Origin of the sequence: Flectobacillus sp. BAB-3569 (assembly GCF_002270355.1) — a bacterium.
GTDB lineage: Bacteria > Bacteroidota > Bacteroidia > Cytophagales > Spirosomataceae > Flectobacillus > Flectobacillus roseus.
Genome location: NZ_NJFZ01000024.1, coordinates 1 through 57,671 on the forward strand (window position 1 = coordinate 1; position 57,671 = coordinate 57,671).

Genomic DNA, 57,671 nt, shown 5'->3' on the forward strand with positions numbered 1-57,671 from the left:
CTCTGGTAGTCCACCAACTCATCTGACATACACTTACAGACTCACCCAAAGCTGAGAGCAACGTACTTGTCCAATGATAGCCAGGAACACAAATACGTTTATTAGGAGGAGAATAGTATCCTTTTTTTATCCGTGTTAGTCGTTTTGCCTTTGAGCTTTCTACACTACAAAGCCCTTCCAAAAACCAAGATTCAGCCTTTTCTAGCCGACTATCATCCCAAAGCATTAGCGGACGTTTTCCCTGTTTTACTAACGATTCAAGCCTTTTTCGAGTTTGACTAAAGAGAAAATTATCAATGATAGTAGATGTCCATTTTTTGGAACGTAACAGATTACTAATGCGTTTTGTCCCAGCGGGAGCATGTGAAAAACCGCAAATATAGCCACCTAACTCACTAAGCAATAAGCCCATAGAGTTGTGTCGATGCAATAAAATGGCAACTATTAAATCGTAAAAAGTACGAACTAAACGCTTATCCAGAACAGAATCTAACGATAACTGGACGTCAGCAAGATAAAGATCAAGTTTATGAAGAAGTAAATGAGAGAGTCTTGACTTACTCGATTTTATGTCATTATTTTGTAGAAATGCTTTATGCATAGAAACCTCCTGTTTGTTTGTGTTTGTCGTAATTCACAAAGTAAACAAGGAGGTTTCGTTTTTAAAAGTCTTCACGAAAAATTCGGGATGACTCATGTTTGATGAAAACTTGGAGAGTCATCCCAGTCTCATAATTCGAGGTGACGCTTGTTAAGTTTTATGACTAACACAGTGCTTAGTGTAACATGACTTTTCTCAAAAGCTGTATCGGAAGCATGCCATTATCAGTAGCTTGATCATGAAACTTACGGAGTGAAAAGTATTTTCCTTGACGTTTTTTGACATCTTCTTTCAAAGCTAACAATTGAAGTTTACCCAATGAGTAAGATAAATATCCCGGGTCAAATGTCCCACGAAGTGCTTCTTCGTAGGCTGGTTTTTCTTCATAATAGCAGTTAGCCATAAAGAATTTTGTACCTTCTTTGACAGACCAACCAGCGGTATGTTCTTTGATAGATACCACCAAACGACATAGTCTCAATAGTGATTCCGAGAGTTGTGCCATCTTATATTTCGCTATTACCTTTGGGTCGTCCGATTTTCCATATCCTTCTTCAAGCATCATTTGCTCGGTATAGTGCGCCCAGCCTTCTATAAAAGCATAGCTTCCAAACAATTTTCTTGTACGACTTACAGAGGAGGCATTTAAGTGTAAAAACTGTACATAATGCCCAGGGTATGCCTCATGAATCGAAATTACCTCGGTCGAATATTTGTTAAACAAGGTCAACCATTCTTCTTTTTGAGCCGAAGTCCATTTATCCGATGGCGGAGTTACATAGTAATAGGCTTCTGATGCTTCTGCTTTTTCGAAAGGTCCTGGTGTATCCATTGCCGCAGTTGCACCCACCATAAACGCAGGTGTTTTAACCACTTTTGCTCTTACTTCTGATGGAATAGTAATAATGCGATGATCAATCAAAAACTGTCTTATTTCCTCACATTTATTTTTTGTAAAAGACACCAAGGAATCAGCTTTGGGATGCTCTTTTTGAATCATTTTAAACACCTCTTGAGGCGTTTTGGTCGAGTCAATAACTTTGGCTGCTTCGGCAAATTCCCGTTGTTCTTCTTTCAGTTTTTTTAACCCTATTTTCAAAATTTCTTCAGGATTTGTATCCAATAATTCATTATACTGAAGCATTTTGATGTAATTTCTTCTACCGATAGCATATTTTCCATGCGCACGAGGAAGGGTATGTTTTTGCAGATAATCAGCAAAACCTCTCAATGCCCTACTGGCGATTTTGGTAGAGTAAGCCAAAGAGTCTTTTAGGTTTTTTTGATACACCTTTTCAAATGCCTTTGGAATATCTTTTTCGACATATTCTGCTGTACTTCTAAAAGCATCTATCGACAACTCAACCTCTTCTTTGTAGTTGATGGAGGTCATATTTTGTTTGGCAGTTACCAAAAAGTTTGGTAGCTGTTTTTCAAAATGAATAACCGCTTTAGCACGTTGGTCAATACTTGCATAATTTCTTTTGACATAAGGTGTTAGGTCAATAACGCCTAGGTAGGTCAATGGTCTTTCTGCAATATGAAGCACATTGTATTTATGGAGAGAGTTTTTGACTTGACTGACAAGAAGATAGTAGTCTATCAAATTATTTTGAGAAAGCTTAGTCGTGTCAAGGCTTTCGAATTTGGCTAAAAACTCATTCAAATGAGTGGCTTCCTTGTCAATTCCTTCTTTGCTAAAATCAGGCAACTTCCCATCAAATTGATGGTATCCTTGAGCGACAGCCACTGTAGGGTGCCCCATCAAGTAATTTTCTATAAATTCACTAGATACTTTTTCAAATTTTTGATCTTCTGACTCAAATAATCCGCAACTAGTAAGCAATAAAATCACAAGAGCAAGATGCGTAAGCTTGCTAAAATGCTTCATAATACCCGATGAGTTTAATGACAATTTGTGCAAAATACAGATTTTTGACGCATGATTACGAAAAAAAACGAAAATTCGTGAAAGATACCCTTTATTAGGCAATTCTAGGTTTGAAGACCCAGTAATTCTGACTAATTTTGCACTCTTTACGAAATCGTAGTAGATTACTATTCATGCAACTATTGCCCCGAAACTAATCTTGGGCAAAATTATCAATCAAGTACAATGCTATCAGAACAAGAAATCCTCCGTCGCCAGAAGCGCGAAGAGTTGATGAGATTGGGAATCGACCCATATCCTGCCGAGATGTTTGAAGTGAACGTAACGGCCGCTGATATTCACAAGAATTACGAGAATAATAAACTAGATTATAAACAGGTCTCAATCGCTGGTCGTCTGATGAGCTTTAGAATTATGGGTAGTGCCTCTTTTGCTGAATTGCAAGATAGTACTGGCCGTGTTCAGTTGTACTTTAGACGTGATGATTTGTGCCCTACCGAAGATAAAACGCTTTATAATACGGTATTTAAGAAATTATTGGATATTGGTGACATCGTAGGTGTAAATGGATATGTATTTACTACACAAACGGGTGAAATTTCTATCCATGTTACAGAGTTTAAAATCTTAAATAAATCTCTTCGTCCTCTACCAATCGTAAAACGCGATGATGATGGAAACGTTTATGATGGATTAACAGACCCTGAAATTCGTTACCGTCAGCGCTATGTCGATTTGATTGTAAATCCACATATCAAGGATATCTTCTTGAAGCGCTCTCGTATTGTAACAACCATGCGTTCGTTGTTCGATTCAAAAGGGTGGTTAGAAGTTGAAACGCCAATCTTACAACCTATTCATGGTGGAGCATCAGCACGTCCTTTCAAAACTCACCACAATACATTAGATATGCCTTTGTATATGCGTATTGCTAATGAATTGTATCTAAAACGCCTTATTGTAGGTGGTTTTGATGGAGTTTATGAGTTCGGTAAAATGTTCCGTAACGAAGGTATGGACCGTACTCACAATCCTGAGTTTACTTCTCTGGAGTTTTATGTAGCTTACAAAGATTACAACTGGATGATGAATATTACGGAGGAAATTTTCGAAAAAGTAGCCATCGCTACCAACGGAGATTCTAAAGTTCAAGTAGGAGAGAACCTTATCGAGTTTGCTGGTCCGTTCGAGCGTTTGACAATTGCGGGTGCTATTGAGAAATACACAGGTGTAAATGTGGAAGGCATGGACGAAGCTACTTTGCGTCAACACTGTCAAGAGTGGGGAATCGAAGTGGATGCAACCATGGGTACAGGTAAATTGATTGATGAAGTGTTTGGAGAAAAAGTAGAAGCTAACTTGATTCAGCCAACTTTTATCATCGACTATCCAGTAGAGATGTCTCCATTGACTAAGAAGCACCGTAGCAAGCCAGGTCTAGTAGAACGTTTTGAGTTGTTTGTAAACGGTAAAGAAGTTGCCAATGCTTATTCTGAATTAAATGATCCTATAGACCAACGAGAGCGTTTTGAAGAACAGTTGCGTTTGGCTGAGCGTGGTGACGAAGAAGCAATGGTTATGGATGAAGATTTCTTACGTTCTTTGGAATATGGTATGCCTCCAACCGCTGGTATTGGTATTGGTATCGACCGTTTGACAATGTTGATGACTAATCAAACTACCATCCAAGAAGTATTGTTCTTCCCTCAAATGCGTCCAGAGAAGAAAGCTGAAGTTTCTACAAATGAAGAATACGAAGCTATTGGTGTTCCTACGGATTGGATTCCTGTATTGCAGAAAATGGGCTTCATGACAGTCGCAGGGTTGAAAGAAGCTAACCCAAACAAAGTATTCAATGATTTGGGAGGTATGCGCAAAAAGATGAAATTGACGATTGCTATTCCAACCAAAGACGAAGTCTTGAAGTGGTTTGAGTAAATTAGCTACGCTTGACAAGGCCAAAACTTTGTCAAGCGTTATATAAGTAACAAAAAAAGCTGAATTTTGATTTGACTCAAAATTCAGCTTTTTTAATTTGTAACGATAAATGTTTAAAGATTTATCGTTACCGACAACTCAGTACTTATTATGATAATTTTCTAACATTCACCGCGTTCAATCCTTTTTTACCATCTGTAGTTTCAAAAGAAACAGAGTCGTTTTCACGAATTACTGCACCACCAAGGCCAGTTACGTGTACGAAGATTTCTTGGTTTGTTTCATCGTCTACGATAAAACCAAATCCTTTAGATTCGTTGAAAAATTTTACTTTACCAGTTTGCATAAAAAAAATAAATAAAAATATAAAAAATAAAAAAGTGCTAATGCTGACTTTTGCTTAAAACAAAGCCATCATATGAAAAATCCCAGCTAATGGAGTCTGGGATTATATAAGACCATATATAGCTTGAATGTTTATGCCTTGATTATTGCGGTTGTTTTGTCTGAAAACTAACGACAAATGACCAACGACAAGAGACGCAAACTATCTAATTTTCTTCACATTAACGGCGTTTAAGCCTTGCTTTCCTTCTATAGTCTCAAATGAAACCTTGTCATCTTGACGGATTTGTGTACCACCTAACCCAGTTACGTGAACAAAAATTTCCTGTGCAGTTTCATCATCTACGATAAAACCAAATCCTTTACTTTCGTTAAAGAATTTTACTGTACCTGTTTGCATGATTAAAAAAATAAAAATTGATAATAAAAAACTCGAGCAAGCGCTCAAAGGCTCGCACCAAATAGTTCTAAAAAAACTAACAGTAAGTTTTTAAGTTCTTGATAATCACAGAGGGACAATACTAGAAGGAATTGTAAACTCTTGAAAACTGGTAACTTTTGGACTTCGGAGATCGTATAATTAAGAACTATTATTTCTCAAATGTAGGTATAATTTTATACAATCCAACTTTTAGGATTCTTTTTTTTTGAAAATGAGTAAAAATACCTGACATTTAGATTAGAAAAGTTACATTTTCTATGGTAATGTTCAAATATTGAGCACTAAAAATAACCTTAATTTAAAGGCGATTCTCAAAGATAAAGACCATAGGGTTATCTAAGTGTCTCATTTACAAATTGTTTGTGTTTATAAGTTTTGTGCAAAAAGCATACTAAGCTTAGGAGATTTTCGTATATTTGTTTACTAATAGATTGGCAGTCTACTGTCAATAAAGCCTTTTCAAACTATTGATTAAATAATCCCTAATTTACTACCATGCTAAAATTCAAGTACTTTGTTGAACAACACGTGTTTGGCGTGTGCACACGAATGGGCGAAAAATTTGGTATTGCTACTGGGAGTATTCGCTTGTACTTTATTTATACGACTTTTCTAACAATGGGTTCGCCCATCATTATCTATTTGATATTGGCTTTTTGGATGAACATTCGTAAATACCTTCGCCAAAGAAATCACCCGACAGTTTGGGAGTTATAGTTATTTGGGTAAGTCGCTAAATTTCTTGATACCATTCAAAAAATGCGCTTTTACGATAGAGTTTGGATGAATAAACTTATATCCATTCTTTCGTATAAGTGCTTTTCTTTTTTGATGCCAACTCCCAAAATTTGCATAAAAGTTGAAATGCGCCTTGATTACAGCCAGACAGTCCTGCCAGCCTCCATCAATCAAAAATTTTGCTCCTGCAATACCGTCAAGTACCAATCGCATAAAAATGTTCAACCAAAGATGTTGAGGAGGATGGTTTTTGTAAAGGAGGGCTAAACCATTACGGAAGTTAAGATACGTTTTTCTTGGATTGGACTTATGTAATGTTCCGCCGCCTACATGATACACAGTAGACTCAGCTGAGTAATATACCTTGTAGCCTGCTAAGTGTATACGCCAACAAAGATCGATTTCTTCCATGTGGGCAAAAAAGTCACCGTCAAAGCCTCCAACTTCATGAAATGTAGCGGCACGAACAAACATACATGCACCTGTAGCCCAAAATACCTCTCGAGTATCGTTATATTGACCTTGGTCTGTTTCTAGATTATTAAAGATTCGTCCTCTGCAAAAAGGGTATCCTAAGAAATCAATGAAACCACCAGCGGCACCTGCATATTCAAAAGTATCTTTTTTGTTGAAATCTAGGAGTTTGGGTTGGCATGCAGCAATGGAATCATCCGAATCCATAAGTGTAATTATAGGCTCGATCCAGTTATCACACACTTCTACGTCTGAGTTGAGTAAGATATAATATTCGGAGTCGACTAGTGCTAGTGCCTCGTTATAACCTTGTGCATAACCATGATTTTCAGTAAGTTCGATTAATCGAACTGCGGGAAACATCGTTTTAAGAAGCGGTATAGATTGGTCTGTGGAAGCATTATCGGCAACAATAATTTCTGCTAATGGCGAATGAGAAATTACGGATGGTAGAAATTGTTTTAGAAACTTTTCTCCATTGTAATTTAAAATAACAACTGCAACTTTTTTCATTATAGTGGTGAATCAAAATTAAAACTGAACTTACCATTAGCAGTACCCATAGTACCATGCAAGAAATATTTTACAAAGTTGCAATAAGATTTTTTCTGAAACAAAAACAAATCTTTGAAAAGTCTAAATCATTTCACCAATTGATTTTTTAGTAGTGTCAGGTTTGATACATTGCCAGTCAGGGATTACCTGAAAGACGCATGAAATACGTATATTTGCAAGCTTAAAGGCGGAGTATGTGTAGCAATTTGATTGTATGAGCTAGATTTTGTTAGATTTTGTATCAATAAATCGTGTTGAATTTCCTATTTTTAGGCATACTCTAAGGCTAGCAGGCTGAGAGATTTTTCTTAAACCCTTTTCTATTTTGATTCTAGCTGTAGCTACCCAAACACTAAAACTTCAAACTAAATGTCTAAAAACACTATTTTTCGTAAAAAAAACATTCAGAGTGTACTGAGCCAAAGTGAAGACGGTCATTCGTCGGGCTTAGTAAAAGTACTTGGCGTAAGAGACTTAACATCCTTTGGTATTGCAGCGATTATTGGCGCAGGAATTTTTAGTACCATTGGTAGAGCAAGCTTTGAAGGTGGGCCAGCGGTATCGCTTCTTTTTGTTTTTGTTTCGATCGCCTGCGTATTTACAGCGCTTTGTTATGCACAATTTGCGTCTATGGTGCCAGTTTCGGGTAGCGCTTATACTTATGCTTATGTGTCTTTCGGAGAAATATTTGCTTGGATTATTGGTTGGGCTTTGATTTTGGAATATGCAGTTTCTAATATGGTGGTAGCCATATCATGGTCTGAATATTTTGTAGGAATGCTCACGGGCTTTGGTATTCATTTTCCTGATTATCTGACTATTGACTACGGAACAGCAAGCAAGGCTTTTGAGGCTATTCAACGTGGTGAGCAAGCAACAGACGTCATGAAAGTGGCAGCTGCGGCTTATGAACATGCGCCAACGATTTTTGGTAATGCAAAATTATTGATTGATTTGCCTGCAGGGGTCATTACTATTTTGGTGACAGGTTTGGTATATATTGGTATTAAAGAATCACGTACCGCAAGTAACGCTTTGGTTGTGTTGAAGCTGTTGGTGATTTTCTTGGTGATTATTATGGGTGCATTTTATGTAAAACCAGAAAACTGGTCGCCATTTGCTCCTAATGGTGTACAAGGCGTTTTGGGAGGAGTGGCTTCTGTATTTTTTGCCTTTATTGGCTTTGACTCGATTTCGACTACGGCTGAAGAATGTCGTGATCCACAAAGAGATTTGCCACGTGCGATGATTTATTGTTTGATTATTTGTACAGTGCTTTATGTTGCTATTACCTTGGTTTTGACAGGAATGGTAAATTATACAGAATTGAAAGTAGATGATCCTTTGGCGTATGTATTCCAAAAAATTGGCTTTGATTTTGTGGCAGGTGTGATTTCAGTTTCTGCTGTAGTAGCTATCACAAGTGCCTTATTGGTATATCAAATGGGACAACCACGTATCTGGATGTCGATGAGTCGTGATGGATTATTGTGGAAAAAGTTCTCAGAAATTCACCCTAAATTCAAAACTCCAGGTTTTGCGACTATTATGACAGGATTGGTAGTAGCAATTCCATCCTTGTTTATGGATATGGGCTTTTTTGTGGACTTAACAAGTGTGGGTACTTTCTTTGCTTTTATCTTGGTTTGCGGTGGTATTTTATATCTGGATTATCAAGGTTTGTCAAAAGACGCAACCTTTAAAGTCCCATATATCAATGGTAAATATATTGTTGCTACATTGTTTATTATCGGATTTGGCTATGCTATCTCGCAAGGAACTTTTGTGGAGCATTTGCAAGAAAAACCACTATTGGCTGTGTTTTGGTTAGTTTGGATAGCATTGTCAGTTATGGCTTTCAGATTTAATTTTTCATTACTTCCTGTACTTGGTATTTTAACGAACCTTTATCTGATGACCGAATTGGGGGTAACTAACTGGGCTATCTTCATTATTTGGTTGATTATTGGTCTTGTGATTTATTTTGGCTACGGCTATCGTCATAGTAAGCTTTCCAAATAAATAACAAGCTGTTAATGGTATATGAGTTATTTGTTAATAGTGTATCAGTTATTAGAATGTGCTCATAGTCAAGAGGCTATCATCAAATTGCAGCTCAGATATACTATTGATCACCCAAATATGATTTATTTCGAATGGAGTGAATATCTTTTAAATTTACTGATTAGTTATCTAACATATTAATATCAAAAAAGGCGGTCGAAAAACAATTTTCGACCGCCTTTTTTGATGAAAACTTGGAGAATTTTACTTGGCATAAGACGCAATCATTGCGTCTTATGCTAGTGAAAATGAATTTTAAATAATCACTAAATCACTCAATCAAGATTCACTAAATTTTTATCTAGTCATTACTTCTACGACCCGAAAGCATATTTAGGTAATACAATAATTGCGCTAGCATACCAATAGCTGCTACTACATAAGTCAAGGCTGCCCATTTGAGTGCGTCCTTTGCCATTTCATGTTCTCTTGGTGTTACTATATTTCTTTGCTGCATCCATTTGATGGCACGATTACTGGCGTCAAATTCTACAGGTAATGTAATGAAACTAAAGATAGTTGCTACCGCAAAAAGTGCTACACCGATGGTCAATAACAACTTACTTCCTGTGGAGTACATAATCATTACACCAATCATCAATAGCATAGGAGTGAAGTTATTCGCAATACTCAATACTGGTACCATTGAACTACGAAATTGTAGCATCGAATAGGCAGTGGCATGTTGTACCGCGTGTCCGCATTCGTGAGCCGCAACGGCTGCTGAGGCTGCGCTACGTCCATAATATACATCTGGGCTAAGATTAACGGTTTTGTCTGCTGGATTATAATGGTCCGTGAGTTGTCCTTCTACAGATAAAACTCTGACATCGTAAATGCCATTGTCTTGTAGCATTTTTTCCGCTACTTCACGTCCTGAAAGTCCATTGGCAAGACCAATTTGAGAATATTCATTGAATTTACTCTTTAGTTGCCAACTAACTAACATACCAATCCCACCAAAAATCAGGGAAATTAACCAAATTCCTGTCATAGTCTTGTTTGTTAAATGGTTTTTAAAATGGTAACATAATAGCCTTTTGGCTATCAGCTTCCAGCTTTGGGATCATCATTTTCTAAATAATATGTTATTTTAGAAGGTCGAGTCTTGTAAGTTATCATTATTAGAGACTCGATGCTGATTTAATGATTAAAGCTGTTTAATTTTCTGTATTAAGGAGGTTGTTGAATATCCTTCTACCAACGAAATGGTTTTTACCTCTCCTCCTTTAGCTAAAACAAAATCTGAGCCAACGATATTTTCAACGGTATAATCGTCTCCTTTGACCAAAATGTCAGGTTTTACCTGTTCAATAACCTGTAAAGGTGTCGGTTCATCGAACAAAATGACAGTATCTACAAATTCAAAGGCTGCCATCATTCTCGAACGAGCATATTCATTGACTACAGGGCGAGTAGGGCCTTTCAAACGATTTACTGAAGCATCGGTATTGAGGCCTAGCACCAATTTGTCGCCTAATTTTCTTGCTTTTTCCAGATAATCAATATGCCCAAGATGAACTATATCAAAGCATCCATTAGTAAAAACGATTTTTTTCCTTCAGATTGCCATTTCTCTACTTGATTGATGGCTTGTTCTAAGGTGCAAATTTTATCTTGAGTCATTAGGTTTTAATTTTTTGCCAATTTGAAAATAAGTCAATATGGTAATTCGAAGATTAACGCTCTTATTTACTTGATTTTGAGGTTAAAAATAGAGTAGTCAAAAAGCTGAGCGCTCCCAGTAATAGCAATGCAACCATTTGAGAACCATGAATGAAGGTGGCTAAAATGATACCATTTTTTTGTTCTAATCCATACAATACTAGCGCATTACCAACTAAGAAGTGATATGGCCCAATACCGCCCTGTGTAGGAGCAGCCATACCAAAAGTTCCCATGGTCAAAACAGTTAAACCAGCCAGCATACTCAAATGAGATGTTTCGGGAATCGCAAAAAACAGCACGTAAGCCGAAAAGTAATACATCACCCAAATAAGTAGTGTATAGAAAATGAAAAGCCCTGGTTTTTGCATTTTCCCAATGCTCAACAAACCGTCCAACAATCCATTAATCAATCCAACAATTTTGCCTAAAATAGGGTGTTCTGCTAATTTGGCTTGGTACTTTTTGAACAACCAAATACCTGCCACACCACCAATAGTAGCAACCACTAATAGAACTACAATAAGAGTTACTTTTGACGCAAATTGCTCCATAAAGAAATCCTTAAGTTTGGTAAATTCTAAGGCAAGGTTTAGTAAAAAAATCACGAGTAACATAACCAAGTCAAAAATACGCTCGGTTACGACGGTTCCAAAAGATTTTTCAATCGGAATATCGTCTGTTTTTTGTAAGGTTCCACAGCGAGTTACTTCTCCCATGCGTGGAATGATATAGTTGGCAAAATAACCTGTAAGTACAGCCAAGGTAGTGCGAAAAGTTGAAGGCTTATAACCCAAAGGCTCCATCAAAAGTTTCCATCTTATTGCACGAGAAATATGCGCTACGAGACCTAAAATACCAGATAATATAATCCACCAGTAGTTGGCTTTGGCAAACTGATGTAGCATATCTGTGATATTGATGTCTTTAAAAACAAACCACATCAAACATCCAGCAAGTCCTAAAGAGATAACATATTTAAGTATATTTTTCATGAAATAAATGTTGATTAGTGAAAAGATGTTATTGGTTTAAAGTCTATCTTTTTAGAAAGAAGAAGTTATCAGTTTAAAGTATATTGGTTATCAGGAAATAATTACAATAAGTGCTTGTATCCAAGGTTATAGATTTTGTAAGCGCTCAAATACAAATGGTGAACATAAGCTTATGTTCACCATTTGAAAGCCATACTAGATGACTAGTTTGTTGTTATGGTCGGGAAACACAAGTTTTGGTTTGTGCTCTTTTGCTTCATCAGGTGTCATGATCGCATAAGCAATGATGATTACGATGTCGCCAACTTGTGCTCTACGGGCAGCTGCTCCGTTGAGGCAAACCGTCCCAGAACCTCTTTCTCCTGTGATAACGTAGGTTTCAAAACGCTCACCATTGTTGTTGTTCACAATCTGAACTTTTTCATTTTCGATAAGCCCCGCAGCATCCATCAAATCTTCGTCGATTGTAACGCTACCTACATAATTTAGCTCCGCTTGCGTGATTTTAACACGGTGGAGCTTTGATTTCATGACATGAATAAACATGACTTTATTGTTAAAATTTGCAAATATTTGAGTGTGTAACAAATTACAAGCCTCAATAATTGCACAAAGATAGCTTATGTAAATAGTTATTTGGCAATTAAATAGACTAATTCTTAATAGATTGAAAGCTTAGCCTACCTCAAAAAACTAGATAATAATGTTGTCAATCAGGCGAGTTTTACCTAAAAATGCAGCAATGCATAGGGCTATTTTTCCTCCGCCCGAATTTTGAGATAAAATGCCTCGGAAGGGTTGTAGCGTATCAAAATCAGATATTTCAAAATACTCCAGCTCAATACCCTCTATATTTTTAAGAAATTCGGCAAGTTCGGTTTTTACTTCAGATACCTCTTTATCTTGTAATAAACTAGCCTTGGCATTGTTCAATGCTTGATACAAAGATGGTGCTACAGCACGCTGTTCGGGACTAAGATTTCTGTTGCGAGATGACATGGCTAAACCGTCTTCCTCTCTTTGAGTTGGGCAAATCACTAGTTCCAAATTAAAGCTTAGTTCATTGACCATGCACGAAATAACCGCGCATTGTTGTAAGTCCTTTTGACCAAAGAAAGCTTTGTTGGGTTGTACAATGTGAAATAATTTTGAAACAACAATACCAACACCATTAAAATGTCCCGGTCTGAATGCGCCTTCCATTACAGTCTCTAAAGCCCCAAAATCAAACTTCATAGTCGGCAATTTAGGGTACATTTCTTCAGCTGATGGAGCAAATAAAATATCGCATCCTGCGGCGTCCAACATTTGACTGTCGGCTTCGAGGGTACGCGGATAAACAGCCAAATCATGCGCATTGTTGAATTGCGTAGGATTCACAAAAATACTACATACTACTATATCCGACTGAGCTTTTGCTTGATTGATAAGAGAGATATGTCCTTGATGCAGAGCACCCATAGTAGGAACAAACCCCACGGTCATACCTTGATTACGAAGTTGCTTGAGATGTTGCTGTAATACTGAGATTTGATGAAATACTAACATCCTGTTTTTGTTTTAGTTAGTCTATAAAATCGAATGCCAACTATGGCAAAAGTTGGGTCGTTTGCTCGATGAAGATGGCAAAAAACGTTCAAAACTACAGGGTTCTTTTACATTCTTCGCAAAATGATTGTGGAATTTCCGTATTTTTTTTATATTTTTGCATAATTTTTTTCGAAATCTGTGCTTGTTTTTTGTTATAGTTAGTTGGTTGTAAACAAGGTTTGAGCGATTAATAGGAGATAAACCGCTCGTTGAAACGCTTGTTAAATTTTACACCAGTTAACACTTTTTAACAACTACTAAGCTCCTAACTACGACAACAATGTCTAAATTGCGTATCCTTTACGTTGCCAGCGAAGTTGACCCATTCCTTTCTACTACTCAGGTAGCTGATTTTGTAAGAAAATTGCCAGCGGCCATGCAAGAAAAGGGAATGGAGATAAGAATCTTGGTGCCAAGATTTGGGTTGATCAATGAACGTAAAAACCGTCTTCATGAGGTAGTGAGATTATCGGGCTTCACCGTTCCAGTGGGTGACGATGATAAGCCTGTAACTATAAAAGTAGCAAGTTTGCCATCGGCAAAGTTGCAGGTATATTTTATTGATAACGAAGACTACTTCCAACGTAAGACTGTTTTCACAGACAAAGAAGACAACTTTTATTCGGACAATGACGAGCGAGCAATATTCTTTTGCAAAGGCTCGTTAGAAACCGTAAAGAAATTAAGATGGGCTCCAGATATTGTGCATTGCAATGATTGGATGACGTCTCTTGTACCGTTGTATTTAAAGACAACTTACAAGAACGATCCGATGTTCAAAGATGCTAAAGTCGTATTCTCGGTATATAATAGTGCTTTCTCTCACAAATTTGAAGCTACAAGTTTGTACGAAAAAGTAAAATTGATGGACATAGAGGATACTATGCTTGACAGTCTCAAAACGGCTGACTACGCTGGCTTTATCAAAATTGGAGCAGAGTATGCAGATACTGTGATTACCTCAGAAGAAGAAGTTACGGAGAAATTTAACACAATTGTTGATGAATTACCAGACAAAAAAATCGAGTTTGTTCCTGAAGAAAATATCGAGAGCTACTACAACCTTTACACAGATTTGGCAAGTGCGTAACCTTTGGGTACTACTTGTTGGTGCGTTCTTGATGATGGCCTGTGATGATCCTGAAGAAATTGGTACAGAGCTTTTCGGTCAAGATATTGGTGTGAATTATACCGATACTTTGACAGTAGAGGCGTCAACAATTCAGTTAGATTCGATGCAGACCTCTGGTATTCCGTCTGTGTTTGTTGGAAATATGAGTCATCCTGTATTTGGCGATTACACTGCTAAAACTTTTTTTCAAGTTACTAATGCTGATACGATTATGATCGATACTTTGGGGACAAAAGCCTACAAAGAATCTTTGGTTGAATCGGTAGATTCATTAGCATTATATTTGGTGTTTCGTCGTGTAGCGGGAGATACCACAAAAGCGCAGACTTTCAAGCTTCACAGAGTTAAAAGTACAGCAACTCCAACAGTAAGTAAGGTTTATAATACAGGTGATGCTTTGCCTGAATATGATCCAACTCCTATTGCTACCGTAACAAGAAACCCATTGAAGCCAATCAGAAATGCGACTTCTGCTTCTGAAGATACTTCAAAGTATAGTTATGTAAAAGTGCCATTACCTATGTCATTGGCAAGGGAGATTTTTGCAAAACGTAATTTATCAAGTGCCAATGCAGTGGTATACGACAAGTTTAAAGATATCATCAAAGGATTTGTTTTGATAAGTGAAAGTAGTCAAAATGCAGCACTTTCGTATTTTTCTGTAGGACAGAGTATGATGGATCTTTCATACCACTATACCTATACTTACCGCAAAACAACTGGGGTAGATACTACAGTAAGTGTCAATAAAACCACTTCATTCTCTATTAGTAATGGAACTGCAGCGACTGGTGAGCAGAATGTAAGATGGACTAATGTGACAGTTAATAGAAAAGGAGCTTTGGCTAACCTGAAAAAACCTGCTGATGCACTGAAGTCATCGGATGCAGATGGTTATGTGTACATGGATAATATTTCTGGTCTAGCTGTAAAATTGAGATTTCCTACTTTGCTAAAATTGAAAGCTAATAAAAATATTGCTATTAATAAGGCAGAGTTAATCCTTGAGCCTGATCAACCAGTTTCTGGTTTCTCAAGAATCACTAATTTAGTTGCGATTCAGGAAAATGGAGCTAATCGTCCTTTACGTTTTACTTCAACTAATGGCTTTGTTTATGCAAATAGTGAGACTCAAATCGCATCGTATGCAACAAAAGCCAATAGCTATACCTTTAACGTGACATCAGCTTTACAAAATATTTTATCAGGAAAAGCAACTACGAATGGGTGGATTCTTACACCGACGTGGATTGGTTTAGCATCAAGCTCAGCTACTTCGGTGTCAGTGTTATCTAGTTCAAGAATCGTTGCAGTAGAACCAGTTCAGGCAGTTTTCAATGCCAAAAACATCAAACTGAAAGTCTACTATACACATATTTCAAAGTAATAGTTGGCAAAATTTTTGCTACTTCACTAAAGCGGAGTACTCAAGTCTTGAGTGCTCCGCTTTCTTTTTACAGTAATATATTGCCGTATTTTTTCGTCGAAATTCATGTAGGTTTGGGCAAATTGATTATTTTTACGTATCAAACACAAGAATAAAGCAACTATAATCAATCAAATTTTCAAACTATAATCATTATACTATGTGTGGAATTGTAGCCTATGTTGGGCATCGTGACGCCGCACCTTTGATTCTCAAAGGTTTAAAACGTTTGGAATACCGTGGATATGACAGTGCGGGTATCGCATTGTTGAACGGGGCATTAAATGTTTACAAGAAAAAAGGTAAGGTAAAGGATTTAGAGGAGGCTATTACTAACGAAACACTCCAAAGTACTATCGGTATCGGACACACTCGTTGGGCTACCCATGGCGAACCGAATGATAGAAATGCTCACCCGCATTATTCTGCTAGTCGAAATTTGGCAATTATTCATAATGGTATCATCGAAAACTACAGTTCTATCAAGAAAAACTTGATGAAAAAAGGACATGAGTTTCATTCTGATACCGATTCAGAAGTATTTGTTCATTTTATTGAAGATATCCAAATCAATGCAGGCTGTTCATTAGAAGAGGCTGTTCGTTTGGCTATGAAAGAGGTAGTAGGAGCGTATGCTATTGTGGTAATGGATGCTACTAATCCAACGCAATTAATTGCTGCTCGTAAGGGTTCTCCTTTGGTGATTGGGGTAGGAGAGAAGGAGTTTTTCTTTGCTTCTGATGCAACGCCTATTATTGAATATACTCATGAGATGATTTATTTGAACGACTACGAAATTGCAGTAGTTCGTGATGGTGAATTAACAGTGAAAAATATCGATAATGCTTTACAGTCTCCTTACATCCAAACGGTAGAGTTAGAACTTGAAGCTATCGAAAAAGGAGGATATGAGCATTTCATGTTAAAAGAAATTTTTGAACAACCTCGTTCTGTAGCGGATTGTCTTCGTGGTCGTGTAAATGCAGACAACGGACACCTTGTACTGGGTGGTTTGCGTGAATATACCGATAAATTGGCTAAAGCTAAACGTATTGTAATTGTAGCTTGTGGTACTTCATGGCATGCTGGTTTAGTGGCTGAATATCTTTTTGAAGAATTAGCCCGTATCAACGTGGAAGTAGAATATGCCTCAGAATTTAGATACCGTAATCCAATTATCAAAGAAGGTGATTTTGTAATTGCGATTTCTCAGTCTGGTGAAACTGCCGATACTTTAGCGGCAATTGAACTAGCCAAGTCAAAAGGTGCTACGATTATTGGTGTTTGTAATGTCGTAGGCTCATCTATTCCTCGTGCTACTCATGCGGGTGCCTATACTCATGCCGGACCTGAAATTGGTGTAGCATCAACAAAAGCTTTTACCGCACAGGTAATTGTATTGACACAAATGGCCATTGCGGTTGCTCGCAAAAAAGGAACATTGCATGAGGATACCTTTAGACGACTCTTGTTTGAATTAGAGCGCATTCCTCATAAAATTGAAACAGTTTTACAAAGTGATAGCAAAATCAAAGAGATTGCTGAGAAATTTAAAGATGCTCGCAACTTTATTTACTTGGGTCGTGGCTATAACTTCCCAGTGGCTTTGGAAGGCGCTTTAAAATTGAAAGAGATTTCTTATATCCATGCAGAGGGTTATCCTGCGGCCGAAATGAAACATGGTCCTATTGCTTTGATTGACGCCGAAATGCCAGTGGTATTTATTGCGACTAAAGATAGTTCTTACGACAAAGTAGTATCGAATATCCAAGAAGTAAAAGCTCGTAAAGGTCAGGTAATTGCCATTGTAACGGAAGGAGATAAGTTAATTCCAACGATGGCTGATTATGTGGTTGAAATTCCTGCTATGCACGAGGCCCTGATTCCGTTGGTGTCGGTAATTCCTTTGCAATTGCTTTCATATCATATAGCTGTGATGCGTGGTTGTAACGTTGACCAGCCTCGTAACCTCGCTAAGTCGGTAACGGTAGAGTAGATATTAGTGTTGAATGATGAGTTGTGAATTTTGAATAATCAATTTATTCTTAATATAGATTTTATTACTCAGCTATAATATAAGCCCTTCGTATTTTTACGAAGGGCTTTTTTTGCTTTTATCAAGTCAGGAAAGGCTACTAAGTTGCTTATTTATGGGTATGTTGTTTTGTTTTACTAAACTTTTACCAACAATATGAAAAAATATCTCTTACTACTAACCTGTAGTTTTATTTCAATCTTTGGAAGTTATTCACAATCAAAAAAAGATGTAGAGGTCTTAAAGAATACGATTTGGAAAACTGAAAATCTAGGAAATGGTCTTGTCTGGCAATATTTTCATTTTCAGCAAAAAGAATTATTTGAATCAAACCAGAGCATTCATATTTTAAGAAGCAAGCTGAAGAATAAAGCTGTAAAATTTGCCTTGGGTTCAGCAGATATTCATCATAAAGAGTCAGATACTACCAGAAAATTACTCAAAACAAGTTTGATTGCTGCTACAAGTAATGCTTTGGTGGCTGTGAATGGTGGATTTTTTAATACCAAAAAAGGTGGGGCTGTTGACTTAATCAAGATAGAAGGGAATGTGTTGGATACCGCAACATATAATCCCCGCAAAGCACTACCCGATCATAGTCGCTCGGCAATTGTGATTCATAAGAACAAGATTGCTATTGAAAAAGGAGATACTTTACCCTTTTGGGAAAGGAAACTTTCTGAAGAGAGCATCATGGTAACAGGACCATTATTGTTATTTGATGATAAAGAAGAGCCTCTCAAAAATAATGCTTTTACCAATAACCGACATCCGCGTACTTGTGCTTGTATTACCAAGACCAAAGAAATTTTACTGATAACAGTCGATGGTCGCAACACCGAAGCGCAAGGGATGAGTTTGCAGGAGTTGACTTTTTTAACCAAAAACCTTGGATGTAAAAATGCCATTAATCTCGATGGAGGAGGCTCCACAACCATGTATATCAAGGATAAACCTGATCATGGAGTCGTAAATTTTCCTTCTGACAATAAACTATTTGACCATTTCGGTGAGCGTAGTGTAAGTAATATTTTGATGATTTTACCTAAATAAAAAAGGGTGAGAAAATACATCTCACCCTTTATAGTGTACACATCTGTCTTAATTAATTAACTTTTGAGTAAGTATGTTCAATACTTGAATACTTACTGTGATAAAGAAAGCTTTTCTGGACGGATACGCCTCCACGCTCCATTCATTAAGTAACAATGCTGAGTGATGAATTGATCATTAAAAAATTACATTCACAATTCATCACTCACAATTCATCACTGAAACTTATCTATTGACCAATACACTAGCTGTAGGTGTATATTTGGTCGGATTTTTTGCATCTGTTGTTACCATTCCTCTTACATATACTGTGTAGCATTTGCCTGGCACAACCAACGTTTGGTTGACAGTGGCTGTAGTTACCAGCGCCACACCTCCCGAAACTTTTGTAATAAATGGTACAGTAATCGTACCAGATAAGAAATTGTCGATAGGAACTGTATAAAAAGTATTATCGGCATTTTTGTAAGCAATATTCGTCGCAATGGTCTGCCCATTTACCGTAAAATCAATCGTTGTAGAGTTAGACACTAAGTTCAAAACTCGTACATAGATATTTTTACCATTGGCAGCAGGGAATTTGTCTTCTAAAGCTACTGCCGAATAATTGGGTGATACCCCTGTTGCAAACACTGAATAATACTTCCCATCTTCAAGATTTACATTGGCTGTAAGTCCAACCGCATTATTCAAAGAAGGAATAACTACTCCAACTTTGGTTGCACCTGCTGGATAAGTCGCATATTCTGCCGTGAGAGGAAAGGCATTACCATAGGTAAGCAAATTTGGTGCCGCAGGAGGCGTAGTGTTCACTCCTGAAAACTTTTTATCGTTCAAATAAATATCTACCCCTGCAACATCTGGTGCCGCATGAATAAATTTGAGGCGACTACCTGTTGCTGGAAGAATATTTTGAAAAGAATCTGCTTGTTCACCACAGGCTGCCAGTCCGAAAATGCTAGTAGCGAGGGTTATTATTGATAAAAATCTTTTGTATGTCATTTTTGTAAAATTTAGGAGAAAAATACTCTCTATTTTAAAAAAATATTCAGAAATGCAAGTACGTGTTAACCATTTGTACAACAAGGAAAATGATTATTCTTTGTAATATACTATTCATTTTCCTTTCATTTCTTATTTTATTCAGGCTTTGTAAACCACTGTTCGTAAGTATGGTAATCAGGGTTATTTCCACCTAGTTTATCCAAAGAGGCACGGTTCCACACATATTCTGAGTTGTAACGAGGACGAACTCTTTGAGCTGGCTTACCGTTATTGTCGGTAGCCAATGTCCTAGGTAGTGTAAATCCAGTGTAAATATTGGCATCGTATTTATATCTACGAAGGTCTACCCAAGTTTCTATGTTTCCGTGAGCGTATAAGGCAATGAATTTTTGGCACATAATATCACTAAGTGTCAAATCAGCACCTGTTTGCTTAACCGCTTTACTTGCTAGAAAAGCAGCCTTATCAGTTGCAGATACTCCTACAAAATCCATGTGAGCAGCGATGGCATTTTTATAGGCAGCCAAAGCTGTAGCTTTATCACCTTTCTTGAATGCTGCCTCAGCTTTGATAAACTGAATTTCTGAATAAGTAATAATTGGGAATGGAGCATCGTCTTTGTAAATGTATTTTCCTTTGGTAACATCTACTGGTGATTTGCCAACCAATGCAGACGGAGGAACACCCCAAAGAATAGGCACACGCCTAGGGTTGTCGACTGGCGTAGCATTCGGGTCAACACTCCCAGGAGTTACACCTCTGAAAACACCATCTACACAAGCGGTAAACATCAAAGGCAAGCGTGGGTCTACCACACCGTTGAACACACGACCATCCAATAGACTGATACTAAAGTCAGTTTGGCGAAATGATTGCATATTGTCACGAAGTGGTCCGAAGAAATTTCCATCGGCAGTACTTGAGCCACGGTGAGGAACCATGAAGTTGTCGGCATTAGATGACATCGCTTTATCGCAATATTCGATTACCTTATCAGGATTATAAGAGCTCTTATTGCTGATATGGTTGGCATTACGAGCCAAGTTTGCATACACAAACTTCTTCCATTTGTCTACATTGCCACTATAAACTTTATCACCTCTTACCAATGAACCGACGCCATCGCCAGTTTTGTTGAGGTTGTCTAAAGCTTCTTGACTCAATCGGCGAACTTCTTCATAAATTAAATCTTGAGAATCATAGTCGAAAACATAGCGGTTAGGTTCAAAGGCTTGCTTTAACACCATTTCGCAATGCCAGTCGGTAGTACTTTGCCACGACCATGCGCGAATTGCTTTGGCAGCTCCAACGTAATCCCATTTTTGTTTGGCTACCCCGTCAGCTACAATCAAATCAATATTAGTACCTATAGACCAATAATGTGAACGCCATTTTTCGCCCCCTGCATCCGACCCAGATGCATAGCTATGTAAATCCCATGTATTGTTGGCAGCAGAGGATGACCAAACTTGTGAATACTGACCTGCATAACGTCCATCAAATTGTTCGCCACGAACCATTTGAGCCATAATAGGCGGTAGGAGTGCATAACCTTCTGCAACTTGTGGATTGCTTGGGTCTTCGTTGATATTGAGATAATCTTGACAACTACTCATCAAAAGTGCTGTAGCCGCAAGAAATATATAGGATGATACTTTTTTCATGTCTTTCTTTTGTTTTAACTGAATTTTAAATAAAAACAGATTTCAATTAGAACGTTACGTTGATACCAGTACTGAATGTGCGAGGCAATGAAACTGTACCGAAGTCGATACCAGCAGCACCAACACCCAACGATGTAGCAGTAGTACCGTTTACACTTGGGTCAGCACCCGTGTAATTGGTAATCAAGAACAACTCGGTGCCACGAACGAAAATAGAGGCATTCTTAACCCATTTTACACTACTCAAAACTTTTGATGGAAGTGAATAAGATAAGCTTACATCACGCATACGAAGCCAGTTGATATTGTGTTCAACAAAATCTGATTCAGCCAATGAACTGTAGAAACTTTGGTTGGTGCTAGTGCTTGGCGTAATTTGGACAGTGTTTGGCGTTGGATTGTCTGTATTTTCATAACCATCTCTTAATACACCTTTGTAGATAATTGGCGTATTGCGATCGAGTGTTTTGGTACTCAAACCACGCTCATATAACCACATAGCATTACCGTTGAATACATCGCCACCTTTACGAATATCCAATAAGAAAGATAGATTGATAGACTTATAAGTAAAAGAGTTTCTTAAACCAACAGAGAAATCTGGGTTACGGTCACCAATAGGTAAAAAGTTGGTGTTTTTGATGGGTAAACCCGTAGCAGGGTTAATCAAAATATCTCCTCTTTTGTTGCGCAAATAGCTATATCCACCAATCGCAGTTGCGGAGCCAGCCCATTGTTGGTAATAGCTTAAGTTGTCAAGAGTGGTAAAATATTTTGACAAATCTCCTACAAAAGCACTTGCACGAGCATTGTTGTATAACCAAGTGTCTGAGTTATAATATTCAGCTACGTCGGCAGGAAGATTTTTTACATCTGTCGTAAACTTCGAGAAGTTGACATTTACATCCCACGAGAAATTAGATGTTTTTACAGGAGAACCAGACAATTGTAGTTCAACACCTTTGTTTGAGAATGTTCCACCATTCAACAAAGCAAAGATAAAACCTGTGGCATAGCTCAAACGTTGTGTTACGATTTGGTCAGAACGTTCGTTCGAATAAAAGGCTGCATCAACATTCAAACGACCTTTGAAGAAACGTAATTCAGCACCAATTTCCATACCAACACCTCGTTCTGGTTTCAAATTTGGGTTACCCCCGTAGAATCCATAAGCAAAGCCACCGTCAGTAGTAGTTTGTGGCGTAAGGGTCGACTTGATTTTGTATGGCGTTGCAGGGTCTTTACCTGTTTGGGCATAAGACGCACGAAGTTTACCAAACGAAAGGAATCCTAAATCTTTGAAAGCTGGTAATTCTGTAAAGACAAAACTAGCACTCACCGAAGGATAGAAATAGTCGTATCGAGTAGCGCCATAAAGTGCCGATGACCAGTCATTTCTACCAGTAGCTTTCAAATATAGGATATCTTTATAGTTCAAATCTAAACTAGCAAAAACACTTTGTAAACGTTTCTGCTGAATCGTTACTTTTCCTCTTTGTGTTGTTACGTCGGTATTGTTGATACTGTTAAATTCTGGCAAATAGAGTTTTTCACCATAAGAAGCATTTACTTCAGATTTGTCATCTTGAAAAGAAGTACCCACTAAAATAGATCCGTCGATATCCCCAATTTTCTTTTTGGCAGTAGCGATAAAGTTTCCGTTAAAGATTCTACCTACGTCAATCGCATTGTCGATATATCCTTTGGCTGCAATACCATTCGCCGCCGCTCCTGCACTCGAACCACTACCAGATTCTGGGTGAATCAAAAGGTTGAGGAAAGTAGTGTAGGTATCAACACCAAAACGACCAGTTACGTTTAGCCAAGGCTTAATATCTGCCGAAAGAGAGATATTTTCAATCATACGAAGCGTTCTCTCCTTGTTTTGGTTTTTGTATAAACTAAAGTAAGGATTATCTAATTCAGAGTTGTCGGCAGAAACCAAACGACGTCTTGTTCCGTCAATATTCAGATAGTTACGCATATCGTCGTTGGCAGGCCATCCTAATGCGCTCAGATACATACCGTTTGCTCCTCTATAGGCTTTGGTAATATCTGAGTTAGTTAACGCAAATGAGTTGGTGACTGTTATGCCTCTTGCAATTTCGGCACTACCAGTCAATTTGGTTTGAAACTGTTTCATACCCGTGGTAGGTACAACACCCAACTGGTCAGTATAGGCAGCAGAGAAACGATAAGTAATTTTTTGACCACCTTCAACACTCAAATTATGACGCTGTGTTGTACCAGTTTGGAAGAAATTACCCGTGTTATCATAAAGCTGTGTATTACTACCCTCTGCATATTTTGGCCCACGATACGCAGTAGCAGTTGGGTCAATTACACCATACGAGCCTCTACCATATACTTTTTGGGTTTCTACAAAACGATATATATTCGAAAAGTCAAAAGAGTTGCTGTAATTTACTCTTGTTGCTCCTTTTGAACCTTTTTTAGTCGTAATCATGATTACCCCAGATGAACCTTCAGAACCATAAAGCGCTGCCGCTTCAAGACCTTTCAATACTGTAATGCTCTCAATATCATTGGGGTTAATATCAGCAATACGGTTCATATAGTCGTTGGCACGGTTTGGACCGTCGGATACCAAACCGCCTTGCGAGAAGGTATTGTTACTTACTGGCAGACCATCAATTACATACAACGGGGAGTTGCTACCACCAATAGACGTAGCACCACGAAGCTGTACTTGTGCCGATGCGCCAGGCAAACCTGTTGTGGGTGTCATCGTAAGTCCTGCCACACGACCTTGCATGGCCATCAAAAAGTTACTGCGTCCTGTGTTCGAAATTTCATCCCCTTTTACATCTTGTACAGAGTAACCTAAGGCTCTTTTTTCTTGCTTAATACCTAAAGCTGTTACCACTACTTCGTCGAGTGCGGAGGTCATGGATTTTAAGGATACATCGATTTTGGATTGTTTTCCTACCTTAACTTCCTGTTTTTCAAAACCCAAAAAACTAAAAACTAAAATGGTGTTGTCTGTCACAGAAATCTTGAAGGATCCATCTTCACCTGTAGTTGCACCTTTGGAAGTGCCTTTGATACTAATGCTTACACCTGCCAAACCTGCATTGTCCTCGGCATTAGTAACCTTTCCTGTTACCTGTCTGTCTTGGCCATAACTCAATTGCACTGTTCCTAATACAATGCACATGAGAAGCCATGTGAGTTTGTTGAGTAGTATTTGTTTCATAAATAAAATTGGTTGTTGTTGATTTGAAAAGACATTGTGTATGATTTATATGAAATGAACGAAATGATAATACATGGCTGACAAACCGAGATAATGACTAAATACAGAAATGAAGCGAGGAGAAAAACATACTCCAAATGGTGTATAATCAGTAAATAGAGGTAATTAGGTGGGCAAAATATACTTAATTTTACCACCCTAGGCTACGTATTTAGTAATACAATCTTGTTTTGCATTACTACCTAAGTAAAAAATAAAACACTTGTCGAGAAGCGATTAAGATCAATTATGAGTACAAAAATTGAATCAATATTTTTTACTTAAAAATGAATACATCTATAGGTTTGAGTACACAAAATGTTGGAATTAATAGAGTTTAGAATGATTTGTATGTTAAGAAAATACAAATTATGATTTTCACTCGAACTGATATTTTTCATTCAAAACATAGAAAAGGGCAAGCGGAGGCTTACCCCTTTCTGTTTTGTTATTTAGTTATGTTGATTAAAGGTAAAATAAGTTAATTATCAGGATTACTAGGAGTTGAAGGGTTATTCAAACGCTCCGTATTGGGATATGGATAATAGTTACGAGAGCGCTCTGCACTGGTACCTTTGTCAAATCCTGGACGAGCAAATCTTCTTGAATCCTCCAAATCCAAACCTGACATAAATAGTTCGATACGACGATTTCTATAAATTTCTGTCAAAACTGCATCTTGTGTATTAGCTCCCGAATAGGGTGTTAAGCCTGCACCAAGTCCCCAAGCATCTGTCGTTTTGGTCAATACTTTGTTCAATTCAACTACCGCATTGGTCAAGTCATTTTTTCTAGCATAGGCTTCTGCCTTTATTAGGCTTACTTCGCCTGGTAAATACACAGGAATCGAGGTAGTGTTTGCTGTGAAAAACCCTTTTCCACGATACACGCCTTGTACAGGAGTACGTGCGCTGAAATAAAAGTCAATGCGCTTATCAGCAGTGTTAGGTGCCAAACTAGCTGGTAAACCCATATTCAAATCTAATGGCTGATACACGTTGATATTGCTCAATGCCGTTTCGAAAATAGGGTTACGACTTTGCTCATCAAACTTGTATTCTGATTTTTTGGTAAGGTCTACTTTATTGGCAAGCTCGATTGCTTTGTCATTGTTACCCAACATTAAATAATACCTTGAAGCCAAGGCATAAGCTGTATTTACATAGTCAATCCCGCCAACAATTCTGTTGGTGAAAGTAGTAGGAGCAGTCGTTGTAGCGACAGTACTGGCAGCAGATTCTAAGAGTGTCACAGCTTCCTGCAAAACTTCTTGACGAGTATTAAAGGCAGCGTTCTCAGAAACTTTAACGGGTACTTTTTCAAAAAACTGCGCTAGTGTGCCTAATGAAATAGCCTTAAAAATCGAAGCATGTGCGGTGATATAGGCCTTCAATGCAGGGTCATTTACTTTTGAAACATTGTTCAAAATCAAATCAGCGTTGGCTTTTACCAGATTAGATTGTTCCCAAAGGTTTTTGACAACACCGTTGGTTTCGGTAACATTGGCTCCGCCTTTTTGTAAGAAATCTTCATCGGCATTACCAGCATTGAGAACTGTCAGCGACTTTGTGGTTAAACCTGCGGCTGTAACCGAAGCGTAAACAGGACTAGTACGAGATACCGTAAAACGATATTGTAAGCCGTTACACAAGGCAATTAAGCCATTAGGGTCGTTTACTACTTGTGTTTCACTGGCTGAACTTGGGTTGAGATATTCACTCTGACAACCCGTAAGGCCTAAGGTCAGTGCTAATCCCAAAATTGATATTTTATTGAAATATTTTTTCATACCTATGAAGGTTGTTAATGCTCTAACTAAAATTTTCTTTTGTACAATTGGAGATGAATCCTGCTAGTCCATTATTAGAAGTTTGCAGAAATAGTCAACTGATAAGTACGTGGAATTGGAATATTACCAAAGTCTACACCTCTCAATAAGCTACTGTTACCACCTGCGTTTGTTTCTGGGTCAAAGCCGTTGTAGTTGTCCCACGAAACCAAGTTACGACCCACTAACGACACATTTAAGTCGTATTTGCCTGCCAAGGCTTTCACGAAAGAATACCCTAATGATACTTCACGAAGTTTGACAAATGAACCGTTGTCTACACGATATTCTTCAATCGGAACAAGGGCGAAAACAGTACCACGAGGAGCTGTACCACGTAGTTCGGCCTCAGCCAAGTCGCCAATACCTACATTGTTACGAGTACGCTTGTCGGCGTTGAATACTTGCAAGCCTTGTACAGCATCCAATAGGAAGCGAAGTGATAATTTTTTGTACTGAAAATTAGAGCTAAACGAACCTGTCCAATCTGGGTTTGGATTACCAATTACTGAAGTAATAAATGCACCTGTTGGTTGTCCTGAAGCATTTCTTTGTGGCGTATAGTTCAAAATACCTGTTTGTGTACCACGCTCACGTTGTGGAAAACCTTGCGATGTAAGTAATAGCGAGCCGTCGGCATTGCGTGCGTAAGGGTTGCCATAGAATACCGATGCTGGTTGACCTTCAATCAAGAAAATAGGAGCACCCGCTGCGTTGGTAATAGCTACGTTGCCACCAGGAAGTTTGGTGATTTTGTTGCGGTTGCTACTAAATACTACGTTAGCATCCCAAGAGAAGTCTTTAGTTTTAATAACATTGGCACCCAATGAAACCTCAAAACCCTTGTTCTGCATTTCACCCACATTGTTTACAATACTCGTTCCACCCGACGAAGCGGCTAGTACACGGTTTACCACCAAGTCGGTAATATTTTGTGAATAATAAGTCAAACCTAGTGATACTTTGTTTTTTACTAAAGAAAAATCTCCTCCAAATTCTAACTCACGCATACGTTCAGGTTTTACCGATGGATTGGCTAACTGACGACCAGGCAAAATGGTGCTTTTACCCAAATAGGCCGCAGGAGAAAATTGCCAAAAACGGTCATACGTTCCTAAGGCTGTCAAACCACCTGCATCACCAAATGAGGCGCGTAATTTTGCTCCGTTAATCCATCCATCTTGTGCTTCGAGTAATACATACGAACCACTGATTTTTGGATATAACTGATTAGTTTGATCTGGAGAGAAGATTGTCGAACCATCACGACGGATAGCCCCTGTCAAGAACGCACGATTTTTGTATCCAAAAGTTGCTTGAAAAAACTGTCCTGTCACCGCATATCTATCGAGTCCGTAAGTAGCAGTTACAGTAGTCGAAGCGGCCCCACTAACAGTTTCGATAAATGGTGCCAAGTTCTGACCTGTATTTGTACTGATGTCGGTTTGTGTATATTGATGGTTAAAACCTGCCGTCAACGTCATTTTTACATCATCCGAAAGATTTTTGTCATAACCAATATTTACGTCAGTATTGAACAAAAACGTATTACTACTAGCTGTAGCAGCAAAACCTAAGGGATAGCGCTCTAGTGGCAAGCCTGCCTCAGTAGCATAAGGATATGGTTTGATGGTATTTTTTCCTAATTGAGAAAAAGCGTCAATACCCATTACCCAGTCAATCGTAAGCCCTCTGGCTGGTGTCAAATTCAACTGCAAGTCGGCAATAGTACGGTTAGTAGCCTGTGAGAAATCCATATCTTCAATGGTAGATAATGGGTTTACACGGGTAGGTTCTACAGCCAAGAGGTTTCCTGCGGCATCACGTTTGGTAATATCATAAATATTGTTGGTGATGTTTACAGAGTTGATAGGGCTGTAGAATACGTTTCCGTTTGGTTTTTCATTTGAGAAAGTGTTGATATAATTCAAACCTGCAGAAACTTTAGCCCAGTTGTTTAAGTGCTGGTCTACACGTACTTTAAGTCCGTAACGTTGAAAATCAGCACCTTTGATGATGCCTTGATTTTTCATGTACGAAACCGAAGCCAAATATTGTGTTTTCTCATTACCTCCTGTAATAGACAAGTAATTATCAGTGCCTACGCCAGTTCTGAAAATTTGGTCTTGATAATCATATCGAGTCACATCTACCAAATTAGTTGCTAGTGAAGTACTAGTTCCATCTCTCAAAATATTGGTTGTTGTTACACCAGGGTTTGCTGCTATTTGGGCTGCCGAAATACCTCCGATCGTATGTAAACGTAGGCCTGCAAAACCAAACTGTTTGCCATAGGTGCTTACAAACACTTTCTTGCGCAATTGATTCACATTCATACTTGTCGAGAAGGTAACCTTTGGTGTTCCCGACTTACCACGTTTGGTCGTAATAATTACTACACCATTGCTTGCACGTGAACCGTACACAGCCGCTGCTGCTGCGCCGTTCAATACGTTGATTGTTTCAATATCCTGAGGATTAATATCTGCCATACGGTTGGTACCGAGGTTGGCTACACCCGCCTGAGCATCTACTGCAATTTGAGATACGTTTGATGAAGCGTTACTTACAACCACCCCGTCGATTACATAAAGAGGGTCGGAGCTACCTCTCAAAGACTTGGTACCTCTCAAACGAATACTAATACCACCTGAAGGATCTCCTGAGTTTTGTGTAATTTGCGCCCCCGGAATTTTTCCTTGCAAAGCTGAGAACAAGTTGGTTGTCCCTGTCTTTTGGAGCGCATCCGCTTTTACAGAGTTGATGGTATTGCCAAGCTCACGTTTATTAGACGATAAGGTAGAGCCTGTAAATACCACTTCGTCCAAGGCAAAAGCATCATCATCGCTGAGAGCAAGGTCAAGATTGAGCGTATTTGAATTTCCTAGGGTGATATTTTTTGTCGCATTTTTATATCCAATAGAACGGAATATCAATTCGTAGCTACCTTCTTTGAGGTTGGCACGTAAGGTATATTCGCCTTTAGCATCGGCAACTGTACCCAAAGTGGTACCTTTGATGATTACTGAAGTACCTGCAAGTGCTTCATTCGTCGATTGAGAAGTGATTTTCCCTTTGATGGTATAGGTTTGAGCAAGTGCCGAAATGGACATCAGCATCAGTGCTACCAAAACCATAAAAGGTTTTTGTAAAGTTTTTTTCATAAGTCAATACATGGTTAAAATTGGATGAATGATTTTTGCGCTTTTATGCTAAAATTTTCATGAATATAATATTAAAACAGGCAAATACCTGCATTTTTAAGCAAGGAAATATTGACAAAAATATTGATTTTATTCAGATTTGTTTAAATTTATATAAATATATTACAAAAACTAAGTATAATTCCCTATTTCTTAATCATTAATACTCAAATAAAACGGCAAAAACCTGCAAGGTTAATGCTTACTAATCGCAATAGTATGTTAAAAAAAGAAAGACAGGCCTTTATCATCAAGGAAATTAACCTACATAATAAAGTCTTATCCTCAGATTTGAGTATGGCTTTGGATGTGTCCGAAGATACTATTCGGCGTGATCTCAATGAGTTGGCGATGGAAGGACGTGTGGTGAAAGTACATGGTGGCGCTTTGTCAAAATCGTATCAGATGGCGGCTGTACAGGCAGATACCTATGCGTATGAAAAGAAAGAGGTAATTGCCATGAAAACCTTGAAGCTGTTTAAAGACGGTATGGTGATTTTGACGAGCGGAGGCACTACCATGCGTGAAATCGCCAAGCGTTTACCAGAATCTTTACAGGTTACTTTTTTTACGATAAGTCCCCTTATTGCTCTCGAACTTGCCGAGCATCCCAAAGCCGATGTGATTTTGTTGGGTGGTCAGCTTTCCAATGCGTCAAAAGTGACTATTGGGGCTGAGGTGGTTCAAAAAATCAGCGAAATCAAGGCGGATATTTGTATTTTGGGTATCAATGGTATGGACTTAGACGGTATTACGGATTCAGATTATGAAATCGTACAAGTTAAAAAAGCCATGATAAAAGCTTCGAAACAGATGATTATCCCAACTATTTCCGAAAAACTGAATACTGCGCTTCGCTATAAAGTGACGCCTACAGCCGATATCGATTGTCTGATTACAGAGCTTTCGCCTTTACATGATACGATTCAACCCTATTTGTCTCAGGTGAAACTTGTTTTATAAGGATGAGGTTTTCGGGGAAAATGGGTAACTTTGACGAAGAAAATACCTGAATTTGAGGATAGGATGAAAAATAACATTTTCAACTATTTCTCATTTCCATCTTTCAAATTCGATTTCACGTTAATCAAAAATCAAAAATGTCGTCAGTTGTAATTGCTCCTATCGCAGAAAGTTTACCTCAATTTTTATCTGATTCAAAGTACTCGAAGGTACATGTGATTGTAGATGAAAATACCAAACGCCATTGTTATCCGCTCGTAAAATCTTTTTTACCCAAGCATTCACTTACTCAAATCAAGTCGGGTGAGCAAGAAAAAACCTTAGCTACTTGCGAAAAAATCTGGCAAGATATGACCGATGCCGAATTGGATAGACATAGTTTGATCGTAAATATCGGTGGAGGTGTGATTGGTGATATGGGTGGTTTTTGTGCATCGACCTATAAAAGAGGGATTGATTTTATCCAAATTCCAACAACTTTATTGGCGCAAGTAGACGCCAGCGTAGGAGGGAAGTTGGGTATTGATTTTCATGGTTTCAAGAATCATATTGGGGTATTTCGTATTCCCAATACCGTTTTGATAGATCCTATTTTTACTAAAACATTACCTTTTAATGAATTGCGTTCTGGTTTTGCCGAAATCGTAAAACATTGTTTGATTGCTGATAAAGCCAAATGGGATGTGATTAAACGCAAGGATTTCGAAGCACAAGATTTTGCTGATTTGATCAGTCACTCTGTCGAAATCAAAAAGGCCGTTGTGGCACAAGACCCAACTGAAAAAGGTTTACGTAAAATCCTCAATTTTGGGCATACGCTCGGGCACGCAATTGAGACTTTCTATCTGGGTAAACCAAAATTACATTTACTACATGGCGAAGCTATTGCCGCTGGAATGATTTGTGAAGCATTTGTAGGTTTCAGAAAAGGATTGATTACACAAAAAGAATTAGCCGAAATTGAAGAGTTTATCTTCTCAGTTTATGGAATTGCAACTATCCAAGCGGAGGACGTTGAAGAAATCATCGCACTTACGGCACAAGACAAGAAAAATAAAGGAAAAGAAGTTAGATTCTCTTTATTGGAAGGTATCGGAAAATGCGGTTTTGATATTGCCATCAATGCCAAAGAAATGAAAGATGCCTTGGCGTATTATAGAGGAGATGTGAATTAGTGTAGGAGTGAACAGTTGTAGAGGCAGAAAGTGTGTATTGAGGCACAAAGTGGCAAAGGCACAGAGGCATAAAGGGAAGGATAAAACACTTTGTGCCTTTGTGCCTTTGTGCCTTTGTGCCTATAAACCTATATGCCTTCGCCACTCCATTCCCTAAAAATTCGGCTTCAACAAATATTTCGAATAGAAATCGTCGATTACGCGAACAGCGTCGGTAGGGTTATCTACTAACGAAATCAAATCTAAGTCATCTGGATTGATATTACCTGCATTTACCATTGTGGTTTTAATCCAGTCTAGCAAGCCTCCCCAGTACTCTTTACCGACTAATACCACAGGGAAACGACCAAGTTTATGTGTTTGAATCAACGTTAAAGACTCAAACATTTCGTCGAGTGTACCAAAACCACCTGGCATGATGATAAAGCCCTGTGAGTATTTAACAAACATTACTTTACGAACAAAGAAAAAGTCAAAATTGATACTCTTATCATTGTCGATATATGGATTTGGATGTTGCTCAAATGGCAATTCGATATTCAAACCAACAGATTTTCCACCTTGTAGTTTAGCACCTTTGTTACCAGCCTCCATAATACCAGGACCACCACCCGTGATTACACCATATCCATGGCGAACCAATTTAGCGGCAATTTCTTCAGCCATGATATAATAAGGGTTGTCAGGTTTTGTACGAGCAGAGCCGAAAATCGAAACACAAGGGCCGATTTTTGCCATTTTATCGATACCTTCTACAAATTCTGACATAATCTTGAATACTCTCCACGATTCTTCAGAACGAATTTCTGCCCAAGTGTGGTCAACAAAAGCTCTTTTAATTTTGTCTTCTTCTTTCAACAACTTTTCGCTTTCTCTTTCAGTCATAGCTTTTTCCGGTTTTTATCGTTACAAAATAATGGTTTCTTGCACAATGGTCAGTACCTTTGCACTAAGCACCAAAAAAGCTTAACGTAAAAAAATATTTTTTGTTACACATTCACTGAATTTTTTTCAAAAATGTCAAAGAAAATTGCCATCGGAGGTGACCACGCAGGTTTTGAGTACAAAGCGGAAATTGTAAATTATTTACAGTCAAAAGGTTACGAGGTAAAAGATTTTGGTCCATACAGCAATGCATCTTGCGATTATCCTGACTTTGCACATCCAGTAGCATCGGCGGTTGAAACAAAAGAGTTTGATTTGGGTATCTTGTTGTGCGGAAGTGCCAACGGTGTGGCTATTACAGCCAACAAACATCAGGGAATCCGTGCGGGTTTGGCTTGGAATACAGAAGTAGCCAATTTAGTACGTTTGCACAACGATGCGAATATCGTTTGTGTACCTGCTAGATTTGTTAGCATCGAAGAAGCTTATGCTATTGTAGATACTTTCTTGAATACAGAATTTGAAGGTGGTCGCCACCAATTGCGTGTGAACAAAATTCCATGCTAATCGATGATTTATTGATCAGTTAGTACGCAAAATAAAATTTAATTTTGAGCTTACGGCTTTCAGCTTCGGGTATTTAGCAAAAGTATATACATTGTATTTAAAAACACTTTAACACTCTTTGCCTTTTGCCTAGTGCCTAAACTCATAACTTAAATCTTATTCTGAATGATTACTTAATTTGGAGATGAGAATATGCTTATCTCCAAATTACTGAATGACTCTTCCATCCTCCATCTCGATAATACGCTGGGTTCTTCCTGCAAAATTGGGGTCATGCGTCACAATCAACAATGATTGTTTGTACTCTTCGGATAATTGACGGAATATATCAAAAACCACTTCCGTATTTTTCTTATCCAAATTTCCTGTAGGTTCGTCACCCATAATAATCAGTGGGTCATTAATAAGCGCTCGTGCGATAGCCACACGCTGTTTTTCGCCTCCTGATAACTGATTCGCTTTTTTTAGCGCCTTATCATCCATCCCCAACTTTCGTAGATGCCCAATAGCTCGATGTTCTAATTCTTGTGGAGAAATCTTTCCTAGTTTTAGTCCGGGCAACATCACATTTTGAAGCACACTAAATTCGTTGAGGAGGTAATGAAATTGAAAAACAAATCCAATCTTTTCATTGCGTACACGTGCCAATTCTGCCTCCGTTTTTCCTGTTAGTTTAGTGCCATCAATCCACAATTCTCCCTCATAGTCGGTATCCATCGTAGAAAGGATATAAAGTAAGGTAGACTTTCCGCAACCCGATTTTCCTACTATAGAGGTAAACTGACCTTGAGGAATTTCGATGCTTACATCCTTCAAAATAGGTACTGTCACAGGGTCATGAAAACTTTTATTGATATGTTTTGCTTCAAGCAACATGTCGATTTAGGATTTTATGGTTGAATTGGCTCTTGCCGAATGCCGATACCCGACAGCCCCCTATTTTCCTCTGATAATATCCACTGGGTCAATTTTACTAGCTTTTCGGGCTGGAAATAAACCCGCTAAATACGTTGTAATCAAGGAAAAAGTAATACCTATCAAGTAATATTTCAGGTCATAATTGACAGGATAAGTGCTTATAGTTGGTAAAGCCGCCGTTTTGAAGGGCACATTATCGATTAATAGTGATAACAGAAATCCGAAAAACAGTCCAGTGCAGCCACCCAATATACCGATACTGATGGCAATGGTGATAAATATCTTTTTGACATCGCTTCCTGAAAAACCCGTAGCCTTTAGGATGGCAATGGTATCCATTTTTTCGTAAATCAGCATGTTCAAGATATTGTAAATCCCAAATCCTGCCACTATCAACAAGGTAATCCCGACAGCATACGAAATCAAGCTGCGCAAACTGCTCCCTGTTTCAAATTGGGCATTAGCGGTTTGAATATCCTCAGCATCAGTGCTAAAAATTTGTGCATATTCTTTGCTTACCGAAGGTGCCATATTCAAATCATGCAATTTGATTTGAATATCGGTCACGTAGGCATTGCTTTGTCCGATGAGTTTTTGTGCTGTTTTTAATGAGGTATAACTTTGAACTTTGTCTATCTCACCCAGTCCCGATTGGAAATAACCTACCACTTTCAAGGGGAATCTATCGCCTTTGGCGGTGGTCACTTGCACCACATCTCCAATATTTGCCAGCATTTTGTCTGCTAAGCCTTTTCCCAAAATAATACTATTCGGAATATTCTTCAAATCTATGTACGAGCCCTCAGTAACATAGTCACTGAAGGAGAAAAGTCTTGCTTCTGCCTCTACATCTATTCCGTTGACTACGCCTGTGACATCTGTTTCGCCCACATTGAAAAATACTTGGGCAATCATTTTGGGGGAAATTCCCAAAACACGTTTGTCTTTTTTTAGCGTACTAATGATGGCAGCGCTGTTGGCAATCTGAGCATTTTTTCCATTAGGTTTAATAGACCTGATAAAATTATGGTATTTCTGGTAGCGATTATCGAGCAAAATAGGCTGATTTTCATTGGCTTTTATTTCGTTAAAAAGTCGAACATGAGGGGTTCTATTCAAGACCAAACTATCCAAGAGGTCGTTGAGCCCATTCATAAAGCCCAACAATGCAATGAACATCGTAATACTAAACATCACACCAACGGCAGCCACCAAGGTTTGTTTCCAACGAGCCAAGGATAGCGATTGAGCAATATTCCAAATCAGTGGGTAGTTCATAGTGCAGGTTTTTGAATAGCGTCTTGGGCAGTAATTCCTGATAAAATTTCGACACGTTGGAAGTCTTTCAGTCCAACTTTTACAGCTCTTTTTTGACCATCTTTGTCCAAAACAAACTGTTCATCCACCAAATAATTTCTTGGAATTGTCAATACCTTCGGTCTTTCTGCAGTAATGATATTTGCCTCAACATTGAGGTTGGGATACAATACTTGAGGTTGTACTATAAAAGTAGCCTTTACCGTAAAAGTCCTAGTTTTTTCATTCATCAAAGGGTCGATGCCGTTGACTTTTGCTTCAAATACTTGTTTGTCATAACTATCCAGCGTGAGTAATACTTTTTGCCCAATTTTTACACGCGTAATATCATCTTCGTCGATTTGTAGTTCAAGCATAAAAACCTTGGCATCGCCGATGATAGCGACAGGATTTTGGATTGAGACCATTTCTCCGATTTCCTTAGAAAAGCTGTAAATGCGTCCTGAAACCTCTGCACGAACGGCAAAATCTGAAGCAATACTCTTGGCTAATGCGACATTTTTGGCAGATTGTTCGGCAGCAAATTTAATCTGACGACGCAATTCGCTCACTCGTATCTCGGCTGATTGAAAAGCGGTTTGGGAATTATGATAAGCTAATTTACGCTGTTCTTGGTCGACCTTCGTTCCGATTTGTTGTTGCCAAAGCGCATTTTGACGACGCCAAAGCAGTGAATCATTCTTGAGTTTTTGATAGGCTAAATCTTTGGCGATAACAGCGTCTCGCAGACGTTCTTGATTTGATTTTATAGAAGCATTTTCAAAATTCAACTCTGCATTTTCGATATTGAGTTTAGCGCTAGGGTTAGCAATTTCGAATAGTATTTGCCCTTTTTCCACAAAATCACCCTCTTTTATCTTCAGCGAAGAAATAATACCTGAGTTTTTGGGAAAAACTTGGTATTGATTGACACTTTTAACCACACCTGAAGCATAAACTGATTCAGAAATAGCCTGAATTTGAGGGTATATCGTTTCCACTTTTTTCTTACAGCCCGTGATCAGAGCTACCATGAATATTCCTGCCAACCAATGTTTCATCTTATGTGTCAACTTTTAGGATAATAGTTAAACCTCTATCCGATTTCGTGTTTTAGAATAGCTAAAGTTAGAATTTTTTTTGAGATACAATCATGAGGTAAGTTGGTTGATGATTTGATTATGGTCAAAATATCGTTGAAATAGACAGGTGAAAATTTAGCGTTTAATAAAAGTGTTTCACTTTAAATTGTTTATTAAATAGATATTTTATCTAATTATTATGAATTATTATTTGTTATTATCTATTTTTTAAATAAATAGTAGTGAAGTGTAAAAATGTAAAAGATTGCTCATATACCTTTGTCCTATCCATTTTACACATCAATCGGAAAAGTAGTATCAAAGTGATGCTTTGATTTAAAAAGGAATCGTGTGTGAATCACGAACAGACGTGCTACTGTATTTAACCGCTCTTTGGAGCAAGTCGTGTACAAGATATCCATTGTTCCAGCTGGAATGAGAAGGAGTACAACGATGTTATAAGTCAGGAGACTTGCTGCTTTTCTCAATGACAAGACTCTCACGAATAGGGTGTTGGACGCGCATTGATTTTTCAAGCTCATTTACGAATGAGTAATTGAGCGTATTAGTGAATTCGATAAACTAGTAGCTCTATTGATATAAATTCAGGTCAGCTTTTGTTAAACATCAAAATGTGGTGTTTTATGATGTTTGCTTTCGAGAAAGCCGAAAGCTGATACCTGAAAACTTTTGAAAAATCTGTTCCACTCGTTGAAGGTTTTGTGTGTTGTGCCTAAATGGTTGAGTATTTCATTTTTAAACATTCAACCAACATGCTTACTCACATCCTTGGCTATCCACGTATCGGTAGCAAAAGAGAACTCAAAAAAGCCTGCGAACAATTCTGGTCAGGTAAAATCAGTAAAGAAGAATTACAGTCTCAGGCGTATCAGTTGAGACTAGAACACTGGAAAATCCAGCAGGAAAATGGTATTGACCTTATTCCAAGCAACGATTTTTCATTGTATGATCATGTATTAGATTTGTCTTTGACCTTAGGGGTAATTCCACAACGCTATCAAGCTTTAGTGGATGGAAAGTCTAGCAAGGAATTAGAAATATACTTTGCCATGGCACGTGGCTATCAAAAAGAGGGGTTTGATGTCGTAGCCTGCGAGATGACCAAATGGTTTGATACTAATTACCACTATATCGTTCCTGAGTTTACTAAAAATCAACAATTTTATAGATTTTCGAATAAACCTGTTCAAGAGTTTGAGGAGGCAAAACGCTTGGATATCGTTACAAAACCAGTCTTAATTGGTCCGGTTTCCTATTTGCTTTTAGGTAAAGAAAAGGAAAAAGGATTTAACCGTTTAGACTTGATTCAACGTTTGTTGCCTGTTTATATCGAGTTATTGCAAGAACTCGAAAGTCGTGGCGCACATACTATTCAAATCGATGAGCCATATTTGGTCATGGATTTGACAGAAAAAGAGAGGACAGTTTTTCAAGAGGTTTACCAACAAATCAGAAAAGCATTGCCAGCGCTTCAAATTGTTTTGGCAACTTATTTTGAATGTTCTGGCGATAATTTAGCCACTACTTTGAGTTTGCCTGTCGACTGCCTTCATGTTGATTTAGTTCGTTGTCCATCTCAATTAGGAGATATTCTGAATCATGAAGATTTTGTGAATGGAACTACCAAACTTTCATTAGGTTTGGTAGATGGTCGAAATATTTGGAAAAATGATTTTACCAACTCCTTAAGTTTCATTGAAAAAGCCCTTTCAAAGCTTGGCGAAGACCGTGTTTGGATTGCACCATCATGTTCATTGTTGCATACGCCTTATGATTTGGATTTGGAAAAAGACGAAAATGTATTAACACCGACGATTAAAAACTGGATGGCTTTTGCTAAACAAAAATTGAAAGAAGTACGCACATTAGCAGATTTGACAAAACCCCAATTATTTAGCAGTTTGGCTTCTATTTTGACAGAAAACCAACAAGCTATTGAAAGTAGAAAGTCTTCAACATTGATTCACCGTCCAAGGGTTAAAGCCCAAATTCAAGGTATTAAAAATGCCGATTTTGAGCGTGAAGCACCATTTCCACTTCGCCAGTCGATTCAGAAAGAATTGTTACAATTGCCATTGTTGCCTACTACAACTATTGGTTCGTTTCCACAAACCACAGACGTTCGTCAGTTGAGAGCCAATTATAAAAAAGGTCTGATTTCTGATGAAGTTTATACACAAGAAGTAGAAACAGAAATTAAAAAGGCGATACACTGGCAAGAAGAATTGGGCTTGGATGTCTTGGTGCATGGCGAATTTGAGCGCAATGACATGGTAGAATACTTTGGGGAGTTATTATCTGGATATGTATTTTCTCAAAATGGTTGGGTACAAAGTTACGGCAGCCGTTGTGTGAAGCCTCCGATTATTTTTGGAGATATTGAGCGCAAGGAAGATATGACCGTTCGCTGGACGAAATTTGCCCAAGCGCAAACGACAAAGATTGTAAAAGGAATGCTCACAGGACCAATCACCATGTTACAATGGTCGTTTGTCAGAGATGACCAACCAAGACGATTAACGGCATTTCAGTTGGCCTTGGCTATCCGTGAGGAAGTTGTAGCTTTAGAAAAAGCAGGCATCAAAATTATCCAGATTGACGAACCTGCAATTCGTGAAGGTTTGCCACTTAGAAAAGAAAATGCACCAATTTACTTGGATTGGGCGGTAAAAGCCTTTCGTTTGAGCGCTTCAGGCGTATCTAATCGTACCCAAATACATACGCATGCCTGTTATTCAGAATTCAATGATATTATCGATTCGATTGCTGATTTGGATGCTGATGTCATTACGATAGAAACCTCTCGTTCGCAAATGGAGTTATTGGATGCTTTTGCAGAGTTTAAATATCCTAACGAAATTGGACCAGGGGTATATGATATTCACTCGCCACGAGTACCGACGGTTGAAGAAATCACAACACTTTTGGAAAAAGCATTGACCTATATTCCATTAGAAAACCTATGGGTAAATCCTGATTGTGGACTGAAGACTCGTCACTGGGAAGAAACGGTAAAAGCCTTGAAAAACATGGTAGGCGCTGCCGAAGCCTTAAGAGCAGAAGTTGGCATAACCGTAAAATAGGCCTATCTCTAATTGAGTGATTAGTGATTGAGTGGATGAGTGATTATGTTTTATATTTCACCAGAGACGATATGATTGCGTATTAAGCCATTCATTTTTAGTACAATATCAAAAAAGCTGTCGAAAATTACTTTTCGACAGCTTTTTTGATATTGTAATTTTTGACGAAATAGATTGTATCTCTACCAACAGTTTATAGATAAAAACAATCACTCATTCGCTAAATCACTAAATCATTCCATTACTTTCGGAACTCTAAAATACTCACCATCTTGTTTTGGTGCGTTTTTCAAACCTTGTTCACGAGAGATATTTGGAATTACTTTATCTTCACGCAAAGCATTTACCTCAAGGCTCATGTGCGTCAAAGGTTTTACGTCTGCCGTGTCAATCTCATTGAGTTCTTCCATCCATGTCAATACCGAATTGAGCGAACCCATCATTTCATCTTCAGCAGATGCGGGCATTTCGAGTCTTGCCAAATGAGCAATTTTTTGTAAAGCTTCTTTGTCGATTTTCATCAGAAAATAATTAAGTTAACAGAATCTCATTTCTCTAAATCATCACGACCTCTCAACTTTTTATCATCCATGTGTTTATTCAAAAACTCATTGATTTTATTGATGTCAACAGTTCGATTGATTTCTCCGAAAGAGTTGATTGTTATATCGAATCCAGCAAGTTCGTCATGAACTTTCGGGAGTTCATTTTTTGTATTGTCTTTTTTCTTTGCCATAACGTAGTTTAGAAATTTTGAGGTGAGAAAATAATTACTCAAATACTTCTCAAAGGTCTAAATTAATCACTTAATCATTTATTTACTAATTTAACTTTCAGAGAAAAAGTAGTAAAGACTTCAGGTGAAAAAACATTACTTACCTCCAAATTCAAAAACTCTAAGCTTCGTATCAATTCAAGCTTTATTGAGTAGCAAATTACAAGGTAGTTAATGCGGTATCAAGACGTTGAATGACGGCATCTTTACCGATAATCTCCATCAAAAGCATTAGGTCAGGGCCTGCACCTGCGCCTGTTACAGCTACACGAAGCGCCTGCATCACTTTACCCATTTTGATACCTAGTTTTTCTAATTCTGCCGATAAAGTATGCTTGATTTCGTCGGCTACATAGTTATCTAATGTAGGTAATGCTTCTTTGAATGCTGTGATAGCTTTTTTAGCATCGTCATTCCATTTTGAAGCAATCACCGCTTGGTCATAGCTTGTAGGAGCTACAAATAAGGCATTAGCTTCCGAAACAATTTGCTGAGGGAATGTTACACGCTCTTTGAACAAGTGAACGATTTTTACGGCTTTATAGCTTTCAAATTCTGTCAAGTATTGAGCAGCTAACGCCTCGTCAGTTTGTTGACGCAAATATTGTTCGTTGTACCATTTGGCTTTATTGATGTCAAATTTGGCACCCGATTTATTGATACGCTCCAAAGAGAAAGCTTGAGTCAACTCATCCAGACTGAAAATTTCTTGTTCAGTACCAGGGTTCCAGCCTAAGAAAGCCAAGAAGTTGATTAACGCTTCTTTCAAATAACCTTCTTCTCTAAAACCAATTGATTTTACGCCTTCTGGATTCGTCCATTCTAATGGGAATACAGGGAAACCGCCGATTTCTGCATCACGTTTTGACAATTTGCCATTGCCTTCTGGTTTAAGCAATAAAGGAAGGTGAGCAAATTGAGGCATCGTGTTTTCCCAACCAAAAGCACGATATAACATCACGTGCAATGGGGCAGAAGGTAACCATTCTTCTCCACGAATTACGTGAGTGATATTCATCAAATGGTCATCAACAACGTTTGCCAAGTGGTAAGTTGGTAAACCGTCAGACTTCATCAAAACTTTATCGTCGATGGTCGAAGAGTGAACGTGTACCCAATCACGAATCAAATCCTTGAAGCGGATTTCTTCTTTCGCAGGTACTTTCAAACGAATAACGTACGGTTCGCCAGCTTCGATTTTTGCTTTTACCTCTTCGTCCGATAAAGTCAAAGAGTTTTTCAAGCGAGTGCGAGTTACGGCATTGTATTGGAAAGCAGAACCTTGGCTTTCGAAAGTAGCACGCATCGCGTCTAATTCTTCAGACGTATCAAAAGCATAGTACGCTTTGCCAGCATCCAACAAGATTTGGGCATGTTCTTGATAAATAGCCGAACGCTCAGATTGGCGATAAGGCTCATGTGGACCGCCTACACCAACACCTTCGTCAATAGTGATTCCCAACCATTGAAGCGACTCAATGATGTATTGCTCAGCGCCAGGAACAAAGCGGTTTTGGTCTGTATCTTCAATACGGAGCAACATTTTGCCCCCTAATTTTTTAGCTAATAAATAATTATACAGTGCTGTTCTTACTCCACCAATATGCAAAGGCCCCGTAGGGCTTGGAGCAAATCGAACTCTTACTTCTTGACTCATTATCTCTTGGTTTTTTTCAGACTGCAAAGATAATTGAGATTTATGTGAATATTGTATGGAAAAGGAAAAATAGCAGAGAAAGGGAGAAATGAGCATAAACCTAGAAGCGAAGAAAACAAAAAATCCATCCATGTGCATGTAGTTTAGGAAACGTGGGTGCTACTATATCCGTAGCTGTCACAATTCTTCGATTACTACTACTTTACATGGATGGATTGGGCTTTGAGCTATATCATATTTTTAAAACTGAATACTTTTCAAGCCGAAAGCCGATACCCGAATGCCAATTATGCTACAGCAATACAAGAAATCTCAACATTCACGTCTTTCGGCAAACGAGCTACTTCAACTGTTTCACGCGCAGGAGGATTAACTGTAAAATAGCTACCATATACTTCGTTAATCAAAGCAAAATTGTTCATGTCTTTGACAAAAATTGAGCATTTCACTACGTTTTCAAAAGTCATACCTGCTGCTTCAAGAATTGCCTTGAGGTTTTCCATCACTTGCTTGGCCTCTTCTTGGATGCTTGCACCTGCCTCTACCAATGCCAAGGCGATTTGACCAGATACATATAACGTACCGTTTGATAGAACTGCTTGCGAATAAGGACCGATTGCCGCTGGCGCTTTTTCTGTGAAAATTATTTGCTTACTCATGGATAGTTTAATACGTTTGTTAACGGAAAAAATGATTTTGCTCGCAAGATACAAAGTTTGATTCTTTATCAGGAAGGAAATTCTGATTATGTTCAATTGCCTTTCTTTTGTCATTGGTTTCTATGTGTTTTAGGGAATAGGCAACAGGCACAAGGCAAAGAGTAATAACCACAGCCATGCTTTTTCCAAAGCCCACTGCCGAAAGCTGACACCTGAAAGCCTAAAACACAAAAGTTAAATCTTATTCTGCACGATTACTTAACTTAAAATCATTGGTCTTTTATCTAAACTATCTCCCATTATGTTACCAATCAATCATATTCATCATATTGCCATTATTTGTAGCAATTACGAGGTTTCGAAAAAATTTTATACCGAAATCATGGGCTTCGAAATCTTACAAGAGGTTTACCGTGAACACAGAGATTCGTATAAACTGGATTTGAAAGTGAACGGACTATATCAAATAGAACTTTTCTCTTTTCCTAATCCTCCAGCACGTCCGTCACGCCCCGAAGCAGCAGGTTTGCGTCATATTGCTTTCGAAACTGACGATGTGAAACTTGTTCATCAATTAATTACCCAAAAAGGGGTCGAATGCGAGCCTGTTCGTATCGACGAAACTACTGGCAAAGAGTTTTTCTTTTTTGCTGACCCTGATGGATTACCCATAGAGTTTTATGAAAAATAAAGGTGTTCAATATATGCTAATGTCCTCTTTATGTTTTGCCATAATGAGCGCCATAGCAAAAGTATTGGGCAAAGTATTTCCTTCGGTCGAACTAGTGTTTTTCCGAAATATTGTAGGATTAATTTTTATTATTTCCTCCATCATCAAACGACCTTTACAACAAGTAGGAGGGCGGTTTGGTCTTCTGACTTTACGGGGTATTATGGGGACGATTTCTCTGTACACCTTGTTTTATTGCATTACCCATATTGGTCTGGCGCAAACAAGTACCTATGGACAAGCATTTCCCATCTTTCTTGCTATTTTTTCCTATTTCCTAACCAAGGACGAGCGCCTCAACCGAAAGCAGTGGGCGGCCGTTGGATTAGGGTTTGTCGGAATTTTATTGATATTCAAACCAGATGTTCGAATTCCCATCCAGCATCATTTGGCAGGATTAAATTATGCGATTTTTACAGCATTATCTTTCCTATCAATACGCGAACTCAAACGATATTATGATACTCGCTCGGTGGTCATGTCATTTATGCTTACAGGTGTTGTGGCGAGTATGATATCAATGATTCTGGGCGAATGGATTACTGACCATCGTTGGGATTTTATGATAGGAAAATTTGTAATGCCACAAGGTATGCAATGGTTCTGGGTGTTGCTTATGGGACTTTTGGCGATGTGTGTACAAATTTTTAATACCTTGGCTTTAGGTGCTGAAAAAGCAGGAATTGTAGGAGTTGTAAGTTATAGTAGCATCGTTTTCGCTATGATTCTAGGTACAATTTTGGGTGACAAATTACCAGATACGATTACCATTCTGGGCATAATTTGTATTATTGCCTCTGGTATTTATATTTCCATCAAAAAGGATTCAAAATAAAAAAATATACCCATGAAAAAAGTCTTAATAGGATTTATCGCCGTGATGGCTAGTTTGGCAAGTTGTAAAAAGTCTGGCAATGCATTCGAAACTGCAACGAGCGATACATTAACGTATGAAGTAAAAAAGTTTGAAAAGAAAAGCGATAACTGTGTAAAGGAAGACTCATTATGTGCAACAGTGCGTTTTGAGTATCCTTTTTTTAAGAATGAAGCATTAGACCAACAAGTTCAAACTGATTTAGTTGCTATTTTTCAGGATAGTTCTGATTCCACGGTTGTTCCTGCTAAAAAAGTAGAGGACTTAGCAGAGCCTTTCATTAAAGAATATGCACAAACGCTTGCCGAAGGAAAAAATTACGCTGAGGCAGCCAATGAGAAAAACCCTGGAGGTTTTTTTGTAATGCCTTGGATAGAGGAAGCAAGTTTGAAAGTCGATCGTCAGACGGATACGTATTTGATGCTCAAGGCGAATACCAACTGGTTCAAAGGTGGAGCGCACCCTATCAGTATGGAATATTATTTTGTGTATAATCGAGAAACATTGAAAAGGGTAAAACTAGAAGACTTGTTTGAAAAAGGATTTGATCAAAAATTACTGGCAATAGCAGAGAAGCAGTTTCGAATCAATGAAAAACTTAAGACTAACGAGCCACTAGATGACCTCCACGGATACTTTTTCGAAAATGCTAAGTTTATTTTAAATGATAATTTTACATTAACCCCAAAAGGACTTAAGTTTTTGTACAATGTGTACGAAATTAAGGCATACGCTTTTGGTGTAACAGAGTTGGAGATTCCCTACGAAGACTTGAAAGAAATTTTAAAGAAATAGACAAAAAAAGAGGCAAAATCTATTGAAATTGCCTCTTCTAAATTTAAGATTTAAGTGAACTTTTGTGTAAGATTTAACTATTAATTTGCAAAGGGTAAGGCAAACGTGTACATCTGTAACCCATAATCTTATTTATTTAATTGTGACTAGTGTAGAATATTTGTGATAAGCTAAAGGTCAGCTATTTCTGCTCACTTTTAGTGTAGTATTGTGTAACAAATGTAAGCTATAAGAAGTGGAAGGTCTTGACCGTTTACTCAATCATCGACCGTTCACGCATTTTTTTTAACAAGAATCAAGACGATTATTTTTATGATTACATGGCAAGATTTTGAAAAGGTAGACATCCGTGTGGGAACCATCGTTGAGGTGCAGGATTTTCCTAAGGCTAAGAAGCCTGCCTACCAGCTAAAAGTAGATTTGGGAGAAGAACTTGGTATTAAAAAGTCCTCTGCTCAAATTACAAAGCTTTATAGCAAAGAGGAGCTTATCGGAAGACAGGTCGTTTGTGTGGTGAATTTTCCTCCTCGACAAATTGCCAATTTTATCTCAGAAGTACTCGTTACAGGATTTGAGCAAAGTGAAGGAGAGGTTGTACTTACAACAGTAGAAAGAAAAGTGCCTAATGGCTCAAGATTGTTCTAGATAACTTTTTATTATTTAAAGGGTTAACAAATATTAACGTTTGAAACTTTTTTTCGAATCGAGAAGTTTAGTAAATTGCAGCATAATTTATAGTCACGTTCTTTTTAGCCTTGATAACCTTCTCAAAATGAAAATATCTATTCAAAATAAATATTTGCTTCTAACATTATTACTAGGCGTGTGGATTAGTAGTAGTGGATTTGGTTTGGTTGAGCCTACTACCGTTCTTGAAAACCGTAGACATCACACAGAGATGAAGGCAGATTCTAGTCGAAACCTAGAAAAACTGAAGTTGAGAGATGAGAAGGCTAAAGATAGCAAAGATAGAAGTTCGAATCAAGACGCTGAAACAGAGGGAACTGACAAAAAAGTTACTGATTCTCTCATACAATGGTTAGCCAATAGTTTACGCATTGTATTCATTGGTTTTATCAACGCATTATTTCATTTAAAATAATTCATGAAACTTTTCTTCTCACGCATATTCTGCCTGTTTTTGGCTTTGCAAGTGCTTCTTTCGAGTGCTGGCTTTGCTATGAATGAGCATTATTGCAAAATCAAAGGAGAGAAGGTTTGGTCATTGAGTAAAGTTCTTGGTTGTTGTTCTGTTAAAGAAAAAAAGCAATTTCAAACAAAAACACCTGCTTACAAGAAATCTAAATGCTGTAATGACAAGGTATTCCATGCCAAAGTAACAACTGAATCAAATCAGAATACCTATACTGATTCGGTTGACCATGCTTCATTAGTTTGGGAATGTCAAATGCCTGCTATGTGGGTTTTCCGCAATGAGGTTTTGCCTGTCGAGACAGCTTCTACTTTATATTACCACTCACCAGCGCCACCACTCACTGGGCGCGATATTCTTGTTAAAAATCAGTCTTTCTTAATCTGAGAAAAGCCTTGGACTTTGTGTCTTAGGATTTTAGGTTGTGTTTGTATATACAGCCTCTATATTATTTTCTCCATTAATTAAGATATTATGAAAACTGTTGATAATGGACTAGTTACTAGATTTTTACTAGTAGTCCTTTTGTTATTTATTCCTCTATTTTCTTCTCAAATTATAGCTCAAACCCTCATAAAAGGAGCGGTATTTGAGCAAAAAAATAATGCTACTTTAGAGCCATTAGTAGGTGCCTCTGTTCGTTGGGCAAATGCAAAAAATGGTGTCTTGACTGATACTGAAGGGAATTTTTCCATTGCTAAACAACCTGAAAATCATGAGCTGATTGTCAGCTTTGTAGGGTATAAAACAGATACCCTAATGGTACATTCTATGGGTTTTGTGAAGGTTATTTTGGAGACAGCTGGTCAGTTGGGCGAAATTACGGTTACTTCATCTCCAACCAACATTGATCGCTTAAACCCTATTCAAACAGAATTTATCAATACCAAAACTTTAGCGAAAGCTGCCTGTTGTAATTTGTCGGAGAGCTTCGAAACAAATGCTTCTGTTTCTGTAAGTTATGCCGATGCGATTACGGGTTCTAAGCAGATTCAGATGTTGGGTTTGTCGGGTAATTATGTACAAACCAACGTCGAAAACATCCCTAATGTACGTGGGTTGGCAACTACTTTTGGTTTGAACTATGTCCCAGGCACGTGGATTTCTTCGATTGATGTTTCGAAAGGGGCAAGTTCGGTTGTAAATGGCTATGAATCAATGACTGGAGGTTTGAATGTAGAGCTCCAAAAACCTGATGATTCTGATAAATTGTATGTAAATACGTATGTCAATTCTTTTGGTCGTGGCGAGTTGAATATCAATACCGCTCGTAAATTGAATGATAAATGGTCGGTAGGTTTGTTGACTCATGGTTCGGGACAAAGTATTTCGATAGACCAAAACAATGATACGTTTAGAGATATGCCGTTATTCGGTTTGGCTACGGCGCTCAATCGCTGGAAATATCAGTCTGATCGTATGATGGCACAATTTGGCATAAAAGGCTTGTATGAAAACAGAACAGGAGGACAAAATGCTGCTGATTTTGTGAATAAGCCTTATTACGAGTTTGCCAATAGAACCAAAAGGGTAGAGGCATTTGCGAAAATTGCTGCACTTTTTCCCGAAAAACCTTATAAGGGATTAGGCTTTATTATGAATACTTCTGTACATGATGCTAATGCGTATTTTGGATTAACATCTCGTAGTTATACAGGATTGCAGAAGACTTTTTACAGTAATTTGATTTATCAAAATATCATCGACAATACTAATCATACTTATAAAATAGGGGCTAGTTTTATTGCAGACTCATATCGAGAAAGTTATTTAGATTCTGCTTTTCACCGCAATGAAATAGTACCGGGTGTGTTTGGTGAATACACTTACGTAATTCCTGAAAAATTTACCTTGGTATTGGGTGGACGTATGGATTTTCATAATCTTTATGGCAATCGTTTTACCCCAAGAATTCATGCAAAATATGATTTGTCGAGCAATACACATTTACGTGCAAGCGTAGGTAAAGGTTGGAGAATGCCCAATGCTATAGCCGAAAACTTTGCTATGCTCGTTAACTCAAGACAATTATTGGTACTAGACCAGATTCGCCCTGAAGAATCATGGAATTATGGTGCAAGTTTAAGTCATGACTTTAAAGTGGGTACCCGTAATGCCAATTTAACCTTAGATTATTATCGTACCGACTTCAATAACCAATTGATTGTAGATATGGAATCGGCATATTATATCAAGTTTTATAATCAAAAAGGTAAAAGCTTTTCCAACAGTTTTCAGGCTGAGTTGAATTATTCGCCCATCAAACGAATGGATGTAAAATTAGCATACCGCTTATTTGATGTAAAAAATGATATCGTGACAAATTCAGGAGAATTGGCCTTGTTGCCTAAGATGTTTGTGAACAGAGATAGAATTCTCGTTAATGTAGGCTATGCTACCAAATTTGATAAATGGAAGTTTGACCTCACATGGCAGTGGAATGGCAAACGTCGTATTCCTGATACAAGTCATGAACATGTTCATTCCATAGATTCAGAACCAGTTTACGCCCCAGCTTTTTCCAATATCAACGCCCAAGTTACCAGAGGATTTTACCGTTGGGAGCTGTATGTCGGTGGAGAAAACCTGACAGGATTTAGACAAAATAATCCAATTATGAGTGCTAGTAGCCCATTTAGTAAACATTTTGATGCTTCCATGGTGTGGGGACCTATCACAGGCAGAATGGTGTACGTAGGAATGCGTTGGAAAATTCCTTCAAAAGTCTAGTATAACAGTTAAATTATTTATAAACTCCATTAAAAATCAAACTCATGAAGAAATTATTGGTATTAGCGATGCTTGCAACAGGATTGGCATCATGTGGACAAAAAGAAGCCGCTAAAGAAGAGACAAAAACTGAAGCTGTAGCAGCTGATTCGACAATGCACGCAGAAGCACACAGCGACAGCACAAAAGCCTATAAATGTCCTATGAAATGCGAAGGAGAAAAAACATACGCGCAGGCTGGAAAATGTCCTTCTTGTGGTATGGATTTAGCTGAGGTTAAATAAGTCAAAATGATGGGTTGAGAATGTAGTATCGTTCTTAACTCATCCATTTTAATTGTTATTTTTAATTCTAAATATACATCAACATGAAAAAGCTAGCAATCATGTGGGTTTTGATACTCACTACATTTTTATCATTTGCAGATAATCCATCGACTGTAAAAATCAAGACCTCGGCTATCTGTGAAATGTGCAAGGAACGTATCGAAAAACGTTTGGCATTTACGAAGGGTGTAAAAGATGTGAATCTAAATTTGGATGATAAAGTAGTCTCTGTGACTTATAATCCTAAAAAAACTAATGTTGAGGCACTCAAAAAAGTGATTACAGAGACAGGTTACGACGCCGACGATGTACAAAAAAATGAGGAAGCACATAGCAAACTTCCAAGTTGTTGTCAAAAGACGAGTAAAGGAATGAAACACTAGAAGGTTTTGACCACCTTTCTTTAAACTTTTGAGTAGAAAGAGAGTTATTTATTAAAAGCAAAGAATACACAAGCTTGCTTTTAGGCTGTATGAATATCTTTCTAAAAACGCCAGTTGGCAAAAGTATCCAAGAAGTGTGGGATGGTTTTGATGAAAAGCTTTTTAAGGCTTTGGCTCCTCCTTTTCCTCCTTTTCGTTTGTTACGATTTGATGGATGTTTGACTGGCGATAAAGTTGGCATTGAACTGAATTTTATCTTTTTCAAACAAATTTGGGAATCGGATATTGTTGAGCATCAAAAAACGGATGAGGAATACTTTTTTGTGGATAAAGGAAGTAGGTTGCCTTTTTTTTTAAGTACTTGGCAACATAAACATCGAATTGTTAGAGAAAATGGTATGACTTACATAATTGATGACATAAAATATAAAACACCAAATATAATTTTGGACTTTTTGATTTATCCAGCTTTATATCTTCAATTTTTGTATAGAAAGCCAATTTACCGAAGATACTTCAAGGCATAGATTTGTTACTCAAAATCCTAAAACAGAATCCACTCTATTTGCAAAGGGTGGATTTTTTGCTTTATTTCGTTAATTCAAAATCCACTAAGAGTATGTTTGAAAATTTTATTTGGCATTTTTGAAAGAACTCAATTTCCTTTCGACACTCCTTACTTTTCTTGTCTTGACACAAGAAAAGTAACAAAAGAAAGTCAAGAAATCCTAAACTCGCCTTCGGCTCAAACAGTAGGATTTCATATAAACAAATATAAACTTTTTCATTTTTAATGATTAATAAAATTTAAACATTCTCTAATGGGAAGAAAACTTCGTATTACAGACTAAACATTTATCAAATGAAATTAAACATTACGACAAAAATTCTATTGGGTTTTGTGATTGGTGTAGCCATCGGACAATTTCTGAATGTGAGTATGAGTCCAGAGGCGGCGGCGTCCATTTCATCAAAATTTCAAATCCTCAGTAAGGTATTCCTCAAGCTCATCAAGATGATTGTTGGGCCGTTGGTATTTTGTACATTGGTAGTAGGGATTGCCAAATTAGGGGATTTTAAAGTGGTAGGTCGTATTGGTATCAAGACCCTATTATATTTTTACTTTGCTACAATTCTATCTTTGATTGTTGGGATGGTGGTTGTGAATGTAACCCGTCCTGGTGAAGTTCAACAATGGCCTCGCCCACAAGCTGGTACAGATACAGGTATTACAGGAAACAAAATGAAGTCGATAGAAGACTTTATCTTACATATCTTTCCAGATAGTTTGTTTAAAGCACTTGCCGAAAATGAAATTCTTCAAATTGTTGTATTCTCTATCTTTTTTGGTATTGCCCTAGGCTCTATTGGTGATAAAGGAAAAATTATTATCAAAGCGATTGATTCGTTAGCTGAGGCAGTATTCAAAGTAGTAAGTTATGTTATGGAGCTTGCTCCGTTTGGGGTATTGGGCGCTATGACTGCTGTGGTTGCAAGCAAGGGGTTAGGAATTTTGGTGAGTTATGCTTACCTATTGCTTTGTTTCTTTGGTGGGCTACTTTTCTTCATATTTGTAATACTATGGGCAATCTGTTTGGTGATGAAAATTCCATATTGGAAATTATTGGCCGAAGTAAAAGATGCGCTCTTTTTATCATTTAGTACTGCCAGTTCTGAAGCATCATTCCCACAAACCATTGCGGCTTTAGAACGTTTTGGTTGTTCACAACGTATCATCGGGTTTGTATTGCCATTAGGTTATAGCTTCAATCTCGATGGTTCAATGATGTACATGACCTTTGCTACGGGCTTTATTGCTCAGGCGTATGGTGTACCATTGTCACTGGAACAACAAATTACGATGCTTTTAACGTTGATGATTACCTCAAAAGGTATCGCAGGCGTACCACGTGCCTCATTAGTCGTAATCGCAGGAACGCTAGCCATGTTTGATTTACCTACAGAAGGAATTGCCCTAATTTTGGGTGTAGACCCATTCTTAGATATGGGACGTTCGGCAACTTCGGTAGCAGGTAACGCAGTGGCAACTTGTGTAGTATCTAAATTGGAAGGTGAATTGCAGAATGTGTAATTAGGACTGTACAAAGTAATTCAAACTATTGCAGATTTGGGATTTCTGATTTCGGAAATGAAGTAAAATACCTTTGTTTTTACAAAATATAAGGTAAAAAATAGGTTATATTTCCGAAATAGACGGTTTTGTAGTTCTTTATACACAATATTTGTTAAAAAGGGATTGGGCATGCTCAATCCCTTTTTCGTTTAATATTTATCAATATTTTCAATAAATGCTAACCGTTTAGAAAGCAAAACAGATTGAAAGATTGAATATCTATTGCTAGAATTATTCAATAATCATCTAAATTTAAACTTTAATAATATCAAAAATCAATAGAGTAACCAAGATGAGCAGTAATAGAGTAGAGAAATTAAAATTGAAATATCAGAATTTAGAGCAGGCAGAACAAAAAATCCTGATGTTTTTTTCTTACTTCAATAGTCCTTTATCTGTTGGGGTCGTATATAAATTGCTTGAATTGTATCAAATAAAAGATGAAAGAAGATATAATTTATCACAAAAAAAAGTTAAAGGAAGTATTGATAACCTGAAAAAATTGGGATTTTTAACTAACTATTTTGGCGGAGAAATAGTTCTTTCAGACGAGATTTCTACCTTTATTTTTGAAGAGCTCATCAAAAACCCCTTTCTGAAAAGTATCCAAGAGTTAACAAAGGCCAATAAAAAGTTTATGGCGGATAATAGACTTTATCTCACCCAACTAGAGGACTTTAGAGTTGCCATTTATACAGGTGATTTTAGTGAGTTTGACAGTAAGAGCTCTAAAGAAGTTTATTCCGACTACCACCGAATGAACTTATTTACCAAAGCAATTAAGTCAGGATTGGATATTACCAATTTACTCGGGGGCTATGTTGCTGGTCAAAAAATCGAATATATCGAATTCGCTCTTTTGTATTACCTAAATGTAGGAAAAGATTTAAGCCAGTTTATTAAATGTTTGAATGACCTTAATATTGATAGTCCCTCAATAGATTTGTCGAAAGGTTTTTATCATTTTATGAGAGCTGAATGGCAAGAGCTCGAAGTAATTATTGAAGAAAATAAGGAATACTCCGATGCTGTAGCACTCCATGCTTTTTATGAAGTAGTAAAAGGACAATATGACCTTGCGATTGAACTATATGATAGGTCAACTAAATTATGGAGAAAAGAAAACAATAAAAAGAAAGGATATTCTACCACCTTTTCAATGCTAGGGTATGCGCTGGCACTGGCAAAAGTCGATAAATCTAAGTTTATTACTTTTTACGAAGATTATTATACCTTTCACCAGAAAAGTGACCTTCATACCATTGTATTTGAATTAATTGTGTACTTCTACAATTATTATATTCAGTCCTCTAAGGTAAAACGTCCCAACACACTCGCACCAACTATTTTTAGCTATTTTGGTTTAAGTATTATTAATGCTCTCTTTAAAAATGCTAGCTTGCCCTTTAGTTTGACTACAGCATTGCCATATGCTGAATCCAATAATTATGTCCTTTTAGAGACCGAAATACTCAATGCCATAGCAAAAAGAGAGCAAGAAAAACATACTCAAACTAATGAAAATCGATTAGCTGCCCTACAAGCACAAACTGGTGTAGCGATTTTGGGGAATCTTTTAGAAGAGCAGGCGGACTGGCAAAGGGCATTGTTGATGCTGCAAAAAGCAGCCGACTCAATGAATAAGGGAGTCAATACTAAAGAAAAATCAAATGTGCGTTTGGCATGGGGAGTAGATTTACAAATGGATGAAGTTTGGCCAATCGAACAAAAACTACAAAAAAATGGCACTTGGTCGTCAGGAAGAAGAGTGGCGCTCAAAAGATTGTACAATGATGAGTTAGATTATTTGACTGAACAAGATAGGTTGGTTGTTCAAAAGAGCCTTCAACTCCAAACTAGCTATAATGACTGGGGATATAACTCTAACCAATACCTAATTAATTCCTCAGAAGCCTACAAATTACTTTGTGAACACCCTCATTTGTATCTACAAAAAGGTACTGAGATGATTCCTTTTACGCTATCCAAAGGCGAGGTAATACTACAAGTAAAGAGTACTAAATCAAAGCTATTGGTAAAATTTGACGAAAAAATAGAGAGTTCTGGAGTAAAACTCATTAAGCAAACGCCTAATCATTATAAACTTGTCGAAATCACACCTGCGCATGTGGCCATTAAGAATGCTTTTGGAAATAATACTTTGGAAGTACCTTTAGAAGCTAAAAATGAGCTACTGAAGTCTTTGGAGTTGATTTCTAAAAAAGTGATCATTCAAAGTGATTTAGAAGAGCAGTTTGAGTCATTACCTCTTTTGGAGGCAGATGATAGAATTTATGCCTTGATTAATCCTAAAAATGAAGGTTTTTTGATTGAGTTTTTTATTAAACCTTTTAGTAAAAAAGCGATGTTTTTGCCTGTAGGCAAAGGTTCCGAAACCCTCGTTTCAACGGTGGATGATGTTAGAGTACAACTCAAACGAAATCTCAAGAAGGAACGTAAAAATTATGAGGCCATATTAGAGCAATGCCCAACCTTGGGAATGTTTGAAAGTGGGAATAACCAATGGACAGTTGATTCGCCCAATGATTGTTTGACTATCTTGCAAGAAATGGCTGTACCTTTCAAACAAGGTAAATTAGTCATAGAATGGCCGAAAGGTCAGAAAATAAATTATTTAGGCGAAATCAATACCCAAAATTTATCGCTTAAAGTCAAAAGCCAAACCGATTGGTTTGAGGTATCTGGCGAGGCAAAATTAGATGATAAGTTGGTGTTGTCGCTTCGTGATATTTTGGAAAAACTCGATACGAATGCCAATTTTATAGAATTATCAGAAGGACAATTTATTGCTATCACCGAAAAGCTTCGTAAACAATTACAGTTGATGAACCGTGTATTGGACAATAAAATGCGAGGTAATATGCTATTGTCGGAAACGGTCGAAGATATATCGAATGACTTAGATAGTTTCAAAGCCGATAAAGCTTGGCTTGAAAATTTGAAGCGTATCAAGAACATTCGTGATACAACATACGAAGTGCCCAAAACTTTTGACGCTCAATTAAGGCCTTATCAATTAGAGGGTTATCAGTGGTTGGCTCGCTTGTCTGAATGGGGAGTAGGTGCGTGTTTGGCCGATGATATGGGTTTGGGTAAAACGGTACAATCTTTGGCATTGTTACTCAAGCGTGCCGAACTTGGCCCAGCACTTGTAATAGCGCCCGTGAGTGTATGTAGAAATTGGGAGTCTGAAGCCCTAAAGTTTGCACCAACGCTCAATGTACTGACCTTCGCAACGGCAAGTAACAGAGCAGAAATGTTAGAAAGTGCGGGCGCTTTCGACATTGTAATTGCAAGCTATGGTTTGCTACAGAGTGAGGAAAAGCTTTTTACAAAAAAGAAATTTGCTACTATTTTGCTCGACGAAGCTCAGGCTATTAAAAACAAAGCTACCAAGCGCTCGAAGGTTGTCATGGCATTGGATGGCGATTTTAAGATTGCAACAACAGGTACTCCTGTCGAAAACCACCTAGGCGAACTCTGGAATTTGTTTAGATTCCTAAATCCAAGCCTGTTGGGAAGTCATGATACTTTCCAAGAGAAATTCTCAAATCCAATTGAAAGATACCAAGATAAAGATGCCCAAAAGGCTTTACAGAAATTCGTAAAACCTTTCATTCTTAGACGACGTAAAAACCAGGTATTGGACGATCTTCCAGCCAAAACAGAAATCGTACTGAATATAGAAATGTCTGTTGAGGAACGCTCGTTTTATGAGTCTTTAAGACAGTCAGCCCTTGAAAGATTAACCAGCGAAGAAGAAGGTCAGGACAAACGATTTAAGATTCTTGCCGAATTAACAAAGCTCAGATTGGCGTGTTGTAATCCAAAATTAGTCAATGAAGAAGTTCCAATAGGTAGTTCGAAGCTTGAAGCTTTTGTTGAAATACTTGAAGAGCTTCGTGAAAATAATCACAGAGCATTAGTCTTTAGTCAGTTTGTAAAACACCTAGAAATTATCAAACAATATCTTACTGAAAATGGTATTGCCTATCAATACTTAGATGGTAGTACGCCTGCTAACAAACGACAAGAGAGCATAGATGCTTTCCAGAAAGGAACTGGTGATGTATTTTTGATTAGTTTAAAAGCTGGTGGAGTAGGGCTAAATTTGACTGCGGCTGATTATGTGATTCACCTTGACCCGTGGTGGAATCCTGCCGTAGAAGACCAAGCGACCGACCGTGCGCACCGTATTGGTCAGCAACGCCCAGTAACCGTATATAGGTTGGTTACAGCAGATACCGTTGAATCCAAAATATTGAAACTTCACGAAACGAAAAGAGATTTGGCTGACAGCCTGCTAGAAGGTACAGAAGGAAGTGGAAAGCTATCTGCAGATGAATTATTGGCCTTGATTAGAGAAATATAGTTTTCAATGAATGAGTGTTGATTGAGTTAGTGATTATTTTAAAGTCTATATTTTAGCTGTAGAGACGCAATGATTGCGTCTAAAGCCGAGTCTTATCTAGTATCAAAAAAGCGGTCGGAAACTGTTTTCCGACCGCTTTTTTGATAAAAAATTGGAGAAGAACTCTTATTTTAAAATTCTGAATGACTTATGCTTTACAAAAAGTAGTTCATGTCATTCAATAAGAATTTTAAAACTTCACCGCACGTTTGGCAGGGAAGTACGAAGCGGCAAGGGTCATTATAATTACGACAATGGCCGTAAAAAAGAAGTCATTGAAGCGCATTTCTACAGGGTAAGCATCTACTAAAGAACCTACGATTCCCATTGAAACAAAACCGTATACTTTCTGAAGCCAACAAATGGTAAAGCCTAAAATCAGACCTACTAAAGCACCACTAAACGCTACAATTGCGCCTTCATATAAGAAAATTCGTTTGATTATACTTCTCGATGCGCCCATAGCACGAAGCGTTTTGACATCTGGTTTTTCTCAATAGCTAACATAGAAAGCGAGAAAAAGATATTAAAACTTGCTATGCCAATGATAAATGAAAGTGTAAGAAATACAAAAAGTTTTTCGATTTTGATAGCACGTAACAGGCTAGCATGTTGCTCGTCTTGGTTTTGTACAACAAAATTTTCTCCTAGTAAATCTTGAATTTCATTTTGTATTTGAGGAATTTGTTTAGGGTCTTTCACCTGTATTTCTAACGAAGTACGTTTGTTGTCATATTCGAATAGTTCTTGAGCAAAACTAAGTGGAACAAACACAAAATTATTATCATATTCTTGTTCAATCGCAAAAATACCTGTGGGTAATAAGTTTAATCGATTGAAAGCATCTGTCGAATTAAAATCAATGGTTTTGCTATGATTATTACGTGGGTACCACGTTTCGAGCGGATAAAAAGCGTCTACATCAATTCCTAGTGTAAAAGCTACCCCAGAGCCAACCACTGCATAAGAGATACCTTGACCGCCCAATTTTAATTCACCATCAATAATGCTCGATTTGAGGCGTTGTTGTTTGAGGAAATTGTCATCAACTCCTTTTAATGTTACCACCATTTGGGCTTCTTTATACCTAATGAGGGCACTTTCTTGAATCACTTGGGTAATAGTGCTTACAC

The 57,671-nt window shown here is 37.8% G+C and carries 46 protein-coding genes, 2 pseudogenes and 1 riboswitch (1 of these 49 running past the window's edge); of the genes and pseudogenes, 23 read left to right on the forward strand and 25 right to left on the reverse strand.

Annotated features, from left to right (window positions below):
* Together BWI92_RS20920 and BWI92_RS20925 are read right to left on the reverse strand one after the other, a co-directional pair.
* Positions 1-601: pseudogene (locus BWI92_RS20920) on the reverse strand (hypothetical protein); the annotation flags it as partial.
* Between the two features lie 175 nt (positions 602-776).
* Positions 777-2,492, reverse strand: a complete 1,716-nt coding sequence (locus BWI92_RS20925; protein WP_095166458.1) for a DUF885 domain-containing protein — start codon at positions 2,490-2,492, stop codon at positions 777-779.
* A 225-nt stretch (positions 2,493-2,717) separates the two neighbouring features.
* Here BWI92_RS20925 and lysS point away from each other — a divergent pair, with 225 nt between their 5' ends.
* Positions 2,718-4,430, forward strand: coding sequence for a lysine--tRNA ligase (gene lysS, locus BWI92_RS20930; protein WP_095166459.1), 1,713 nt, complete (start codon positions 2,718-2,720; stop codon positions 4,428-4,430).
* 148 nt (positions 4,431-4,578) lie between these two features.
* Here lysS and BWI92_RS20935 read toward each other — a convergent pair whose 3' ends face one another.
* The gene (locus BWI92_RS20935; RefSeq protein ID WP_095166460.1) at positions 4,579-4,776 is read right to left on the reverse strand and encodes a cold-shock protein; all 198 of its coding nucleotides are present in this window, start codon (positions 4,774-4,776) and stop codon (positions 4,579-4,581) included.
* 201 nt (positions 4,777-4,977) lie between these two features.
* Positions 4,978-5,175 (reverse strand): cold-shock protein, encoded by a 198-nt coding sequence (locus tag BWI92_RS20940; protein WP_095166461.1) that lies wholly within the window; start codon positions 5,173-5,175, stop codon positions 4,978-4,980.
* A 537-nt stretch (positions 5,176-5,712) separates the two neighbouring features.
* On the opposite strand from BWI92_RS20940, the gene BWI92_RS20945 reads away from it, so the two are divergent.
* Positions 5,713-5,934, forward strand: a complete 222-nt coding sequence (locus BWI92_RS20945) for a PspC domain-containing protein (protein ID WP_095166463.1) — start codon at positions 5,713-5,715, stop codon at positions 5,932-5,934.
* On the opposite strand, the gene BWI92_RS20950 is transcribed toward BWI92_RS20945, so the two are convergent.
* Positions 5,935-6,942 carry a glycosyltransferase family 2 protein gene (locus BWI92_RS20950; RefSeq protein WP_095166465.1) on the reverse strand — a complete coding sequence of 336 codons (1,008 nt, stop codon included), beginning with the start codon at positions 6,940-6,942 and terminating at the stop codon, positions 5,935-5,937.
* Between the two features lie 411 nt (positions 6,943-7,353).
* Between BWI92_RS20950 and BWI92_RS20955 the strand changes: the two genes are divergently transcribed.
* Positions 7,354-9,006: an amino acid permease gene (locus BWI92_RS20955; RefSeq protein WP_095166467.1), complete on the forward strand. Its 1,653-nt coding sequence runs from the start codon at positions 7,354-7,356 to the stop codon at positions 9,004-9,006.
* A 343-nt stretch (positions 9,007-9,349) separates the two neighbouring features.
* Here the strand turns inward: BWI92_RS20955 and BWI92_RS20960 are convergent, their stop codons facing one another.
* The 5 genes and pseudogenes from BWI92_RS20960 to panC all read right to left on the reverse strand — a co-directional run bounded on the left by BWI92_RS20960 (position 9,350) and on the right by panC (position 13,256).
* On the reverse strand, positions 9,350-10,042 hold the full coding sequence (locus tag BWI92_RS20960) for a zinc metallopeptidase (RefSeq protein ID WP_095166469.1): 693 nt from the start codon (positions 10,040-10,042) through the stop codon (positions 9,350-9,352).
* A gap of 156 nt (positions 10,043-10,198) precedes the next feature.
* Positions 10,199-10,674: pseudogene (rfaE2, locus tag BWI92_RS20965) on the reverse strand (D-glycero-beta-D-manno-heptose 1-phosphate adenylyltransferase).
* 62 nt (positions 10,675-10,736) lie between these two features.
* Complete coding sequence (locus BWI92_RS20970; RefSeq protein WP_095166471.1) at positions 10,737-11,708, reverse strand: lysylphosphatidylglycerol synthase transmembrane domain-containing protein; 972 nt, start codon at positions 11,706-11,708, stop codon at positions 10,737-10,739.
* A 195-nt stretch (positions 11,709-11,903) separates the two neighbouring features.
* Positions 11,904-12,254 (reverse strand): aspartate 1-decarboxylase, encoded by a 351-nt coding sequence (panD, locus tag BWI92_RS20975; protein ID WP_095166473.1) that lies wholly within the window; start codon positions 12,252-12,254, stop codon positions 11,904-11,906.
* Positions 12,255-12,401: 147 nt separating this feature from the next.
* Positions 12,402-13,256, reverse strand: coding sequence for a pantoate--beta-alanine ligase (gene panC, locus BWI92_RS20980; RefSeq protein ID WP_095166475.1), 855 nt, complete (start codon positions 13,254-13,256; stop codon positions 12,402-12,404).
* Between the two features lie 322 nt (positions 13,257-13,578).
* On the opposite strand from panC, the gene BWI92_RS20985 reads away from it, so the two are divergent.
* The 4 genes from BWI92_RS20985 to BWI92_RS21000 all read left to right on the forward strand — a co-directional run bounded on the left by BWI92_RS20985 (position 13,579) and on the right by BWI92_RS21000 (position 18,944).
* Positions 13,579-14,388 (forward strand): glycogen/starch synthase, encoded by an 810-nt coding sequence (locus BWI92_RS20985; protein WP_095166477.1) that lies wholly within the window; start codon positions 13,579-13,581, stop codon positions 14,386-14,388.
* Positions 14,300-15,817 carry a DUF4270 family protein gene (locus BWI92_RS20990; RefSeq protein WP_095166478.1) on the forward strand — a complete coding sequence of 506 codons (1,518 nt, stop codon included), beginning with the start codon at positions 14,300-14,302 and terminating at the stop codon, positions 15,815-15,817. Before BWI92_RS20985 ends, BWI92_RS20990 begins: the two co-directional genes overlap by 89 nt.
* Positions 15,818-16,016: 199 nt before the next feature.
* A complete protein-coding gene (gene glmS, locus BWI92_RS20995; protein ID WP_095166479.1) occupies positions 16,017-17,852 on the forward strand; it encodes a glutamine--fructose-6-phosphate transaminase (isomerizing) in 1,836 nt (611 codons plus the stop codon).
* A gap of 195 nt (positions 17,853-18,047) precedes the next feature.
* Positions 18,048-18,944: a phosphodiester glycosidase family protein gene (locus BWI92_RS21000; protein ID WP_095166480.1), complete on the forward strand. Its 897-nt coding sequence runs from the start codon at positions 18,048-18,050 to the stop codon at positions 18,942-18,944.
* 225 nt (positions 18,945-19,169) lie between these two features.
* Here BWI92_RS21000 and BWI92_RS21005 read toward each other — a convergent pair whose 3' ends face one another.
* The 5 genes from BWI92_RS21005 to BWI92_RS21025 form a co-directional block, all read right to left on the reverse strand.
* Complete coding sequence (locus BWI92_RS21005) at positions 19,170-19,946, reverse strand: DUF4397 domain-containing protein (protein ID WP_095166482.1); 777 nt, start codon at positions 19,944-19,946, stop codon at positions 19,170-19,172.
* 137 nt (positions 19,947-20,083) lie between these two features.
* Positions 20,084-21,613, reverse strand: a complete 1,530-nt coding sequence (locus tag BWI92_RS21010; protein ID WP_095166484.1) for a SusD/RagB family nutrient-binding outer membrane lipoprotein — start codon at positions 21,611-21,613, stop codon at positions 20,084-20,086.
* A 46-nt stretch (positions 21,614-21,659) separates the two neighbouring features.
* On the reverse strand, positions 21,660-24,830 hold the full coding sequence (locus tag BWI92_RS21015) for a SusC/RagA family TonB-linked outer membrane protein (protein ID WP_229363440.1): 3,171 nt from the start codon (positions 24,828-24,830) through the stop codon (positions 21,660-21,662).
* A gap of 520 nt (positions 24,831-25,350) precedes the next feature.
* Positions 25,351-26,658 (reverse strand): RagB/SusD family nutrient uptake outer membrane protein, encoded by a 1,308-nt coding sequence (locus BWI92_RS21020; RefSeq protein ID WP_095166488.1) that lies wholly within the window; start codon positions 26,656-26,658, stop codon positions 25,351-25,353.
* A gap of 74 nt (positions 26,659-26,732) precedes the next feature.
* Positions 26,733-29,861, reverse strand: coding sequence for a SusC/RagA family TonB-linked outer membrane protein (locus BWI92_RS21025; RefSeq protein WP_095166491.1), 3,129 nt, complete (start codon positions 29,859-29,861; stop codon positions 26,733-26,735).
* A 258-nt stretch (positions 29,862-30,119) separates the two neighbouring features.
* On the opposite strand from BWI92_RS21025, the gene BWI92_RS21030 reads away from it, so the two are divergent.
* Together BWI92_RS21030 and aroB are read left to right on the forward strand one after the other, a co-directional pair.
* Positions 30,120-30,863 carry a DeoR/GlpR family DNA-binding transcription regulator gene (locus BWI92_RS21030; RefSeq protein ID WP_095166609.1) on the forward strand — a complete coding sequence of 248 codons (744 nt, stop codon included), beginning with the start codon at positions 30,120-30,122 and terminating at the stop codon, positions 30,861-30,863.
* A 137-nt stretch (positions 30,864-31,000) separates the two neighbouring features.
* A complete protein-coding gene (aroB, locus tag BWI92_RS21035) occupies positions 31,001-32,038 on the forward strand; it encodes a 3-dehydroquinate synthase (protein WP_095166493.1) in 1,038 nt (345 codons plus the stop codon).
* A 153-nt stretch (positions 32,039-32,191) separates the two neighbouring features.
* On the opposite strand, the gene BWI92_RS21040 is transcribed toward aroB, so the two are convergent.
* A complete protein-coding gene (locus BWI92_RS21040; protein WP_095166495.1) occupies positions 32,192-32,923 on the reverse strand; it encodes a TIGR00730 family Rossman fold protein in 732 nt (243 codons plus the stop codon).
* 132 nt (positions 32,924-33,055) lie between these two features.
* Here BWI92_RS21040 and rpiB point away from each other — a divergent pair, with 132 nt between their 5' ends.
* A complete protein-coding gene (rpiB, locus tag BWI92_RS21045) occupies positions 33,056-33,490 on the forward strand; it encodes a ribose 5-phosphate isomerase B (RefSeq protein ID WP_095166497.1) in 435 nt (144 codons plus the stop codon).
* A gap of 207 nt (positions 33,491-33,697) precedes the next feature.
* On the opposite strand, the gene BWI92_RS21050 is transcribed toward rpiB, so the two are convergent.
* Genes BWI92_RS21050 through BWI92_RS21060 form a run of 3 tightly spaced genes read right to left on the reverse strand, consistent with a single transcriptional unit; the run spans position 33,698 to position 36,765 of the window.
* The gene (locus tag BWI92_RS21050; protein ID WP_095166499.1) at positions 33,698-34,366 is read right to left on the reverse strand and encodes an ABC transporter ATP-binding protein; all 669 of its coding nucleotides are present in this window, start codon (positions 34,364-34,366) and stop codon (positions 33,698-33,700) included.
* A gap of 60 nt (positions 34,367-34,426) precedes the next feature.
* Positions 34,427-35,686: an FtsX-like permease family protein gene (locus tag BWI92_RS21055; protein WP_095166501.1), complete on the reverse strand. Its 1,260-nt coding sequence runs from the start codon at positions 35,684-35,686 to the stop codon at positions 34,427-34,429.
* Entirely contained in the window at positions 35,683-36,765 is a 1,083-nt protein-coding gene (locus BWI92_RS21060; RefSeq protein ID WP_095166503.1) for an efflux RND transporter periplasmic adaptor subunit, read from the reverse strand. Before BWI92_RS21060 ends, BWI92_RS21055 begins: the two co-directional genes overlap by 4 nt.
* A 317-nt stretch (positions 36,766-37,082) precedes the next feature.
* Positions 37,083-37,281, forward strand: a riboswitch (cobalamin riboswitch).
* A 278-nt stretch (positions 37,282-37,559) separates the two neighbouring features.
* Between BWI92_RS21060 and metE the strand changes: the two genes are divergently transcribed.
* The gene (metE, locus tag BWI92_RS21065) at positions 37,560-39,890 is read left to right on the forward strand and encodes a 5-methyltetrahydropteroyltriglutamate--homocysteine S-methyltransferase (protein ID WP_095166505.1); all 2,331 of its coding nucleotides are present in this window, start codon (positions 37,560-37,562) and stop codon (positions 39,888-39,890) included.
* Positions 39,891-40,123: 233 nt separating this feature from the next.
* Here the strand turns inward: metE and gatC are convergent, their stop codons facing one another.
* From gatC to BWI92_RS21085, 4 genes are all read right to left on the reverse strand, one after another.
* The gene (gene gatC / locus BWI92_RS21070; RefSeq protein ID WP_095166508.1) at positions 40,124-40,411 is read right to left on the reverse strand and encodes an Asp-tRNA(Asn)/Glu-tRNA(Gln) amidotransferase subunit GatC; all 288 of its coding nucleotides are present in this window, start codon (positions 40,409-40,411) and stop codon (positions 40,124-40,126) included.
* A 26-nt stretch (positions 40,412-40,437) separates the two neighbouring features.
* Complete coding sequence (locus tag BWI92_RS21075; protein WP_095166510.1) at positions 40,438-40,626, reverse strand: hypothetical protein; 189 nt, start codon at positions 40,624-40,626, stop codon at positions 40,438-40,440.
* A gap of 199 nt (positions 40,627-40,825) precedes the next feature.
* Positions 40,826-42,322: a glutamate--tRNA ligase gene (gltX, locus tag BWI92_RS21080; RefSeq protein ID WP_176464494.1), complete on the reverse strand. Its 1,497-nt coding sequence runs from the start codon at positions 42,320-42,322 to the stop codon at positions 40,826-40,828.
* A gap of 287 nt (positions 42,323-42,609) precedes the next feature.
* Positions 42,610-42,981, reverse strand: coding sequence for a RidA family protein (locus tag BWI92_RS21085; protein ID WP_095166513.1), 372 nt, complete (start codon positions 42,979-42,981; stop codon positions 42,610-42,612).
* 301 nt (positions 42,982-43,282) lie between these two features.
* Here BWI92_RS21085 and BWI92_RS21090 point away from each other — a divergent pair, with 301 nt between their 5' ends.
* From BWI92_RS21090 to BWI92_RS21145, 12 genes are all read left to right on the forward strand, one after another.
* Complete coding sequence (locus BWI92_RS21090; protein WP_095166516.1) at positions 43,283-43,672, forward strand: VOC family protein; 390 nt, start codon at positions 43,283-43,285, stop codon at positions 43,670-43,672.
* The gene (locus tag BWI92_RS21095; RefSeq protein ID WP_095166518.1) at positions 43,662-44,546 is read left to right on the forward strand and encodes a DMT family transporter; all 885 of its coding nucleotides are present in this window, start codon (positions 43,662-43,664) and stop codon (positions 44,544-44,546) included. Before BWI92_RS21090 ends, BWI92_RS21095 begins: the two co-directional genes overlap by 11 nt.
* Positions 44,547-44,558: 12 nt before the next feature.
* Complete coding sequence (locus BWI92_RS21100) at positions 44,559-45,380, forward strand: DUF3298 and DUF4163 domain-containing protein (RefSeq protein ID WP_095166520.1); 822 nt, start codon at positions 44,559-44,561, stop codon at positions 45,378-45,380.
* A gap of 312 nt (positions 45,381-45,692) precedes the next feature.
* Complete coding sequence (locus BWI92_RS21105) at positions 45,693-46,025, forward strand: tRNA-binding protein (RefSeq protein ID WP_176464495.1); 333 nt, start codon at positions 45,693-45,695, stop codon at positions 46,023-46,025.
* Positions 46,026-46,152: 127 nt separating this feature from the next.
* Positions 46,153-46,482, forward strand: a complete 330-nt coding sequence (locus BWI92_RS21110) for a hypothetical protein (RefSeq protein ID WP_141234862.1) — start codon at positions 46,153-46,155, stop codon at positions 46,480-46,482.
* 3 nt (positions 46,483-46,485) lie between these two features.
* Entirely contained in the window at positions 46,486-46,920 is a 435-nt protein-coding gene (locus tag BWI92_RS21115) for an HYC_CC_PP family protein (RefSeq protein ID WP_141234863.1), read from the forward strand.
* 87 nt (positions 46,921-47,007) lie between these two features.
* Positions 47,008-49,263 carry a TonB-dependent receptor domain-containing protein gene (locus BWI92_RS21120; RefSeq protein ID WP_095166528.1) on the forward strand — a complete coding sequence of 752 codons (2,256 nt, stop codon included), beginning with the start codon at positions 47,008-47,010 and terminating at the stop codon, positions 49,261-49,263.
* Positions 49,264-49,307: 44 nt separating this feature from the next.
* On the forward strand, positions 49,308-49,547 hold the full coding sequence (locus tag BWI92_RS21125; RefSeq protein ID WP_095166530.1) for a heavy metal-binding domain-containing protein: 240 nt from the start codon (positions 49,308-49,310) through the stop codon (positions 49,545-49,547).
* 83 nt (positions 49,548-49,630) lie between these two features.
* Positions 49,631-49,972: a heavy-metal-associated domain-containing protein gene (locus BWI92_RS21130; RefSeq protein ID WP_095166532.1), complete on the forward strand. Its 342-nt coding sequence runs from the start codon at positions 49,631-49,633 to the stop codon at positions 49,970-49,972.
* Between the two features lie 89 nt (positions 49,973-50,061).
* Positions 50,062-50,499, forward strand: a complete 438-nt coding sequence (locus tag BWI92_RS21135; protein ID WP_095166534.1) for a hypothetical protein — start codon at positions 50,062-50,064, stop codon at positions 50,497-50,499.
* A gap of 335 nt (positions 50,500-50,834) precedes the next feature.
* The gene (locus tag BWI92_RS21140) at positions 50,835-52,064 is read left to right on the forward strand and encodes a dicarboxylate/amino acid:cation symporter (protein ID WP_095166536.1); all 1,230 of its coding nucleotides are present in this window, start codon (positions 50,835-50,837) and stop codon (positions 52,062-52,064) included.
* 334 nt (positions 52,065-52,398) lie between these two features.
* Positions 52,399-56,499 (forward strand): DEAD/DEAH box helicase, encoded by a 4,101-nt coding sequence (locus BWI92_RS21145; RefSeq protein WP_095166539.1) that lies wholly within the window; start codon positions 52,399-52,401, stop codon positions 56,497-56,499.
* A gap of 229 nt (positions 56,500-56,728) precedes the next feature.
* Here BWI92_RS21145 and BWI92_RS28760 read toward each other — a convergent pair whose 3' ends face one another.
* Both BWI92_RS28760 and BWI92_RS21150 read right to left on the reverse strand, forming a co-directional pair.
* Positions 56,729-57,001 (reverse strand): FtsX-like permease family protein, encoded by a 273-nt coding sequence (locus BWI92_RS28760; RefSeq protein WP_310588940.1) that lies wholly within the window; start codon positions 56,999-57,001, stop codon positions 56,729-56,731.
* A protein-coding gene (locus tag BWI92_RS21150; RefSeq protein WP_310588941.1) for an ABC transporter permease crosses the window boundary here: on the reverse strand, positions 56,980-57,671 show its 3' portion. 265 nt of this gene lie beyond the right edge of the window; 692 of the gene's 957 nt are visible here — the last part of the coding sequence; the start codon falls outside the window, past its right edge; it ends in the stop codon at positions 56,980-56,982. Before BWI92_RS21150 ends, BWI92_RS28760 begins: the two co-directional genes overlap by 22 nt.

Bases quoted from the DNA above. Each gene is read 5' to 3' on its own strand.
- BWI92_RS20925 (WP_095166458.1), bottom strand. From the start codon at position 2,492: ATGAAGCATTTTAGCAAGCTTACGCATCTTGCTCTTGTGATTTTATTG.
- lysS (WP_095166459.1), top strand. From the start codon at position 2,718: ATGCTATCAGAACAAGAAATCCTCCGTCGCCAGAAGCGCGAAGAGTTG.
- BWI92_RS20935 (WP_095166460.1), bottom strand. From the start codon at position 4,776: ATGCAAACTGGTAAAGTAAAATTTTTCAACGAATCTAAAGGATTTGGT.
- BWI92_RS20940 (WP_095166461.1), bottom strand. From the start codon at position 5,175: ATGCAAACAGGTACAGTAAAATTCTTTAACGAAAGTAAAGGATTTGGT.
- BWI92_RS20945 (WP_095166463.1), top strand. From the start codon at position 5,713: ATGCTAAAATTCAAGTACTTTGTTGAACAACACGTGTTTGGCGTGTGC.
- BWI92_RS20950 (WP_095166465.1), bottom strand. From the start codon at position 6,942: ATGAAAAAAGTTGCAGTTGTTATTTTAAATTACAATGGAGAAAAGTTT.
- BWI92_RS20955 (WP_095166467.1), top strand. From the start codon at position 7,354: ATGTCTAAAAACACTATTTTTCGTAAAAAAAACATTCAGAGTGTACTG.
- BWI92_RS20960 (WP_095166469.1), bottom strand. From the start codon at position 10,042: ATGACAGGAATTTGGTTAATTTCCCTGATTTTTGGTGGGATTGGTATG.
- BWI92_RS20970 (WP_095166471.1), bottom strand. From the start codon at position 11,708: ATGAAAAATATACTTAAATATGTTATCTCTTTAGGACTTGCTGGATGT.
- panD (WP_095166473.1), bottom strand. From the start codon at position 12,254: ATGTTTATTCATGTCATGAAATCAAAGCTCCACCGTGTTAAAATCACG.
- panC (WP_095166475.1), bottom strand. From the start codon at position 13,256: ATGTTAGTATTTCATCAAATCTCAGTATTACAGCAACATCTCAAGCAA.
- BWI92_RS20985 (WP_095166477.1), top strand. From the start codon at position 13,579: ATGTCTAAATTGCGTATCCTTTACGTTGCCAGCGAAGTTGACCCATTC.
- BWI92_RS20990 (WP_095166478.1), top strand. From the start codon at position 14,300: ATGAATTACCAGACAAAAAAATCGAGTTTGTTCCTGAAGAAAATATCG.
- glmS (WP_095166479.1), top strand. From the start codon at position 16,017: ATGTGTGGAATTGTAGCCTATGTTGGGCATCGTGACGCCGCACCTTTG.
- BWI92_RS21000 (WP_095166480.1), top strand. From the start codon at position 18,048: ATGAAAAAATATCTCTTACTACTAACCTGTAGTTTTATTTCAATCTTT.
- BWI92_RS21005 (WP_095166482.1), bottom strand. From the start codon at position 19,946: ATGACATACAAAAGATTTTTATCAATAATAACCCTCGCTACTAGCATT.
- BWI92_RS21010 (WP_095166484.1), bottom strand. From the start codon at position 21,613: ATGAAAAAAGTATCATCCTATATATTTCTTGCGGCTACAGCACTTTTG.
- BWI92_RS21015 (WP_229363440.1), bottom strand. From the start codon at position 24,830: ATGAAACAAATACTACTCAACAAACTCACATGGCTTCTCATGTGCATT.
- BWI92_RS21020 (WP_095166488.1), bottom strand. From the start codon at position 26,658: ATGAAAAAATATTTCAATAAAATATCAATTTTGGGATTAGCACTGACC.
- BWI92_RS21025 (WP_095166491.1), bottom strand. From the start codon at position 29,861: ATGAAAAAAACTTTACAAAAACCTTTTATGGTTTTGGTAGCACTGATG.
- BWI92_RS21030 (WP_095166609.1), top strand. From the start codon at position 30,120: ATGTTAAAAAAAGAAAGACAGGCCTTTATCATCAAGGAAATTAACCTA.
- aroB (WP_095166493.1), top strand. From the start codon at position 31,001: ATGTCGTCAGTTGTAATTGCTCCTATCGCAGAAAGTTTACCTCAATTT.
- BWI92_RS21040 (WP_095166495.1), bottom strand. From the start codon at position 32,923: ATGACTGAAAGAGAAAGCGAAAAGTTGTTGAAAGAAGAAGACAAAATT.
- rpiB (WP_095166497.1), top strand. From the start codon at position 33,056: ATGTCAAAGAAAATTGCCATCGGAGGTGACCACGCAGGTTTTGAGTAC.
- BWI92_RS21050 (WP_095166499.1), bottom strand. From the start codon at position 34,366: ATGTTGCTTGAAGCAAAACATATCAATAAAAGTTTTCATGACCCTGTG.
- BWI92_RS21055 (WP_095166501.1), bottom strand. From the start codon at position 35,686: ATGAACTACCCACTGATTTGGAATATTGCTCAATCGCTATCCTTGGCT.
- BWI92_RS21060 (WP_095166503.1), bottom strand. From the start codon at position 36,765: ATGAAACATTGGTTGGCAGGAATATTCATGGTAGCTCTGATCACGGGC.
- metE (WP_095166505.1), top strand. From the start codon at position 37,560: ATGCTTACTCACATCCTTGGCTATCCACGTATCGGTAGCAAAAGAGAA.
- gatC (WP_095166508.1), bottom strand. From the start codon at position 40,411: ATGAAAATCGACAAAGAAGCTTTACAAAAAATTGCTCATTTGGCAAGA.
- BWI92_RS21075 (WP_095166510.1), bottom strand. From the start codon at position 40,626: ATGGCAAAGAAAAAAGACAATACAAAAAATGAACTCCCGAAAGTTCAT.
- gltX (WP_176464494.1), bottom strand. From the start codon at position 42,322: ATGAGTCAAGAAGTAAGAGTTCGATTTGCTCCAAGCCCTACGGGGCCT.
- BWI92_RS21085 (WP_095166513.1), bottom strand. From the start codon at position 42,981: ATGAGTAAGCAAATAATTTTCACAGAAAAAGCGCCAGCGGCAATCGGT.
- BWI92_RS21090 (WP_095166516.1), top strand. From the start codon at position 43,283: ATGTTACCAATCAATCATATTCATCATATTGCCATTATTTGTAGCAAT.
- BWI92_RS21095 (WP_095166518.1), top strand. From the start codon at position 43,662: ATGAAAAATAAAGGTGTTCAATATATGCTAATGTCCTCTTTATGTTTT.
- BWI92_RS21100 (WP_095166520.1), top strand. From the start codon at position 44,559: ATGAAAAAAGTCTTAATAGGATTTATCGCCGTGATGGCTAGTTTGGCA.
- BWI92_RS21105 (WP_176464495.1), top strand. From the start codon at position 45,693: ATGATTACATGGCAAGATTTTGAAAAGGTAGACATCCGTGTGGGAACC.
- BWI92_RS21110 (WP_141234862.1), top strand. From the start codon at position 46,153: ATGAAAATATCTATTCAAAATAAATATTTGCTTCTAACATTATTACTA.
- BWI92_RS21115 (WP_141234863.1), top strand. From the start codon at position 46,486: ATGAAACTTTTCTTCTCACGCATATTCTGCCTGTTTTTGGCTTTGCAA.
- BWI92_RS21120 (WP_095166528.1), top strand. From the start codon at position 47,008: ATGAAAACTGTTGATAATGGACTAGTTACTAGATTTTTACTAGTAGTC.
- BWI92_RS21125 (WP_095166530.1), top strand. From the start codon at position 49,308: ATGAAGAAATTATTGGTATTAGCGATGCTTGCAACAGGATTGGCATCA.
- BWI92_RS21130 (WP_095166532.1), top strand. From the start codon at position 49,631: ATGAAAAAGCTAGCAATCATGTGGGTTTTGATACTCACTACATTTTTA.
- BWI92_RS21135 (WP_095166534.1), top strand. From the start codon at position 50,062: ATGAATATCTTTCTAAAAACGCCAGTTGGCAAAAGTATCCAAGAAGTG.
- BWI92_RS21140 (WP_095166536.1), top strand. From the start codon at position 50,835: ATGAAATTAAACATTACGACAAAAATTCTATTGGGTTTTGTGATTGGT.
- BWI92_RS21145 (WP_095166539.1), top strand. From the start codon at position 52,399: ATGAGCAGTAATAGAGTAGAGAAATTAAAATTGAAATATCAGAATTTA.
- BWI92_RS28760 (WP_310588940.1), bottom strand. From the start codon at position 57,001: ATGGGCGCATCGAGAAGTATAATCAAACGAATTTTCTTATATGAAGGC.